Raw genomic sequence first — 57,671 nt, 5'->3', positions numbered from 1 at the left:
AGCGGCTCGCCGATCTCGGCTTCGCGCAGGGCGTGTTGCCGCCGCAGGAGCGGCCGTCGATCCGTCTGCTGCGCGAACTGGGTTTCAGCGGCAAGGAAACCGACGCGATCGCGCGCGCCGCGAAGGACGCGCCCGAACTGCTCGCGGCGGCCAGCTCGGCGTCGGCCATGTGGACCGCGAACGCGGCCACCGTGAGCCCGTCGGCCGATACGCCCGACCGGCGCGTGCATTTCACGCCCGCGAACCTGTGCAGCAAGCTGCATCGCGCGATCGAACACGAGTACACGCGCCGCACGCTCGGCGCGATTTTCGCGGACCCGTCGCACTTCGTGGTGCACGAAGCGCTGCCCGGCACGCCCGCGCTCGGCGATGAAGGCGCGGCCAATCACACGCGTTTTTGCGCGCAGTACGGCGAGCGCGGCGTGGAATTTTTCGTCTACGGCCGCAGCGAATACCGTCGCGGACCGGAGCCGAAGCGCTTTCCGGCGCGTCAGACCTTCGAGGCGAGCCGCGCGATCGCGCAGCGCCACGGCCTGAGCGACGACATCGCCGTGTTCGCGCAGCAGAATCCCGACGTGATCGACGCGGGCGTGTTCCATAACGACGTGATCGCCGTGGGCAACCGCACGACGCTGTTCTGCCACGAACGCGCGTTCGTCGAGCAGGGCAAGGTCTACGACGAACTGCGCGCGAAGCTCGCGGCGCAGGGCGCGCCATTCGACGTGATCGAGGTGCCGGACGCGCAGGTGAGCGTCGCCGACGCGGTCACGTCGTATCTCTTCAACAGCCAGTTGCTGAGCGGCGCGGACGGCAAGCAGGTGCTCGTCGTGCCGCAGGAATGCCGCGAGAACCCGCGCGTGGCGATCTGGCTCGAAGAGCTGGTTGCGAAGCCCGGTCCGATCGACGACGTGCTCGTATTCGATCTGCGCGAGAGCATGAAGAACGGCGGCGGTCCCGCGTGCCTGCGTCTGCGCGTGGTGCTCAGCGAAGCGGAGCGCGCCGCCGTCGCGCCCGGCGTGTGGATGAACGACGCGCTGTTCGCGCGCCTCGACGCGTGGATCGAAAAGCACTATCGCGACCGCCTCGCGCCGCAGGATCTCACCGATCCGGCGCTGCTCGCGGAGTCGCGCACGGCGCTCGACGAACTCACGCAGATTCTCGGCCTAGGCTCGCTCTATGACTTCCAGCGCTGATTCCGCGGTGCTCGCCGATTTTCTCGCCGCGACGCTGGCAGGCCGGCGTCCCGTGCACGACGACGCAAATGCGGGCGCGTGCGCGAACGGCGCGGTGCGCTGGCAGTGGCAGGACGAAGGCGTGCTGTTGCTCGAACCTGTGCACGGCGATGCTGACAAGGATGCCCCGGCGCGCAGCGTGCTGATTTCGGCGGGCGTGCACGGCGACGAAACCGCGCCCATCGAGCTGCTTTCGCAGATGGTCGCGGACATCGCGGCGGGGCGTCTGCCGCTCGCGTGCCGTCTGCTCGTCGTGCTCGGCAACGCGGCCGCGATGCGCGCCGCCACGCGCTACGAAGACGACGACCTCAACCGCCTGTTCGGCGGCCGCCACGCGCGCGTGCCGCAGAGCCGCGAAGCGCCGCGCGCGATCGCGCTCGAACAGGCTGCGCAGCGCTTTTTCGAAGCCGCGCCCGCCGCCGGCACGCGCTGGCACCTCGACCTGCACACGGCGATCCGCGCCTCGGCGTTCGAGCAGTTCGCGCTCTTGCCGTACACGGGCGGCGCGCCCGCGCGCGCGATGTTCGACTGGCTCGCCGACGCACGCATCGCCGCCGTGCTGATCCACACGGAAAAGGGTGCGACGTATTCGTCGTTCACCGCCGACGCGTGCGGCGCGACCGCCTGCACGCTCGAACTCGGCAAGGTGCGTCCGTTCGGCCAGAACGACCTCGCGCGTTTCGCGCACGCGGACGCGGCGATCCGACGGCTCGTCTCGGGCGCGCACGCCGATGCCGATGCGCCGATGCCGCGCGTCTTCACCGTGATCGGCCAGATCACGAAGCAGAGCGACGCGCTGCAACTGCACGTGGCCGCCGACGTCGCCAACTTCACGCCGTTCGCGCGCGGCACCGTGCTCGCCGAGGACGGCGCGTATCGCTATGTCGTCGCGCACGACGAGGAGCGCATCGTGTTCCCTAATCCGTCCGTGAAGCCGGGTTTGCGCGCGGGTCTGCTCGTTGTCGAGACGACCGGCGCAACGCTCGCCGCGCTCGTTTAAGCCGCGTCCGGCGCTCGGGCGGCGCACGCCCGTCGCCGTCCGCCGCTTGCGCATCCACGACATCCAATTGCAATTTCGCCCCGCGCCGTCCGGCTCGCCGACGGCGTAGGGGCGTTTTCGGAGCGCGTGTGCGGGCGCGGTACAATCGCGCCCTCGCGGTTGCTGCGGCGCATCAGAAACGATGCGGCCGTTTGAGCCGCTTTTTTGGCGCAGCGATCCTGCCCCAAGCGCGACGGAGACCACCGGAGCGCGGTGTAAACCGACTGGAAAGAGACACTGATGAACATGAACTGGAACAAGCTGGCCCGCCTCGCGCTCTGCGCGGCCGTCACCGTGGCCGCCGGCGCGGCGCACGCTGCCGATATCAAGGAAATCCGCTTCGGCGTCGAGGCGTCCTATGCGCCGTTCGAATCGAAGTCGCCGAGCGGCGAACTGCAGGGCTTCGACATCGACGTCGGCAACGCCGTCTGCGCGAAGCTCAAGGCGAAGTGCGTGTGGGTTGAAAACTCGTTCGACGGCCTGATTCCGGCGCTCGAAGCGCGCAAGTTCAACGCGATCAACTCGGACATGACGATCACCGACCAGCGTCGTCAGGCGATCGACTTCACCGATCCGATCTACGCGATCCCGAACCAGATGATCGCGAAGAAGGGCAGCCCGTTGCTGCCGACGCCGGCATCGCTGAAGGGCAAGCACGTGGGCGTGCTGCAAGGCACGATCCAGGAGTCGTATGCGAAGGCCAAGTGGGCGCCCGCGGGCGTCGACGTCGTGCCTTACCAGACGCAGGACCAGATCTATGCCGATCTCGCCTCGGGTCGTCTGGACGCCGCGTTCCAGGACGCCGAAGCCGCGTCGAAGGGCTTTCTGAACAAGCCGCAAGGCGCGGGCTTCGCGTTCGCGGGTCCGCAGGTCGTCGACGCCAAGCTGCTGGGCGAGGGCGTGGGCTACGGCGTGCGCAAGAACGACGCGGCGCTCAAGGCCGCGCTCAACGGCGCGCTGAAGGAACTGAAGGCCGACGGCACGATCGACAAGATCGCCGCCAAATACTTCGACGTGAAGGTCGTGCTGAAGTAAGCGCACGCGGTGTCATCGTGTAGCGCCCGACCGGCCGGTTGACACCGGCCGGTATTTTTTACGCATCGATAATTCGGAATCCGGAATAATGGCCGCGCCCGCCGCTGTATCTGGCCCTGCGCGCGCCGCATTGAACGCGTAACATGGCGATTATTTTCGTGAATTGAGCGTCCGCTTCATAGGCTGGACGTATCCGCCAGGATAAAATCTTTGCGGGTAAGAAAGAGTAAGAATTAAAGGTGGAAACGGGAATGCGCCGCGGCGCCGCATCGCGGTCCGCAGGCGAGCAAGAAGAAGTCGAACGAAGAGAGACCAGACGGGCGCGACGAAAAACGTGGCGCCACGCGGGGGACCCATGAGCTTCAATACCGCAGACCAGCACACGTCAGGTGCCGTGGCCGGCACGCCTTCGGGCGCGCCGGCCGGCGCCACGCAGGACCGGGCCGATTCCGTCGAAGTGTATTTCGCGCGCTTGCCGCTGCTCGATCGCGACGGCATGTTGTGCGCCTACGAAACCTTGCCGCGCATCGTCGCGCGCGAAGGCGAACCGGCCGACAGTCACACGCCCGCCGACCCCGCAAACGCGGCGAACGCGGTGCAAGGGCTCACGCTCGCGCCGCCGTCACAGGCCGCCGTGCTCGTGGAGGCGTTCACGCGGCCCGCGCTGCGCGCCGCGCTCACGGGCCATCCGGCATGGATCGACGTGACGCGCGAGATGCTGTTCGACGACGCGCTGCTGCGTCTGCCCGCCGATCGCGTCACCTTCGAATTGCCGATCGACGTGGGCGCCGACCCCGAGGTGATCGCGCGCATCGTCAAGCTGCATGGCAAGCGCTTTCGCTTCGCGCTCGACAACGTTACGAAAGCCGACGAATCGTTCGCGAAGCTGCTGCCTTACGTGGACGCGATCAAGATCGACATTCGCGACATCGCGGCCACGATGCTGCCGAAGTTCGCGAGCGTGCTCAAGGCGGCGGGCAAGCTGCTCGTCGCGCTGGGCGTCGAAAACAAGGACGACTACGAACGCGTGCATGCGCTCGGCTTCGACCGCTTTCAGGGCTATTACTTCACGAAGCCGCACGGCGGCGCGCGCCGCGCGAGCGCCTCGCGCCAGGCGCTGCTGAACCTGCTGCAACTGCTCGCCTCCGAGCCCACGGTGATGCAGCTCGAAGCGGAGCTCAAGCTCAATCCCGTGCTTGTGATGCATCTGATGCGGCTCGCGAATTCGAGCAGCTTCGCGCCCGGCCGCAAGGTCACCACGCTGCGCGAGGCGATCAACGCCACCGGCACCAACCGCATCGCGCGCTGGACGCAACTGCTGCTGTACGCGGACGGCCGCAAGATTTCCCTCGAAGACGACCCGATGCTGCAACTCGCGGCCACGCGCGCGCGCTTCATGGAAATGGCGGCGGCGGTGTTGCCCGAAGCCGGTCCGACCGAAGAAGATTCGGCGTTTCTCGTGGGCGTGTTCTCGTTCGTCGATGCCGTGTTCGGCGGCCCGATCGAAGGCGCGCTCGAAGTGCTGCGTCTCGCCAAGCCGATCCGCGCGGCGATCCTGCGCCGCGAAGGCGTGCTTGGGCAATTGCTCAATGCGAGCGAGGCGCTGGAGCGCGGCGACTGGTCCGCCGTGGATGCGGCGTGCGAACATCTCGCGCCGCTCGACGCGGGCGCGGTGTCGGCGCTGGCCTTGCAGGCGGCCGAATGGGCGGGCATGGCCGAGCGCGATGCGCAAGCGCAGGGGCTCGTTCAAGTCGAGGAGTAAGGGCGCACGGTTATTCACGCAGAAAAACAAACGGGGCGCCAGGCGCCCCGTTTTGCTTTAGAACGACAACGCCGCCTGGCGACGACGCTCGCGAGTCGAGATCAGCTCGAGGTTTTCGCCAGGGTCTTCACCGCATCGCCGGCAAAGAAGCGCGCGAGTTCGTGCGCGAGCTCGTTGAGCGCGCTCATTTCCTTCTGCGAGATGCGGCGCGGTTCCTGGCTCGTCATCCAGTCGCCGTAGAGCAGGGCGACGGGCGGTTCGCCCTGTGCGGCGACCGGCAGCAGCACGAAGGCGCGCGTGTCGTCGAAACGCGCGCGATACCAGCCCGGCAGACGCGTGAGCATCTTCGGGTCCTGGGCATTCTCGATGAAGATGCCCACCGAGTTGGCGATCGCCAGATGGAATACATCGGGCTGGAAAGTCGCGCTGAACGTGAGCTTGTCGAGACCGTCTTCCACGTCGGGGCCGAAGCCGCGCTGCGCTTCGAACATGTTCGCGCCGCGTCGCACGAACACGACCGTGCGCGCAAAGCCGAGGCCCGCGAGCACGGTTTCGGTGGCGAGCGTGAGCGCCGCCGAGAGCGCGCTGTCGGGCGGCAGGGCGCGCAGATCCTCGACGCCCGCGGCGATGCGCGCCTCGGGATCGAGCGCCTCGCGCGCGATGGCGTCCGCGTTCGCGCGCAGTTCGACGATCTCGCGCATCACGCCGTCGTCGGCTTCCTCGTTGGCGAGCGCGAGGCTCATCTGCACCAGCGTTTCCGGATCGGTGTTGAGCGCGCGGCCGTAGTACTGCGCGAGTTCGGCGATGTGCTCCTCGCGCACTTCGTCGGTCAGCCCGGGCGTGGTCAGCACGCGCGCGACTTCCGTCGAGTAGTTCGTGATGGCGCGCAGCCACTGCACCTGGCGCGACTCGGTGCCGGCCGGGTCGTACTCGCCCATGCCTTCGCGGATGGCCTCGGGCAGGCGCCAGCGCGCGGCCGCGTCCTGGCCGATTTCGGCGAAGGTCACGCCGAGCACGTCGATGCAGGCTTCGTCCTCGCTCGTGCCCGCGTCGCATTCGCGGCGGATCTGGTCCCACTCGGGTTCGAGATAGAACACCACGAGCAGCTTGCCGACCTGGCGCATCAGCGTGCAGACCACGGCTTCCTCGCCCGCGCGCAGGTCGCCGCGCTCGGTGAGCTTGCGCGCGACGCAGCCAGACAGCAGGGTGCGGTTCAGTTCGAGTTTGGCGTCGATGCGGCGCGGCGCGCTGTGATGGAAGTGATCGACGATCTTCAGGCCGACCACGAGATGGCCGACCGCGTCCATGCCGAGCACCATCAGCGCGCGCGTGACGGTCGTGATGTTGCCGCCGAAGGCCATGTACATGGCCGAGTTGGCGAGGCGCAGCACTTTTTGCGTGAGCGCGAAGTCCGACAGCACGACTTTCACGAGCGCGCCGAAGTCGTAGTCGTCGTTGGTCATGGCCGCGACCGTCGTGCGCAGCGATTGCGACAGCATGGGGAAGTCGCCGCGCTCGTTCATGCGAGCCCAGAGCCGGTCGAGCAGGACTGCCTTTACCATCTGAACCATGTCAATTTCGCAAAAGCCCAGCGTATATCGGTGTCGCCATCAGTGCACTCCGTGAAGGTGCAGACTGCGCGACTCGAACCGCTGCGAGAGTTCCTCCGATGGCAACGCCTTACAGACGAGCCATCCCTGGATGTGGTCGCAGCCCATCTTCGTGAGCAATTCGCGCTGCGCCTCGGTTTCGACGCCCTCGGCGACGAGTTCGAGTTCGAGCGTGCGCGCAAGGCCCACCACGGCGTTGACGATCGCCTGATCGTTGCGCGAGGTGAGCAGGTTCTCCACGAAGCTGCGGTCGATCTTCAGTTTCGAAAGCGGAAACCGCTGCAGGTACGCAAGACTCGAATAGCCCGTGCCGAAGTCGTCCACGGCGAAGCGGATGCCGAGGCCCGTCAGCTCTTCGAGCAGCTTGACCGCGTGCTGCGGGTCCTGCATCAGCAGGCTTTCGGTAATCTCGAACACCAGTCGGCGCGGATCGAGCCCGGTGAGCTGGATCGCTTCCTGAACGCTGTCCTTGAATCTCGGATTGCGGAACTGCTGCGGCGATACGTTGACCGCAATGTACTGCAAGGAGATGCCTTGCTCGTCCCATTGCGTCAACTGCATGCAGGCCGCTTTCAAAACCCAGTTGCCGAGATAATTAATCAGGCCGACGGATTCCGCAAGGGGAATAAATGTTGAGGGCGGCACGAGCCCATGCAATGGATGTTGCCAGCGGATCAGCGCCTCGACCCCCACGACGCCCCGCGTGGCGCTGCTCGTGATGGGTTGATAGTGCAGCGAAAACTCGCCGTTGCGCACGCCGTCGTAGAGGTCGGACTCCAGCTTCAGCAGCATCGCGTCGGTCGGATCGTCGTCGGGCACGTGCAACATCATCGTGTTGCCGCCCGCCGCCTTGGCCTGTTGCAGCGCCTGGTCGGCGCGGCGGATCAGCGGCGTGCTGTCGGCCTGGATATCGTTCAGGTCGTGCGCGGTCTCGTGCGGATCTTCGCGCAGGATGCCGGGCAGGCCGCCTTGCGCGCGCTGGTCCGGATAGAACGCAATGCCGATGCTTGCCGACAGATGCACGGGCTGGTCGCGGAACGTATAGGGCTGCAGGATCGACGTGAGCAGGCGGCGCGCGAGCGCTTCGGCGGTCACGCGCAGATCGCCGGGGCTCGCGTTGAGCTGCGGCGTGATCAGGATCGCGAACTCGTCGCTGCCGATGCGGGTGATCAGCTCGCCTTGCAGCGCGAGATGCGTGAGGCGGCGCGCGGTTTCGCGCAGCAGTTCGTCGCCGGCGTCGTAGCCGAGCGCGCGGTTCACGCGTTGATAGTCGTCGAGATCGAGCAGCAGCAGCGCGATCGGCAGGCCGTGACGGTCGGCTTCGGCCTGGGCGCTTTCGAGCGCGGGACCGAGCGCCGCCTGGTTCGGCAAGCCGGTCAGCGGGTCGTGATGCAGCGCGTGCGTGAGGCGTGCGGCGTCGCCTTGCCATGCGGAGACATCGAAGCCCGCGACCGCGAAGCCGTCCATGCCCGCATAGGCCGCGCGCTGCACGCGCAGCTCCACGGCGAGCGGGTAGGTGAGCGCCTTGACGAGGTCGACAGTGTCCTTCTCGACGGCGCCGCTGTCGAGCGCGCGCGCGAACAGCTCGCTGAGCCGCGTCTGATGTTCGGGCGCCACGAGGTCGTGCAGCGTCGCGCCGAGCAGGAACTCGCGGTGATAACCGGCGAAGCGCAGGCTCGCATCGGAGACATAGAGGAAGCGCAGGTTGCGGTCCACGTGCACGAGGAAGTCGACGGCCGCCGCCGTGTGTTCGAACGAACGCGAGACAGCGTCGGACGGCGCTTCGAGCATGCGCGCGGCCAGCGTCATGTCGTGCGGCGCGTCATGCGCGTCAGGCAGCAGCGGCGCGCCGCTCGTGGAGGCGAGCGGGACGCCGGCTTCGACAGGCAGCCCGGCGCGCGTGCGCAGCCGGCCGATGACCGAGCGCAGCCAGCCCGGGCGGGGCGCGGTGATCCTGTTCGCTTCCATGTGTATCGCTGGCAACCCTTGATCTGATCGTTGTTGCGCCGGTTCTCCAGGCGGCACGCCAGAGCGTGAGGCCACGGTGGTCCGGTCGGCGGGCGCATCGGCATCCGGCTGAACACGCCCATCAGACCGTGATATCGACCTTGCGCGCAAAATCTTTAGTGTCAAAACCGAAACACAACGGAAATTTCGACCCGTGTGCGAACTCGCGGCATCGAGCGGTGTCAGCGCACGCAGTTTCGGTTAAAGTGGCGCCGGCAGCCTGCCCGCGCCGATGCGCGATGCATACGCTCGCCGCGCCCGGAGGCTTGTCTGAGCGGCCAGGCATCCGGAGCGAAGGTCCGTTGAGAGCCTGTCCGCAGGGACAAATTTCTTACCGGTTATTACCACTACCGTCGGGACCTGCTGTCCGGGATTATCCGCTCCAGTCATCCGCCATGTCAGATTCATCGTCATCGTCCGCCAGGCCGGAACACGGGGCCAGCGCAGGCGGCCAGGAGCCCATGCAACACGCAGCGGGCCTCGGTGGGCAGCCGTTCGTCTATCTCGGGCGGCAACCGATCCTCGACCGCAACGGCGCGCTGAACGCCTACGAGCTGCTGTTTCGCGGCGGCGCGCAAAATCGCGCCGAAGTCTTCGACGACCGCCATGCCACCGCTCAGGTGATGACGCGCACGATGGGCCAGCTCGGCGTGCCCGCCGTGCTCGGGCGCCATCACGGCTACGTCAACATGAGCCGCGAGCTGCTGTTCGACGACATCGTGCATCTGCTGCCGCCGGGCCGCTTCGTGCTCGAAGTGCTCGAACATGTGGGCCTGGATGTCGCCGTGCTCGAACGTCTCGCGCAGTTGCGCCGCGTGGGCTATCGCATTGCATTCGACGACGTGAGCGCGCTCACCGACAACCTGCGCCGCGCGCTGCCTTACGCGGACATCGTCAAGGTCGATCTGCTGCAGACCGATCGCGCCGAACTGCCCGCGCTGGCCGCCGCCATCTCCGCCGCGGGCAAGACGCTGATCGCCGAAAAGGTCGAGACGCGCGAGGACTTCGAGTACGCGCGCGACCTCGGCTTCGAGCTGTTCCAGGGCTACTTCTTCGCGCGTCCGCAGATGCTGCGCGCGCCGCGCATGCGCGCGTCGCGTCTTGCGCTCGTGCGTCTGCTCGCGCTGGTCGCGAGCGACGTGGGCGTGGCCGCGCTCGAACATGAATTGCGCAGTCATCCGGGCGTGGTGGTGCAGTTGCTGCGCCTCGTGAATTCGAGCGCGTATGCGCCGGGGCGGCCGATCTCGTCGCTGCGCGAGGCGGTGCTGGCTGCGGGCACGCGCCAGATCGCGCGCTGGGCGCAGTTGCTGCTTTACGCAAGCGGACGCGATCTGCCGTGGGCGTCCGATCCGCTCGTGCAACTCGCGGGCACGCGCTCGCACTTCATGGAACTCGCCGCGCGCAGTCTCGCGCCGAACGACCCCGATTTCGCCGATGCCGCGTTCATGACCGGGATCTTCTCGCTCGTGCACGTGCTGGTCGGTTCGACGGCCACCGATACGCTCGAAGGCCTCGGCCTCGCGCGCGAGATCACCGCGGCCGTCGACGGCCAGCATGGCGAACTCGGCATGCTGCTGCGCGTCGCGCATGCGTGCGAACGCGGCGACGAGACCCGGGCGCAGACGCTCATCGCCGAAGCGGGCGGGCGCTTCTCCACGCTCACGCCGCCGCTGCTTGGCGAGCTCAATCTGTGGGCGGGCGCGTGGTTCTCGGCCTACGCGGACGGTTGATCCGCGCGCGTTGAAAGTCGCGTGTAAGGGCATGCGGATTGCTCGTTCGCGTTCGCCGCACGTGGCTGCATGCGCGCTCTGCGTGCACGCGCGGACTGTGGTCCAATAGGGGCGGCGCCGAAGACCCGTGGCGGTCCGTCGCGGGCCGCGGTCCCGGCGCTCCATTCGTGCCCCATCGAGGACATCCGAGGACATCCGCTATGAAACCGAGGTATTTCGCGGCCGGCGCCGCGGCGCTCGTGTGCGCCGGCCTGTCGCTGTTCGCCCTGACTGCGCAGGCCACGCTCAAGCCGGGCGACGCCGCGCCCGATTTCACGACCCAGGCGTCGCTGGGCGGCAAAACCTACACGTACTCGCTCGCTTCCGAGCTCAAGAAGGGACCGGTGGTGGTGTACTTCTATCCGGCCGCGTTCACGAAGGGCTGCACGATCGAAGCGCACGAATTCGCCGAAGCCGTCGACGAGTACAAGAAGTACGGCGCGACCGTGATCGGCGTGTCGCACGACAACATCGGCACGCTCACGAAGTTCTCGGTGAGCGAGTGCCGCAGCAAGTTCCCCGTCGCCGCCGACGAAGACTCGAAGATCATCAAGTCCTACGACGCCTCGATGCCGATGCACGAGTCGATGGCCAACCGCGTCTCGTACGTGATCGCGCCGGACGGCAAGGTGATCTACGAGTACACGAGTCTCTCGCCCGATCAGCACGTGGAAAACACGCTGCGCGCCGTGAAGGAATGGGCCGCGCAGCATCCGCAGCAATAAGGCGCGCGGCGCGCATGGCGTGAAGGCTGCGCGCGCCGGTTGATGCGCTGTTTTGCGCGCTGTTTCGTGCGCTGTTTCGTGCGTTGTTATGTGCGTTGCTTCGTCCGCTGTGTCCTTGCGCGTCGCCCGCCGTGTGCCGGCGACGCCGCCTCCTCTCTCTTTGCTTTTGCCGTTTCCCGCATGCCGATTCTCGTTCTGCTCTTCGCGTTCGCCGCGCTCGTCTATGGCGCGGTGTGGTCGTTTCATGCGCTCGCCGCGCGCTTCGGACTCGGCGTGGCCGTGGGCGTGGCGGTGGTGGTCGCGGTGGCGATCGTGGCGTTGGTCGCGCGCTGGTGGCGTCGTCGGCAAGCGGTTGCGCCCAATCTGCGCGGCGACGGCGACTGGACGCACCGTGTCTCGGGCGCCTGGGGCGAGGCGCGGCTCGCGGCGGGCAAGCGGCTGTGCGAAGTCACGTGCGAGGGCGCGCACGGCGCCTATATCTTCGCGGATCTGCACGACGCGCAGGCGCAACGCGACGCCAACGGCTGGCACGTTGCGCTGCGTGTCAGCGATGCAAAACACCCGCTTTGGCAATTGCCGATGCCCGGCGAGGGCGAAGCGAAACGCTGGGCGCGCATCTTTACGCTGGCGATCGTGCAGCGGCTTTGAGGGCGGTTCTAAGCGCGTGACGAAGCGCTTGACGTTGCAGTCGTTCATGAACTTGCGCGCGGACAAACCAGACGCAATCGTGTGTCTCGCGCGTAGGCAAACGGCGCGCAAACGCCGCTGATGCGTCGCGCGACGGTGGCATACTCGCACGCCAGCCGCGCGGGCCGGGCGATCCGCGAAATCCCTGCGAATCCCCGCGATTTATGCGATTTATGCGATTCATGCGATCCCCCGAGGCCGTCTTGAAGCCTGGCCGCGCGCCCCCACATTTTCTTACGCCGACGATTGCCATGTTCCGAACCCTGAGTGTTTCCCTCGCGCTCGCCGCCGCTTGCGGCACGCTGCTGACTGCCTGCGACCAGCAGAAGGTCGCCGACGCCGTCAACGCGGTCAAGCCCGACGCGATGGCGTTCGGCGGGCTCAAGATCGGCGTGTCGACGGTCGAGGACGTGCGCGCGTCGGCGGGCAAACCCGAAATCGTCTGGCAGAACGACGACGGCACGGAACGCCTCGAATACCCGCGTGGTCCGAACGGACTGAATACGTGGATGCTGGATTTCGACGCGGATGGCAAACTCGTCGCCATGACCCAGGCGCTGACGGCGCTGAATATCGCTCAGGTGGTGCCCGGCATGACGCAGGACGACGTGCGCAAGCTGCTCGGCAAGCCGGCGACGGTGTCGAAGTACGCGCTGAGCCACGAGGAAGTGTGGAGCTGGCATTGGGCCGAAGGCGGCGTCGCCGGCGACGGCATGTTCAATGCGCATTTTTCGCCGGATGGCCTGGTGATCCGGACGTCGCGCTCGGACGCGCCGGGGCACGAACAGCACTGAGGCGTGCTGACGGACGAGGAGGTTGAGATGAAGCGTTTGGCCTGGCTGTTGAAAATCGTGAGGGGCGATGCGCGCGTCCTGTGGTTTGCGCTGCGGCAACCGAACCGGCCGGCGTGGCTGGTGCCCTCGGCGGCGTTGCTCACGCTTTATGCGCTCGCGCCGTTCAATATCGCGCTGCCGCTCGTCGGCGTTGTCGACGATGGGATCGTCGTGCCGGTGCTGCTGCATCTGATGGTGGCGTGCCTGCCGGTCGCTTTGAGGCGAGCGGCGAGGTGAGCAGGAAATCAAGCGGCACATTCAGCGCCGCTTCAAAGCGGAAAGCGCATTAAAAAAGGCGGCTGAGCGTCAAACTCAGCCGCCTTTTTTTATTCCACCACGCGCGCGGGCGGCTCCAGCTTGCCGCGCTTCGTATCCCACCACACGCGCAGCCGGTCCATGTACAGATAGACCACCGGCGTCGTGTACAGCGTGAGCATCTGACTGACGATCAGGCCGCCGACAATCGAAATGCCCAGCGGCGCGCGCAGTTCCGCACCTTCGCCGCGCCCGAACGCCAGCGGCAGCGCGCCGAGCAGCGCCGCGCAGGTCGTCATCATGATCGGACGGAAGCGCAGCAGACACGCCTGGCGGATCGCGTCGTGCGAACTCAGGCCCTCGCGCGAGGCCTGGATCGCGAAGTCCACCATCATGATCGCGTTCTTCTTGACGATGCCGATCAGCAGAATCACGCCGATCAGCGCGATGATGCTGAACTCGGTCTTGAAGAGCAGCAGCGCGAGCAGCGCGCCCACGCCCGCCGAAGGCAGCGTCGAGAGAATCGTCAGCGGATGGATGTAGCTCTCGTAGAGAATGCCCAGCACGATATAGACGGCCAGCAGCGCCGCGAGAATCAGGATCGGCTGGTTGTCGAGCGATTGCTGGAACGCCTGCGCCGTGCCCTGGAAACTGCCGTGAATGGTCTGCGGCATGCCGATCTCGGCCATCGTGTCGTAGATGGCCTGGGTGGCGTCGGAGAGCGACTTGCCCGGCGGCAGGTTGAACGAGATCGTCGACGCCACGAACTGGCTCTGGTGATTCACCGAGAGCGGCGTCGTGCCCGGCCCGAACGAGGCGATGGCCGAGAGCGGGATCATGGTTTCCTGCGCCGTCGACACGGCCGCGCCCGACGAGGCGCTCGACTTGCCGCTGGCCGCGATCGAATTGATCGCGAGATTGCGCGCGGAGTCGGCGGCGATGGTCGCGGCGCTCGACGACGAGGTGCCGCCCGTGCCGCCCGACGACGCGCTCGTCGTGGCCGTGGACGTGACCGTGCCCGCCGTCGCATTGGTGCTCTGCGCGCCGCTCGCGGTGCCGCCCGAGGTGCTGACCCAGATCTGCTTGAGCATCTCCGGGCTCTGCCAGTATTGCGGCGCGACTTCCATCACCACGTGATACTGGTTGAGCGGGTTGTAGATGGTCGAGACCTGGCGCTGGCCGAACGCGTCGTAGAGCGTATTGTCGATCTGCGAAGGCGTGATGTTCAGCCGCGCCGCGCTCTTGCGGTCGATCGTGACCATCGCTTCGAGGCCGCCTTGCTGCTGGTCGGAATTCACGTCCGCGAGTTCGGGGCGCGCCTGCAGCGCTTCGGTGAGTTTCGGCCCCCACTTGTAGAGATCGGCGGTGTTGTCGGCGAGCAGCGTGAACTGATACTGCGCGTTCGATTGCCGCCCGCCCACGCGAATATCCTGCACCGATTGCAGGAAGGTGCGCGCGCCCGCGACGTTCGAGAGCGGCCCGCGCAGTTGCGCGATCACTTCGTCGGCGGACAGCTTGCGCTCGCTCTTGGGCTTGAGCGAGACGAACATGAAGCCCGCGTTGGTCGCGCGTCCGCCCGTGAAGCCGGCTACCGAATCGACAGCCGGGTTCGCCTGCACGATGCGCTGCATCTCGGCGAACTTCACCTTCATCGCCTGGAACGAGGTGGCCTGGTCGGCCTGAATGCCGCCGATCAGCCGCCCGGTGTCCTGCTGCGGGAAGAAGCCCTTCGGCACGATCACGTAGAGCACCACGTTGAGCGCGATGGTCGCGAGCAGCACCATCAGGATCAGCAGCGGATGCGCGAGCGCCCAGCCGAGCGTGCGCTCATAGCCGTTCTGCATGCGCATGAAGCCGCGTTCGAGCCACTGCGAAAAGCGGCCTTCCTGCTTCTTCTCGTGCGCTTCTTCGAGCAGGCGCGAGCACATCATCGGCGTGAGCGTGAGCGAGACCGCGAGCGAGACGGCGATGGCGAGCGAGAGCGTCAGCGCGAATTCGCGGAACAGACGTCCGACGATGCCGCCCATCAGCAGAATCGGCAGGAACACGGCCACCAGCGAGACGCTGATCGACAGCACCGTGAAGCCCACTTCGCGCGCGCCGAGCAGCGCGGCCTTCATGCGCGGCATGCCGCTTTCGATATGGCGCGAGATGTTTTCGAGCACCACGATGGCGTCGTCGACGACGAAGCCCGTCGCGATGGTCAGCGCCATCAGCGAGAGGTTGTCGAGCGAGAAGCCCATCAGGTACATGGCCGCGAAGGTGCCGATGATCGAGATGGGCACGGCCACGCTCGGGATCAGCGTCGCGCGCCAGTTGCGCAGGAACAGGAACACCACCATCACCACGAGCGCCACGGCGATGATCAGCGTGTGCTCGGTGTCCTTGAGCGAGGCGCGGATGGTGACCGAGCGGTCCGAAGTGGGAATCACGTCGACGTCGGCGGGCAGCGAGGCTTTCAGTTGCGGCAGCATCGCGATCACGCGGTCGACGGTCTCGATGATGTTCGCACCCGGCTGGCGGTACAGGATCACCAGCACCGAACGCTTGCCGTTGGCGAGGCCGAGGTTGCGCAGATCCTCCACCGAATCGACCACTTCGCCCACGTCCGAGAGCTTCACGCCCGCGTTGTTGCGGTAGGCGATCACGAGGTCCTTGTACTGGCTCGCCTTGCTCGCCTGGTCATTGGTGTAGAGGTGGTAGCGCTGCGGGCCGAACTCGATGTCGCCCTTCGGGCTGTTCGCGTTCGCGGAGGCGAGCGCCGCGCGCACGTCTTCGAGACCGATGCCGTAATGGAACAGCGCATGCGGCTCCAGCTCGATGCGCACGGCCGGATTGGCCGAGCCGCTCACGTCCACTTCGCCGATGCCGTCCACCTGCGAGAGCGACTGTTGCAGCACCGTGGCCGCCGAGTCGTAGAGCTGACCGGCGCTCAACGTGGGCGAGGTGAGCGCGAGAATCAGAATGGGCGCGTCGGCGGGATTGACCTTGTGATACGTGGGGTTCGAGCGCAGGCTCGTCGGCAGGTCGGCGCGCGCGGCGTTGATGGCCGCCTGCACGTCGCGCGCGGCGCCGTCGATGTCGCGGTTCAGGCCGAATTGCAGCGTGATGCGCGTGCTGCCCACCGAACTCTGCGAGGTCATTTCGGTGACGTCGGCGATCGAACCGAGGTGGCGTTCGAGCGGACTCGCCACGCTGGTCGCCACCGTTTCCGGACTCGCGCCCGGCAAGGTGGCCTGCACCGAAATCGTCGGGAAATCGACCTGCGGCAGCGGCGCCACCGGCAGCTTCGTGAACGCGAAGAGGCCGGCGAGCGCGATGCCGAGCGCGAGCAGCGTGGTCGCGACGGGGCGCGAGATGAACGGGCGCGAGAGATTCATCGCGTCAGTGCTCCGGGCCGGACGTGGGCGCGGGCGGCGTCGGCTGCGAGTCGCCGCCAAAGCGCTTGCGCAGGCGCGCCGCGATCGAATCGAACGCGAGATAGATCACGGGCGTGGTGAAAAGCGTGAGCGCCTGGCTCACGATCAAGCCGCCCGCGATCGCGATGCCGAGCGGCCGCCGCAATTCCGACCCCGCGCCGGTGCCGAGCATCAGCGGCAGCGCGCCGAGCAGCGCCGCCATCGTCGTCATCATGATCGGGCGGAAGCGCAGCAGGCAGGCCTGATAGATCGCCTCGTGCGGCGCCTTGCCTTCGTTGCGTTCGGCGTCGAGCGCGAAGTCGATCATCATGATGGCGTTCTTCTTCACGATGCCGATCAGCAGCACGATGCCGATGATGCCGATGATGTCCAGATCGTGCCCGGTGATCATCAGCGCGAGCAGCGCGCCGATACCGGCCGAGGGCAGCGTCGAGAGAATCGTGATGGGATGCACGAAGCTCTCGTAGAGCACGCCCAGCACGATGTACATCGTCACGATCGCCGCGAGGATCAGGAACAGCTCGTTCGAGAGCGACGCCTGGAACGCGAGCGCCGCGCCCTGGAAGCGCGTCTGGAACGAACCGGGCAGGCCGACGTCCTTCTCCGCCTGCTGGATCGCCTTGACCGCCGCGCCCAGCGACGCGCCCGGCGCGAGGTTGAACGACACCGTGGTGGCCGGGAACTGCGAGAGGTGCGAGACCAGCAGCGGCGCGGGCCGCTCGTGGAACTTCGCGATGGCCGACAGCGGCACCTGGCCCGTCGTCGAGGTCGAGGAGGGCAGGTAGATCGAGTTCAGCGAGTCGGTGTAATGCTGCATCACCGGATCGGCTTCCAGAATCACGCGGTACTGGTTCGACTGCGTGAAGATGGTCGAGATGATGCGCTGGCCGTAGGCGTCGTAGAGCGCGTTGTCCACGGTCGCGGGCGTGATGCCGTAACGCGCCGCGCTCGCGCGGTCGATCTCGATGAACACCGAGTTGCCCTGGTCCTGCAGGTCGGTCGCCACGTCGGCGAGTTCGGGCAGCTGTTGCAGACGCTGCACGAGCTTGGGCACCCAGGTCGTGAAGTCCTGGATGTTCGGCGTGGTGAGCATGAACTGATACTGCGTCGGGCTCACGGTCGAGTCGATCGTCAGATCCTGCACGGGCTGCATGTAGAGCGTCGCGCCGGGAATATGCGCGGTCGACTGCTGCAGGTCGCGGATGATCTGGCTGGCGGTCTCGCTGCGGTCGTCGCGCGCCTTCAGGTTGATCAGCATGCGGCCGCTGTTGAGCGTAATGTTCTGGCCGTCCACGCCGATGAACGACGTGAGGCTTTCCACGTTCTCGTTCTTGAGGATCTCGGTGGCGAGCGCCTGCTGACGCTCGGCCATCGACGCATACGAGACCGATTGCGGCGCCTGCGTGATCGCCTGGATCACGCCCGTGTCCTGCACGGGGAAGAAGCCCTTCGGCACGTAGACGTAGAGCACGCCCGTGAGCACGAGCGTGGCCGCGAACACGAGCAGCGTGAGCCGCTGGCGCGCGAGCACCCATTCGAGCGCGACGCCGTAGCGGCCGATTACGTAGTCGAAGAACGCGTGCACGCGCGTCTCGAAGCGGCGGCTTTCGGTGGGCGGCGTGTGGCGCAGCATCTTCGCGCACATCATCGGCACCAGCGTGAGCGAGACGATCGCCGAAATCACGATGGTCACGGCCAGCGTGATCGCGAATTCGTGGAACAGGCGGCCGACCACGTCGCCCATGAAGAGCAGCGGAATGAGCACCGCGATCAGCGACACCGTGAGCGAGATGATGGTGAAGCCGATTTGCTTCGAGCCCTTGAGCGCGGCTTCGAGCGGCGGGTCGCCGTCCTCCACATAGCGCGCGATGTTCTCGATCATCACGATGGCGTCGTCGACCACGAAGCCGGTCGCGATGGTCAGCGCCATCAGCGAAAGATTATCGAGCGAGAAGCCGCATAGATACATCACGGCCAGCGTGCCGATCAGCGAGAGCGGCACCGACAGGCTCGGGATGATGGTGGCGTAGACGTTCGCGAGGAACAGATACATCACCAGCACGACCAGCACGACCGACATCAGCAGCTCGAACTGCACGTCGCGCACCGAGGCGCGGATCGTGGTGGTGCGGTCGGTGACGATCTGCACGTCGAGCGCCTGCGGCAGCGATTCCTGCAGTTGCGGCAGCAGCGCCTTGATGCTGTCCACCACGGCGATCACGTTCGCGCCCGGCTGGCGCTGCACGTTCACGATGATCGCGGGCGTGTTGTCCACCCACGCGCCGAGCTTGGTGTTCTCCGCGCCCTGCACGATGTTCGCCACGTCGGTGAGCATCACCGGACGGCCGTCGCGGTACGCGATCACGGCGTCTTTATAGGCGTCGGCGTCGGTGAGCTGATCGTTCGCGTTGATCGTGTAGGCGCGCGTCGGGCCGTCGAAGTTGCCCTTCGGCGTGTTGACGTTGAGGTTCGAAATGCTGGTGCGCAGATCGTCGAGATTCAGGCCGTAGGCGGCGAGGGCGCGCGGGTTCGCCTGAATGCGCACGGCCGGACGCTGGCCGCCCGACAGGCTCACGAGACCCACGCCGGCGACCTGCGAAATCTTCTGCGCGAGACGCGTGTCGGCGAGATCCTGAATCTGCGTGAGCGGCAGCGTTTTCGAGGTGATGGCGAGCGTGAGGATCGGCGCGTCGGCCGGATTGACCTTGGCGTAGATCGGCGGCGCGGGCAGGTCGGAGGGCAGCAGGTTGCCGGCCGCGTTGATGGCGGCCTGCACTTCCTGTTCGGCGACGTCGAGCGGCAGGTCGAGGCTGAACTGCAGCGTGATGACCGAGGCGCCCGCCGAGCTTTGCGACGACATCTGGTTGAGCGACGGCATCTGCCCGAACTGGCGCTCGAGCGGCGCGGTGACCGAGGACGTCATCACGTCCGGGCTCGCGCCCGGATAGAAGGTCTGCACCTGGATGGTCGGATAGTCGACTTCGGGCAGCGCCGAGAGCGGCAGAAACCGCAGCGCGACGAGACCGACCAGCATGATCGCCGCCATGAGCAGCGCCGTGCCGACCGGGCGCAGGATAAAAGCGCGGGAAGGATTCATGCGGCTTACTGGCTCGAAGCTTCAGAGGCGTGACGGCGATGGCGGTGAGCGCCCGAGGCGGCGCCGGCCCACGACGCGCCCGATGCGCCGGACGCACCCGATGCTCCCGATGCTCCCGATGCATGCTTCGGACGCTCGGCGGGAATCGTGATCTTCGAGCCTTCGCGCAGGCGGTCCGAGCCGTCGATCACGACGCGCTCGCCCACGGCGAGACCCGAGGCGATGCTGGTGCGTTCGGCGTCGATCGGACCGACCTTGACGACGCGCACGGTCACGGTGTTGTCCGGCTTCACGACGTAGACGTACTGCCCCTGCGAGCCGTTGAGCACCGCCGAGGTGGGCACGATCACGGCGTTGTGGATCGTGTCGACCAGCAGGCGCGCGTTGACGAACTGGTTCGGGAACAGCGACTCGTCGTCGTTCTTGAAGCTCGCGCGCAGCTTGACGGTGCCGGTCGTGGTGTCGATCTGGTTGTCGAGCGTTTGCAGATAGCCGCCTTCGAGCATCGTGGTGTTGCTGCGGTCGTAGGCGGTCACCGACAACTTCGTGCCCGCGCGCATCTGCTTCATGATCGCGGGCAGGTTGTCCTCCGAAGTCGTGAAGATCACGCTGATCGGCTGCAACTGCGTGAGCACGACGATGCCATTGGTGTCGCCGGACGTGACGTAATTGCCCGGATCGACCTGACGCAGGCCCACGCGGCCCGAGACCGGCGCGGTGATGCGCGCGTAGGTGAGGTCGAGCTTGTAGGTGTCGATGTTGGCCTGATCCGACTTCACCGTGCCTTCATATTGCTTCACGAGCGAGGCTTGCGTGTCGACCTGCTGGCTCGCGATCGAGTCCTGCGCGAGCAGCGTCTGGTAGCGCTTGAGGTCGAGGCGGGCGGTGGCGAGCAGCGCCTGGTCGTGCGCGAGCTGGCCTTCGGCGTTGGCGAGCGAGATCTGGTACGGGCGCGGGTCGATCTGGGCGAGCACGTCGCCCTTTTTCACCATCTGGCCTTCCTCGAAGTTCACGCTCTGCAGCGTGCCGGACAGTTGCGTGCGCACCGTGACGTCGGCGAGCGGCGTGACCGTGCCGAGCGCGGTGATGACGATGGGCATGTCGCCCGCCCTGGCCGTCGCCACGCTCACGGGCTGCGGCATGTTGGCGAACGCGCCGGGTCCGCCGCGGCGCGAATGCGCGCCGCTCGCGCCGCCGGGCGCCGCCGCGCCGCCATTGGGCGTCTTGCTCCAGGGCTGCCAGCGCAGCAGCACGATGAGCACGACGATCAACACGATCACGAACGCGATGAGCTTGCCCCGGCTCCTGCGCCGGACCTCGCCCGACGGCGGCGTGGCGGTGGCGGACGGCGTGTCTCGACGAGGGGAATCCGGGCGCTTTTCTTGTTGATCCATCGGTCAGGTCGGTTACGAGGTCGGTGACGTGCGTGTCGGTTGAGCGGATTGGCCGCGCGCGGCGGCCCGGCGGCATCGGGGCGGGCGGCGCAAGCCGCACGGACTGCCGATGCTACGCGAGGCGCGCGCAAGCTTGATGTCAGGTGCCGCCGCGCTGGCTGGCGTGCTGCGCATGGCTGGCGGGAGGCGCGGTCGGCCTGACGTCGCGCGAAGTATCGCGGCGTGATGCGGTTGTATTCCCGGGCCAGCGCGGCTGGGCGCGCGATGCGTGCTGATTCCGCGCCGGCGCGTGCGACGGCGTACAGACGGCTTACGCCGCCAAAAAGCATGATGCTACGTCGCTGCCTTCGTTACAGTCCAGTACCGTATCTTTCGAGACGTTACGAACGTTACCGGCTGTGTCATTTATCTGTCAGGATGAGCGGCCGGGATTCGCGGCTGGGGCGGCCGTCGAGGCAGCGGTGACGTGAGGCGGGGGCGGCAGGCAGGCGGTCCCGCCGATTTCGGCAACAATGCGCTCGATGGATTCGCGCAACAGCGGCACCGCGTGCGCGACGAGCCAGTCGCGCGGACATTGCTGGGCGGCGCCGCCGCAGTTGATCGCGTAAAGCTCGCCGCCCGGGCCGAAGAAGGTGCCGGCGATGGCGTTGAGGCCTTCGTACCATTCGCCGATCGCCATGCCGTAGCCTTGCTCGGCGGTTTCGGCGAGCGCCGCGTCGAGACGGCTGCTGACGAAACCCCAGTCGTTGCCGGCGGCGGCCTGCAGGGCGGAGGTGAGTTCGGCGCACTCGGCCGCTTCGAGCGAGACGAGGTAGGCGCGGCCCACGGCGGTGCGGCTCATGTCGATACGCGCGCCGACTTCGAGCCGCGAGACGAGCACGGCCGAGCGCGGGCGGATGGCGTCGATCACGACCATGTCGAGGCGGTCGCGCACCGCCAGATGGACCGACAGCGCCGTGCGTTCGGCGAGGCGGGTGAGGAAGGGCCGGGCGCGGGCGCGCAGGTCCGAATTGCGCAGGAAGCCGTTGGAGAGTTCGAGGACCGACGAGGTGAGCACGAAGCGCTCGCTGTCGGGCAGGCGCGCCAGGAAACCGGTGGAGACGAGCGTGCCGGTCAGACGCGAGAGCGTCGCCTTCGGGATGCCGGTGAGCTCGGTCAGTTCGCGATTGCCGAGCGCCGTGTCGGCGGCGGCGATGGCGCGCAGGACGGCGAGGCCGCGCGCGAGCGCGGTAACTTCTTCGGCGCTGCCGTCTCGGTCGCGGGGCGTGTCGGGCGAAGCGCGGTGATCGGGGGCGGTGGTCATGAGCGTGGGGTTTTCCGAAACGCTATTTCAATTTTGTTTGCGCGAGATGCGAGTTTTAACGCTTAAATCGACCCCGATTTTTGTGCCTCGGAAGTACCGATCCATCGGACGAAAGTCAGGCTACATCGGGGAAAGCGGCTGACGGCGGGTGCATTTCGCCGTGCGCAAGAGGGGTTTGATAGTTCGCGTATTTTGGTTAGATTTTGCTTGACTTAGTCAGCGTCTGGATAAAAAATGGAACCTGATTTCGACAGGACTTCGAGACGTTTGCGCGCGCAAACGTTATGTCAGGTAATCGAAGGCGGGTTGGATGCAAGCCAGGTAACGCGTTTTTGCCTGAGCAAAGAACCCCGCGGCCTTGCGGGGTTTTTATGTCGCTCGGGTTATGCAATTCGCATAAATTCGCGGCTGGGCACAAACCTCCGCGCACCGTATTAACGGGCTTGATAAACGTCTCCATTGTCCGCGCCGCGCGAGCGTCGCTGCGGCGTGCAATGTGCGATGAATGAAGATCAGACAAGCGCAGTCCTCGTTCGCTGTTTTTGTCGCGCGCGGTAATTGCGCAGTACTTGCGCAGTTCTTGTCGAATACCGGCTCTCAGGTTCTAGCACGGCCCTCGGAATGGCTAGAACTTTTCAAAGCGTCACGTTCACACGTGACGCTTTTTTTTTGCTGTGCGCTAGCGCACGTCCGGCATCAGTCTGCCGGAAAAACAGGAACGCTGTGCGCATGTTTCGCGTTGACGCACAGTGTGGGCAGCGCGCGATGGATGCGCGCTCAACGGTTACGGGCGATTACGCGCGAGCACGCTGCAACCGTTTTTCAAACGCTTGCGTGCGGCGTTTCGCGCAATAAAAAAGGCCGGCATTGCGCCGGCCTTTTCACTTTTGTCGACGCCATCGGCGTGACATCGTGCGCGATCAGGACACCGACTCGCGCTCCGGCGTCGCGGTGATCTTGTGGATCGACAGGTCCGCGCCGTTGTACTCGTCCTCCTGATCGATGCGCAGGCCCACGACCGCACGCAGCGCGCCGTACACGACGAAGCCGCCGAGCGAGGCCATCACGATTCCGCTCAGCGTGCCGACGATCTGCGCGCCCAGCGACACGCCGCCGATGCCGCCCGCCCAGCGCGCGCCGAAAATGCCCGCGGCGATCCCGCCCCACGCGCCGCACAGGCCGTGCAGCGGCCACACGCCGAGCACGTCGTCGATGCGCCAGCGGTTCTGCACGCACGTGAACATATAGACGAACAGCACGCCCGCCACCGCGCCTGTCGCGAGCGCGCCCAGCGGGTGCATGATGTCCGAGCCCGCGCACACCGCCACGAGACCGGCGAGCGGCCCGTTATAGGTGAAGCCCGGGTCGTTGCGGCCCGCGAGCCACGCGGAGAGCGTGCCGCCCACCATCGCCATCAGCGAGTTCACGGCGACGAGGCCGCTGATCTTGTCGATGGTCTGCGCGCTCATCACGTTGAAGCCGAACCAGCCCACGGCCAGCACCCACGCGCCCAGCGCAAGGAACGGAATGTTCGAGGGCGGATGCGCGGCGATGCGGCCGTCGCGCGAGTAGCGGCCATGGCGCGCGCCCAGCAGGATCACGGCGGGCAGCGCGACCCAGCCGCCGAACGCGTGCACGACGACCGAGCCCGCGAAGTCGTGGAACGGCACGCCGAACACGTGCGTGATCGCGTCCTGGTAGTGCAGCCGGTTGTTCCACACCATCCCTTCGAAGAACGGATAGATGAAGCCGACGATCACGAATGTGGCGAATAGTTGCGGATTGAACTTCGAGCGCTCCGCGATGCCACCCGACACGATGGCCGGAATCGCCGCCGCGAAGGTCAGCAGGAAGAAGAAGCGCACCAGCTGATAGCCGTTGTGCTCGGCGAGCAGATCGGCCGGCGAGAAAAACTGCACACCGTAGGCGATCGTGTAGCCGATGAAGAAGTACGCGATCGTCGAGACCGAGAAGTCGACGAGGATCTTCACGAGCGCGTTGACCTGATTCTTCTTGCGCACCGTGCCGAGTTCGAGGAACGCGAATCCTGCGTGCATCGCGAGCACCATGGCGGCGCCCAGCAGCAGAAAGAGCGTGTCGGTACCGGTCTTGAGAGTGTCCATCCTTGCGTCCTGCGTTTGCCCAAAATAGGAGCGCGTTATGAGCAAGATGTGGGCCAGCTTCGCGCCAAACTGGTGAAAGCACGCTCGCGCGAGGCATTGAAGCGGTGCGCGCATGCACCGGCGCGGCCCCGCTCGCCGCGCTGGATGAGCGTCAGAACGGGGCGCGATGGGCCCGCCGCATGGCGCATGCACGATCCGGTGGCACAAAAGCAGTGCTCGCGCGCGAAGTTGGTGAGCGTGCGCGCCAGTTTAGGGCTATTTATTTGTTTTCGCTTTCTGAATCAACGATTTGTCGGCATTTAGAAATGTTCGCCGCGATGGCGGGAGCGAACCGGAAAATGGCGGCCGCAGCGCATTTCCGCCGCACTGGGGGCGCAAACGCCGACATAATGAGCGGATCAAGAACCGTAGCCGTTCACACGCTCCAGGCCGCCACACAATGCGCCTCACCACCAAAGGGCTGTTGCTGATCGCGATTCCCGCCGTTTTCGAGCTGACGCTGCTGTCGGCCATCGTGAAGGCCGAGGCGGACGCGGAAGGCGCCGAGCGCTGGGGCCAGCATAGTCAGGCCGTGCTGGCGCAGGCGTCCCGCGTGCTGGAGCCGGTGCTGGTCGAGTCGGTGCGGCTGCGCGGCGCGGTCGCAACCAACGACGTGAGCTTCAGCACGCCGGTCTCGTTGTGGATGGACGTCGACCGCCGTATCGACCGGCTCGCCGAGCTGGTCGCCGACAATCCTCCCCAGGTCGAGCGCGCGGTGCAGATCCGCCAGACCGTGCAGAGCTACCGGCAATGGTCGGACCGGATCCAGGATCTGCTGCATTCGGGCCGTCGCGCCGATCTCGTCGAGCGCTTTCGCACCTTCACCGACTACGACGTGCTCGACCGCGTGCGCACCCAGGTCTCCGCGTTCCAGACCGAGGAGCGCCGTCTCGACGTGATGCGCGTGACGGCGGCCGAGCAGGCGCGCGCCCAGCAGGAGTCGCTGGTGGTGACGGCGGTGATCGGCTCGATCCTGCTGGTGGGGATCTCGGTGTGGCTGTTCACGCGCGGCGTGCGCGGACGGCTCGACGCGCTCTCCGACAATGCCGGGCGCCTCGCGGGCAACGAGCCGCTCGCGCCGCTTACGAGCGGCGACGACGAGATCGCCCAGCTCGACCTGACGCTGCATCAGATCAGCCAGCGGCTCGTCGAAGCCGAACGCCTGCGCGTGGGTTTCCAGGCCGATCTCGCGCGGCGCGCCGAGCAACTGGCGCGCATTAACGAAAACCTGCGCCAGCAGACGCAGGAAAACGAGATGTTCATCCATAGCGTGTCGCACGATCTGCGTGCGCCGCTGGTCAACCTGCAAGGCTTTTCGCGCGAGCTGCATCACGCCTGCGACGATCTGCGCGACCGCGTCGCGCATTCGTCGCTGACGGCCGAAGCGCGCGAACGCGTCGAGCGCATCATCAACGAGGATATTGGCGAGGCGCTGCGCTATTTGCAGACAGCCGTGCTGCGCGCCTCGCACATCATCGACGCGCTGCTGCGACTCGCGCGCGTGGGGCGCGTGGAGTACCGGCGTCAGCGCGTGAACGTGCAGGAGCTGGTGCAGCGCGTGGTCGACGCCATGCACGCGTCGGTGCGCGCGCGTAACGCCCAGGTGAGCGTGCGCATGCTGCCCGCCGTTTGGGGCGATCCGACCGCGCTGGAGCAGGTGTTCGCGAACCTGATCGGCAATGCGCTCAATTATCTCGATCCGGCGCGCGAAGGGCGCGTGGAGATCGGCGCGGCCGATGCGCCGCCAGGCGTCGAATCGCTGCACATCTTCTACGTCCGCGACAACGGTCTCGGCATTCCCGAAGTGGCGCTGCCGAGGCTGTTTCAGGCGTTCCAGCGCATGCACGGCAACGTTGCGCCGGGCGAGGGCATCGGGCTCGCGCTGGTGCGCCGCATGGTCGAGCGGCACGGCGGGCGCGTGTGGGTGGAGTCGGTGGAAGGCGAGGGCACGACGTTCTATCTGTCGTTGCCCGATGCGCTGGCGGTCGTGCCGCCCGCGCCCGGCGACGCGGCGGCGCTGCTGGCCGCGCATGAACGGGAATTGCGCGGCGGCGACGAGAGCGCCGAAGGGCAGCCGCCGGCGCGCCCGGGCGCGCTCAAGGCGACGGGCAAGCTGGCCGTGGCAGGCGGACCGCCGGATGCGGCGGGTGTGTGACGTGAGGTGGGAAGAACGGTAACGCGTTGATGCACGTCATGCAATCAGCACGCGAAAATCCGCCGGGTCTTGAGCAGTTGGTGACCGCGTATCGACCAGAGACAGCCCGCCACGGCCAGCACGACGACGACGCCCAGCACGGCGTGCGTGCTCAGCGATGTGCCGAACGGCATGCCGGCGGGAGAGACGAAAGCGCGTTCGAGCATGAGCAGCGCGCCCCAGAGCGCGATGGCGGCCTGGATCAACATGCGCGTGCCGCGCAGATGGCGGGCGCGTTCGGCGGCCGTGCCGCGACGGTGCGCGCGGCGGCAAAAGAAAGCGATCGCCATCAAGGCGGTCACGAGCAACACAATCCAGTCTGTCAGGTCCATCGATGCACTCCCGCAATCCATCCTGGATTGTCGGGAGTGCCTGGCACAAAAACCATCAGACCGGTCCTAAACAGGCGAACGAGATAAGTCAGGGCTCGATGCGCGTGCCCAGCAGCACGAGGAACTGGCGCAGCCATTCCGGATGCGCGGGCCAGGCCGGGGCGGTCACGAAGGGCGCGTCGGTCACGGCGGAATCGATGGCGATATCGGCATATTCGCCGCCCGCGAGCCGCACTTCGGGCGCGCAGGCCGGATAGGCCGAAATGCGCTTGCCGCGGATCACCTCGGCGGCGGCCAGCAACTGCGCCGCATGGCAGATGGCCGCGATCGGCTTGTTCGCGCCCGCGAAGTACTGCACGATTTCAATGACTTTCGGATTCAGCCGCAGATACTCGGGCGCGCGTCCGCCGGCGATGGCGAGCGCGTCGTAGTGCTGGGGATCGATTTCGTCGAAGCTCGCATTCAGCGCGAACTGATGGCCTGGCTTTTCGGTGTAGGTCTGGTCGCCCTCGAAGTCGTGGATCGCCGTCTTGATGCGCTCGCCGGCCTTCTTGCCGGGACACACGGCATCGACCTGATGGCCGATCGCGAGCAGCGCCTGGAACGGCACCATCGTTTCATAGTCCTCGGCGAAATCGCCGGTGAGAAACAGGATCTTCTTGACTGCCATGGCTTGCCTCCTCGGTGGGGTTGCGGTTTGCGCACGTGAAACGCCAAGCGTGGAACATAAACGGGTCTCCCGCAGTCTACTCCAGCATGTTTGACGATTTCGCACAGCCCGGCGCGCCGGGCACGCCCACCTTCGCCGACATCGGCTGGCGCACCTACGAGCCGGGCCGCGACGCGGCGTCGCTCGCCGCGGTGTTCCGCGCCGCCGTCAATGAACTGGCGGCGTCGCACTATGACGCACCGCAGCGTGCCGCCTGGTCGACAAGCGCCGACAATCTGTCGGAGTTCGACGCGCGCCTGGCGCGCGGCGTGACGCTGATCGCCGATTACGCGGGCGCGCCGGTGGCGTTCGCGCAGCTCTTTCCGGTCGACCATGTGGAGATGCTCTACGTCGCGCCCGGATGGACGCGGCGCGGGCTGGCGTCGGCGCTGATCGCGCGGCTGGAGGCATTGGCGCGCGAGGCCGAGGCGAGCACGCTCGACACCGACGCCAGCGCGCTCGCGCGGCCCGTGTTCGAGCGCGCGGGTTTTTCTCTCGTTGCAGAAGAACGGGTGCGGCGTGGCAGCGTATCATTGCCGCGTTTTCATCTTTGCAAGCCGCTGCGTGCGGTGTCTTTTTCAGGATGACCATGTATTTGAAGGTATCGAAGCGGGTATCGAAGCACGTAGCGAAGGACCTGTCGCAGCACGCCGACGCCTCGCTTGCGTCCCTTGCGCGCGTGGCACGCATGGCCCTCGCGCCGGCGCTCGTCTGCGCGCTGTTGGCGGGCTGCGAAAAACACGATCAGACGGCGTCCGATCTTGCCAACAAGTCCGCCGACGCCGCGCAGCAAGCCGTGCAGGCCGCGGCGAGCCAGGCGCAGGCGCAAGCCGCGCAGGCGCTCGGCCATGCGGCGAGTTTCGTGAATCAGCAACTCGATTCCGCGCAGCGTCAGCTCGATCACGCGGCGTCGCAGACCCAGGCGACCATCGACTCGCACATACAGTCGCAGGCCGACCGCGCCAGCGACGCGAGCGCCTCCATCGCCCAGAATGCCAGCGACTCCAGCGCCGAACTCGCGTCTCAGGCGCGCGGCCAGTGGCGCGAAGCGGCGAGCGCCGCGCACGCGATGCTCGGCGACGCGGCGGCGGCCACCGGCACGGGTCTCTCGATCGCCGGCCATTCGCTGCAACGCTGGGCCGCGAGCGGCGCGGCGGCGGGCTCGTCGACGGGCGCCAGCCAGTGACGCGGAGCAGCAGGCGCATCGCGTCGTTTGACGAACGGAATTAATGTAATTATTATGGTTACACTTTATCTTGCCGCACGCGCTGCGGCCGGTTCGCTGTGAATACGAGTAGCCGTTTTGCGTTCGCCGTTCACGTGCTCGCGCTGCTGGCGTTGCAGGAAGGCGAGCCCTTGTCCTCGGAGATGATCGCGGGCAGCGTGAACACGAATCCCGCGCTGATCCGCCGTTTGCTGACGATGCTGGCCAACGCCGGGCTCACCACGTCGCAGCTCGGCGCGGGCGGCGGGGCGTTGCTGGCGCGCGAGCCGCGTACGATCACGCTGCTCGAGATCTATCACGCGGTTGACGACGCGCAGCTTTTCGCGATGCACCGCGAGGAGCCAAATCCGGCCTGCATGGTGGGGCGGCATATCCAGCAGTCGCTGCGCGGCGTGATCGACGATGCGCAGCGCGCGATGGAAGCCTCGCTGGCGGCGCGCACGCTCACCGACGTGGTCGAGGACATGCAGCGCAACGAGCGCAAGCTCGAACGCACGCGTGCGCCGAAGGTGCCGCGCCGGGCGTGATCGGGCGGGAAAGCGGGGCCGCGCAGCACGCGACAGGATTTCACCCGACGGGGCTTAGCCCCGTTTTTTAGCCCCAAAACTGTAACTAAATTAGTTACATAAATGCCTTAACTTCAGACAGGAGTCGAACATGAGCCAATCCCTGAAAATCGCGCTTTTTGGCGCCACTGGCATGGTGGGTTCGCGCATCGCCGCCGAAGCGGCACGCCGTGGCCATCAGGTCAGTGCGCTGGTGCGCCAGCCTGAGCGCGTCATCGCCGGCCCGAACGTACAGGCCGCGAAGGCCGATCTGCTCGATGCCGCGAGCGTGGCGGCGGCGGTGCGCGGTCATGACGTGGTGGCGAGCGCCTATGCGCCGCCGTCGGGCCAACTTGGCGATCTGCAGGTCGCGAGCCGCGCGCTGGTCGACGGCACGCGCGCCGCGGGCTTGACGCGCCTCGTGGTGGTGGGCGGCGCGGGCTCGCTCGAAGTCGCGCCCGGCAAGCAACTGGTGGATACGGACGGCTTCCCGGACGCCTACAAGCCGATCGCGCTCGCGCACCGCGAGGCACTCGCTTTTTACCGCACGGTGACGGATCTCGACTGGACCTTCTTCGCGCCCGCCGCGCTGATCGCCCCGGGCGAGCGTACCGGCGCGTTCCGCACGGGCACGAACACGCTGATCGCCGACGCGAAGGGTGACAGCCGCATTTCCGCCGAGGATTACGCCATCGCTTTCGTGAACGAACTGGAGCACGCGCACTTCGTGCGCCAGATCGCGACGGTCGCGTATTGATGCGGCGCGGCGCGAAACCGCGCCGCTGAAAGACGCGCCGCGTTGCGCGGCGGCGCGCTTGCATTCTGTTACGCACGCGTGAGGCGGGGCTGCGGCGTCTGCGGCTACACTGGAGCGTCCTGATTTCGCCCCTTCGCCATGAATCCATGCTTCGGACGGGACGACGCGGGCGGGACGCCGCAACGCGTGCGGCCGTCCGCGTCGGGTTCCGTGCTGGCTCTGTTTTGGGCTTTCCCGCTCGCGCATTTACTCGCACCGGTCGGCGCACGTCGCGATCTGCGCGGCCCGTGGATGGGCTGCGTCCGCATCGAGCGCATCGTCCGCATCGTGCGCTTTTTCATCGGCATCCTGCTGGCAGGCGGCCTCGGCCTGTGCGCGCCCGCATTCGCCGCCGGAGCGGCAGCGGCTGCACCCGCTGCGCCGGCCGCACCGGCCGCCGTGCCGGTGCTCCCCGCGCTGCAAAGCCTCATTACCGGCGCGCCCGCGACTGCGTCGGGCGCGTCCGCCGCCGACGCCGCGTCGGCGCCGTCGCCCGCGAGCCAGGCGGAGTTCACGCGTTCGCTCGACAGCGTCATCAGCACGCTCGACAGCGACAAGCAGCGCAACGCGCTCCTCTCGCAGCTCAAGAAACTGCGTTCGGCGTCCGAGAACGTCGCGCCTGCGCCCGCTTCGGGTGCGGCGGCGAACGCGTCCGGGCTGCTCGGCGCGATCGCCTCCGGCCTCGCCTCGGTGGAAGCCGACGCGCGCCGCGGCCCCAGCCCGCTGCATTACTGGGCGGGCCGCTTCAACGCCGCCGGCATCGAGCTGTACACGATCGCCTCGGGCGGCGAGGGCGAGACGCTCGGCCGCATTCTCTTCGACATGGCGGCGATGCTGCTCGGCTGGGGCGTGTGCGCCGCGACGCTGCGCTGGCTCGAACGCCGCATGCTGCGCCGCTTTTCCGTGCGGGTGGGCCTGCGGCCCAATCCGAGCACCATCGATCTGCTGGTGTTCGTGCTGCATCGCGTCGCGCCGTGGATCGTCGCGTTCATCGGCGCGCTGATCGTCGAGCGTGCGCTGCCGCAGGCGCTCGGGCGCACGATCGGCGTGGTGATCGCCTATGCGATCGTCGCGGGCGCGGTGTTCTCGTCGATCTGTCTGATCATGTTCTCGTTGTTCGGCGCGGGGCATCGGCGCGTGGCCGTCAACGTGCTGATCCACGAGGCGCGCCGACTGCTCTGGGCGATCGGCGTGCTCGCCGCGCTCGGCGACGCGGCCACCAATTACGAAGTCGCGAGCGAACTGGGCGTCAATCTCGCCGCGCTCGTCTCCACCTGCGCGAACATGACGGCGGCCGTGCTCACGGCGGTGTTCGCGATCGGCTTCCGGCGACCCGTCGCGCATCTGATCCGCAACCGCAGTTATCAGCTGCGTCAGGACCACAAGGCGCTGACCGAAGTCTTCGACGTGCTAGCCTCGCTCTGGCAACTGCCGATGCTGTTGCTCGCGGCGGCCTCGATCGTGGCGACGCTCGGCGGCATCAGCAGTCACGAAAACGTGCTGCAAATCTCCGTCGTCACCGCGCTGCTGCTGGTGCTCGCGTTCTTCCTCTCGGCGGTCGTGTTCCGCATCACGCGGCCCGACCTCACGCGCGTGCGGCGACGTTCGCCGTATCTGCGCCGGCTGCTGCGTTTCGCGGGCACACTGCTGGTGCTGTTCGTCTGGCTCGCGTATTTCGAGTCGTGCGCGCGCCTCTGGGACGTGTCGCTCGCGGCGATCATCGAGGCGAACGTGGCCGCGCGCGGCATCGCCCACGCGATCTTCGCGATTATCTTCACCGTGTTTCTCGCGTGGCTCGTCTGGATCGTGCTCGATACGGCGATTCTCGAAGCGCTCAATCCGAGCGGCCCGCGCACCAAGGGCCGCGCGCCCAGCACGCGTGCGCGCACCATGCTGCCGCTGGTGCGCAACGCGCTGCTCGTGACGATACTCACGATCGCGGGCATCGTTACGGCGGCGAATCTCGGCATCAACGTGACGCCGCTGCTGGCCGGTGCGGGCGTGATCGGTCTGGCGATCGGCTTCGGCGCGCAATCGCTCGTGACCGACCTGATCACGGGGCTGTTCATCATCATCGAAGAGACGATTTCGGTGGGCGACTGGATCGATCTCGACAACGGCCATGCGGGCACCGTCGAGCATCTGTCGATTCGCACCGTGCGGCTGCGCGACGGGCAGGGCGCGATTCACGCGATCCCGTTTTCGCAGATCAAGATCGTCAAGAATCTGTCGCGCGATTTTGCGTTCGCGGTGTTCGAGGTGCGCGTGCCGTTTTCCGTCGACCTCGATACGGTCACGCGCATGATCCGCGAAACCGGCGCGGAGCTGGTCGCGGATTTCCGCTATCGGCGCGAGATTCTCGGGCCGGTGGAAGTGTGGGGCCTCGATCGTTTCGATCCGAACTGGATGGTCGTGAAAGGGCAGATCAAGACGCGGCCGTTGCAGCAGTGGAGCGTGGCGCGCGCGTTCAACGCGCGGTTGAAGCGGCATATGGACGAAGCGGGCATCGAGATGCCGGTGCCGCAGATGCAGGTGCATATGTCGCCGCGCGGCGAGGATGCGCGCGATGCCGGCGATCCGGGCGAAGAAGGCCTCGATACGGCCGCGGAGCACGGCGCGCCGCAGATGCCGGACGAGGCGCACGCTCGCGCCGAGGCGGAATCGAAACAAGCCGGGGCAGCCAGCGATATCGCCACGCGCGGCGTGACGCGCGACGCCTCGCACGAACCGCGTCCCGCGCCGCCGCCGACCGGCAGCCCCGAAGGCGCGCCGCCGCAGATTCCCACCGCCGGACGCAACTGAAACGGCCAGTCAGACCGCGAGCGCGAACGACAACACGTCGTTGACGTGCGTCGCGATCCGCGCGGCCGCAACCCCGTACACATGCAGCGAAACCGTCTGCGCAGCGCTGTCGTTGGCGAGTCGATGCACGTTCTTGCGTCCGGGGCCGCCGAACGTGATTGCGCCGGTTGTCCGTTGCTGCGCGCGCCGGATTTCGGCGACGCCGCGCGACTCGTTCCAGTCGTAGAGCGTTTCGGTGAGCGTGCCGTCGAGCACGGCGTAGCCGCACCACGTGTGATGCGCGTGTACCGGGCTCGCATGACCCAGCTGCCAGACCAGCGCGGCGACCGTATAACGGCCGCGCGGATCGGCGGCGATCAGGTGGCGGCGATAGGTGTCGGTGTCGGTGCCTGCGGCGGGCAGGCGCTGCGCGGGTGCGACGAGCGCGGCGTCGGCCAGCGCCTGGGCGAGCGCGAAGCGCACGCCTTGCGCGAATGCCGCGCAGCGCGAGGGATCGCTGTGGATCGCCTCGTCGGCATCGAGGGCATGGGCGCTGGCGTCGAACGCATCGTCCAGCGCGCGGCACAGGCGCGCGACGGCCGCGGCGTGATCGGCGTGATCGGCGTGGGCGGCGTCCAGCAGCGCGGGGTTGAAGGGAGCATTCATCGGCGGGCCTCGTGTCGCGTGGTTCTCGTCAACAGAGTTATACCGATTGGCGTCGAGAAAGAGTTTCCGTTCTTTTTCCCCATTGCGGCGTAAGATAGAAGAAATTTCTATACGACGGGGTAGGTGGGAATGGATATCATCGACAAAAAGCTGGTGGAGCTGCTGCAACAGGATGCCACCATGCCGGTCGCCGAACTGGCGCAGCGCGTCAATCTCTCGCAGACGCCGTGCTGGAAACGCGTGCAGCGCCTCAAGGAAACCGGCGTGATCCGCGCGCAAGTGGCGCTGTGCGATCCGAAGAAGCTGGGCGTTGGCACGACGGTGTTCGTCGCCGTGCGCACCAACCAGCACACCGAGGCGTGGGCGCAGGACTTCACGCGCGCGGTGCAGGATTTTCCCGAGATCGTCGAGGTGTACCGGATGAGCGGCGAGACCGATTACCTGCTGCGCGTGGTGGTGTCCGATATCGACGATTTCGATCGCATCTACAAGCAGTTGATTCGCGCCGTGCCGCTGTTCGACGTGAGTTCGAGTTTCGCGATGGAGCAGATCAAGTATTCGACGGCGTTGCCGGTGCGCGGAACCTGAACGCGTTCGAGCATTGCGCGTGTCGTGCCGGTCGTCATCCGCGTCGCAAGCCGTCTGCAAGGCGCGGCGGCGTAGAATGCCCCTTCCTTCTTCCTTACCTCATCGGGCAGGGCACGCTACATGAACGAGCCGCGCAAGAAGAACCCCACGTTGGGCGTAGGTGTCCTGATCGTCGTGGTGGTGCTGTTCGTGATCGGCACCGTGCTGTTCAATGCGCTGCGCAGCAAGCGCGAATACGACGAGACCGTCGGCGCGCAGGCGAGCCATGCGGCCACCAGCGCGACCGCCTCGCAGGCGGGCAGCGCCACGCAGTAACGCCACGCGCAGTAAAACCGTTTTACGCTTCCGGCAGATGGATCAGGCTCGCGTCGCGCCGGATCAGCCATGACGCCGCGAGCATTTGCTTGCCTTGATGCGCGAGCAGCTTCAGATCCTGCACGAGTTCGGCGGCCGGGCCGAGCGCGCGCTCCGCGTCGACCACCATGGTGTCGAGTTCGCGCGTCATGCGCTTTGAAATATCGAGCTGATCCTCGGGGACGGCCGTGCCCGTCTCCGCAGCCACGAGATTCTCGCGCACGCAGTCGAACGTGCGTTCCAGCGCGTCGAGCTTCACGTTTTCTGCCGCATCCGCTTCGAGATTCGCGGTGCTGCGCAACAGCGGGGCGGTGGCCGTGATCTGCGAGGCCAGTTCGTGGCTGCGCACCAGCAGGTCGTTGAGTTCGGGCACGAACTTCTGCGCCGACTTCGGTTCGAGCATCATGCGCTGAAACGCCTGGCCGAGATTCGCAAACGCCACGTGCACGTTCTTGCGCGCGAGCCGGTAACGGAAGTCGCGCGCGAGGGCGGGTACGGCGGCCGCGGCTGTCGACGTCTGGGTGCTTTGCGCGGCGGCCTTCGCGCCCACTGCGGCCACAGGCTGGCTGGCGGTGGACGCGTCGTCGGCGTCCAGCACGAGCGCTTCGGAGGCTTGCGCGTTGCCCGCGCCCGCCGCATTGCCGCCCGTCGCGACCGACGCCACGCGCGCCGACGCCTCCGTCAGCATGCCGCCCGCGAAGGCCGGCTGTGGCGCAGTCTTGCGCGCGCTGCGCCACCAGCTGGCTTCGAGATAGCCGCGCGTTGCCGCGATCATGTCGTGCACGAGCTTGCCCATCAGGCGATATTCCCAGTACGGGAACAGATGGCTCGCGCCGATTGCGATCATGCAGCCCACCACCGTGTCGATGGCGCGTTCGCCGATGATGCGCATACTGCCCGGCGCGAGCAGATGGAACATCAGCAGCACATAAGCCGAGGTGAAGACCACGCTCGCCGTGTAGTTGAACAGCAGCAGGCTGTAGCTCATCACCATCGCCGCGAACATCGAAACGAGCAGCACGAGCGGCTGCTTCACGAGCAGGATCAGCGCGATGCTGGCCACGCAGCCGATCAGCGTGCCGACGATACGCTGCGCGTTGCGCTGGCGCGTGAGCGAGTAGCCGGGTTTCAGAATGATGATGCTCGTCATCACGATCCAGTACGCGTTCGTGAGCGGCAGCAGGCGGCCGAGCCAGAAGCCCACGGCCACGGCGATCGTCACGCGCAGCGCATGGCGAAAGCTCGGCGACGCCATCGTCAGATTCGAGAAGATCTGCAGCCACGAGACGCGCCGGTTCGTCACGAAACGCGTGAGCGCCTCGTCGATCCGCACTTCGGTTTCGGTGGTCGGCACTTCGCTCGCGAGGCTGCGGCGCATGCGGTCGATCAGGCGCGTGGCGCTCCAGATGCGGCGGAACGAGGCCGAGATCGCCGCGTATGCTTCGGGATCTTTCGCGGGCAGATCGCGCTTCTTGAGCAGTTCGAGTTCGTATTCGATCGCGCGCAGTTCGGCCTTCACGTTGACGTTCGCGCGCGGCGCTTCGTTCTGCAGCACCGCGAGGCCGATGTCTTCGAGATCGGCGGCGGCCTTGCGGATCAAGTCGCGATAGAACACCAGCAGATCGGAGCCGCCGAAGGTGTTGCGCACGAGCGGGTAATCGGTGTGCGCGCCCACGAACAGCTCGTGCAGATCGACCGTGTTGATGAAGAGGTTGAAGTGCATCGCCCGGCGCGCGTCGATCCTTCCGCTGCGTAGCTTGGGCAGGTTGCGCAGGACGATGTCGCGCGCCGCGTCCTGGCGCTCGACCGCCGCGATCTGCTTGGCGACGAGATTGCGATAGCACTCGTCGAGATCGTTGTCGAGGTCGTAGAACTGCGCGCGCGCGAGCAGATAGTCGGCGCAGGCGAACACGCTTTCGGCGAGCGCCTGCTGCTCGATGCGATCGAGCATGAGCCTGCTGACGAGCGTGGACCAGCCCGTGTACCAGAGGCCGCCCAGCAGAATCCACAGCGCGTTGATGAGCGCCTGATGCGGCGTGAAGTGCTCCTCGAGCGTCATCACCATCATGAACAGCGTGGCGAAGCTGATCTGCGGCCAGCGATTGCCGTAGACCACGATCAGCGAGAGCACGAAGGTGAGCGGCACGACCGTGGCCCAGAGCGCGATCGGGCTGAAGGTGGCGAGCCCCGTAGCGTACGCGGACAGAAAACCGATCACGCTGCACGCGAGCATCTCGTTGCGCTTGTACTTGAGCGGGCCGGGCATGTCGACCACGCAGGCGCCGAGCGCGCCGGTCGAAATCGTGAAGCCGAGGTCGCTCTTGTCGAGAACGAACAGGCACAGGATGGCCGGCAGCGAAATGCCGACCGCGATGCGCAGACCGCCGTAGAAGTACTGGCTATAGAGGAATTTCCTGATTTCTACGGAGTAGCGCATCGACTGCCGGTGGTGTTCGAATGCGGCTGTGCGCCGCGGACTGTGGCGCTGAGTTTATCGGATTTCGGGCGCGATCTGCCCGTCTCTGTATGCGGGCTTTCCCGCGACGCAGACGCGCGCCTCGACGGGCGGGCGCGTCGAACGAGGCGTGGCCGACGAGCGGCGCAGACGCGGACGCAGACTAATCGACGCTCAGACTCGACGCATCGCCGAGCAGTCCATGCGTGCCGCGGATACGGCGCATGCGCGTGCGATACCAGAAGGTCCACGCGAGCAGCAGGCCGAACACCACGTAGCCGAGGATCGGCGAGACCACCAGGAAGCGCTCGATTGGCCAGGTCGCCGCGAGGTACGTGCGCAGCGCCGCGTCGGCGCACAGGCCCGCGCCCCACACGAGCGTGAGCAGACGCATTGCGGCACCGAAGCTGCGGTTTTCGCTCCACAGCAGTTCGAGCCGCGCGACGCCTTCGCGCGTTTCGCGCGCGACCGTGGCGCGCGTCAGATAGAACACCAGCGGGCGCCGTGCGAACAGCGAACCGAGGAAGGCCACGCCGATCGCGCCCGAGGCAAGGCTTTCGCGCATCAGCAGCGCACGCGTGCCGCCGCCGAAGGCCATGGCCGCGAGCGAGAGGACGATGCCGAGCAGGATGACGGCCGAGAGTGCGTCGATACGCCGGAAGCGGACGAGTTCGACGGCGCTCCAGGCGAGCGGGGGAATGGCTGAGGCTATCAGGCCGCCGATTTCGCCCCAGTACGGTTGGGCGAGCCGGTAAGCGACCCAGGGCAGCAGCAGATTGACCGCCAGTTCGGCGACGAATGCTGGACGCAGCTTCATGAGGTGCGTGCTCCTTGGAGGGTTGCGGAAAGTATGCGGCAAATGTCCGGTGATCGGCAACGCGTGCCGCACCGACATCGGTTTGGCGGGCCGCATATCGTGTGCCTGACGCGGGCAGTGCAGGGCTCGGGGTTGCGCGGGATCGCATCGCGTGCGCCCGCGTATGCGAAACTGGCGGGCTGATCCTTGACCGACTTGCCATGTTTCCGCGTCCGCCTGTCCCGCTCCACGAAATCGAACTCACCGCCGTCCGGGCGCAGGGCGCGGGCGGCCAGAACGTGAACAAGGTGTCGAGCGCGATTCACCTGCGTTTCGACATCCGCGCCTCGTCGCTGCCCGACGTGCTCAAGATGCGCCTGCTCGCGATCTCGGATCGGCGCGTCACGCACGAGGGCGTGGTCGTCATCAAATCTCAGGAATTCCGCACCCAGGAGCAGAACCGCGCAGCCGCGCTCGAGCGGCTCGAAGCGCTCATCGACAGTGTGAGCGTCACGCGCAAGGCACGGGTGGCGACGCGGCCCACGCGCGCCTCGAAGCAGCGTCGCCTCGACGGCAAGTCGCGTCGAGGCGACGTCAAGGAAGGGCGGCGGCGCGTGCAGGAGTGAGGCGCGCTCTTAGGCGTCAGCGCTCACAGGGCGAAAACGTAGAGCCTGAAAACGAAACGGGCGGCCGCAAAGGGCCGCCCGTCGAGCGTCTGGACCAGCCGGACCGGCGATCAGTGTGCCGTGCTGGGCACGTCGAGGATCAGGACGATGGTCCAGTCGGCGTCGCCTTCATGGTGATACTGACGTTCGGCAACGATAAACGGCTGCTGCTTGCCTTCCGGGCCGAGGAACAGCACGTCGCCTTCCATCGGCATGCATTCGATCGGGGGCAGCGCGAGGAACGCTTCGGTGCCTTTGCCGCGCGGCATCAGCTTTTCGATCTTGCGGGATGCCGCTTCGGTCCATTCGATGTCGAGCTGGATGTTGCTCATCGTTTTTTCTCCGCGCGTGGGGCGCACTAACAGTGGGTGAATTCGAGGTGCGCGACTTTAGCATAACCCGCGCGCGGGCCGGTTTGCAGGCCGATTGGCGTTCGTCCCATGAAAAAAGCCGAGGCCGGATGACCGGCTTCGGCTCGATATGTCTGGCTGGCGGCCCGCGCACCGCGCATTCTGGTAATCGCCCGGCAGCGTGTCGCGCAGAGCACCCATGCGCAGCCGGGCGATCTGCCCGCAAGGGCTTCCGCCAATCCGGCGCCTGACTATGCGCTGGCGCGGGCCGCCTTGCGCATTACTGCGCCGGCTTCTTGTGATGCGGATGCGCACCCTTCTTGTGGTGCTTCATCGGCGCTTCGGACTCCGACTGGGCCGCGGCCTGCTGGCGCGACTGCAGATCTTGCGCGCGTTGCTCGACGTCCGAGGCCCGGGCGGGGTCCGTGCTCATCGTGATGCCGTTCTCCGTTTGTGCGTAGGCGGCGCCCGTCAGCGCGGACAGCGAAACCAGGACTGCGAGGGACACTTTTTTCATCACGACCTCCAAAGGAGTGGTTTATGGACCCAGCCGGAGCCTGCCGAGCAGGATTGGCATGTCATTCTAACGACGAAGTTGTCGCTTCAGATGACATCGCATAAAGCGTGCGCGCATCTGTTACACAATGTTGCACTTGCCGCCGCATGGCCTTCGCGACGCGGCCACGCGCTAGAACCAGCCGATCATCCGATAGACATAAAACTGCGCAATCCCAATCAATTCGTGCAGCGCGACTTCCGCGTCCTGAAGATTCGTCAGGCGCGGCTGGATGCCCGCGCGCACATGACGCACGCTGGAGACGGCCGGCGCAGGCTCCATCTCGAAGCGGTGGAAATCGAGCATCGCGCGCGGCATGTGATAAGCGGAGGTTACAAGGAAGAGCGTATCTGCGCGCTCGGCGTGCACGATCGGCGCGACGTTGCGGGCGTTCTCCCAGGTCGTCAGGCTGCGGTTTTCCAGCACGAGGTCGGCGGGCGGCACGCCGGCGCGCAGCAGCAGGGGCGCGTAGGTGTCGGCTTCGCTGGCGGCGTGATGTTGCGGATTGCCGCCGCTCACGATCACACGGCAGACGCGTCCGGCGACCCGGCAACGCGCGTCGAGCGAGGCGGCGAGCGCGATGCGCGCGTAGACGTCGTGCTTGGGCACGAGCGTGCCGTCGTCGCCGGTTTCGGTGCCGCCGCCGAGCATGACGATCGCGGTGCGCGCGCCGAATGCCTCAAGCGGCGTCGCGGCCGGATCGTAGGGAGTACGATAGGACGAGGGCTGCGCCAGGTCGACGAGCGGTAGCGCAAGCCAGCCGGTCGCGAGGAGTCCGAACAGGACAATCGCGACGCCTGCGACAAGTCGGCGTCCGTTGCGCCACAGCACGAATAGCGCAATGACCAGGAAAAATAATCCGATTAGTATCAATTTGAATGAGGTAACGTATTGTTTTCGGGATGAAGCGTGCATTGCGCGCGTGCGCCGCGACAGCGGCAGCCGCGTCAGGCACGCCGGAAGCGAGGGCCGGCGGGCTTCGGGCCGCAAGTACGGCTGAGGCTTTCCGCGGGGCCCCGAATAACCTGCAGTCCGTGCCACGGCGCAAGGCACGGCGGCGCGCGCGGCTCCACGCCTCGCAGCGCGCCTGTTTCGCGCCGCAGCAGGCGGGATTGCCGCAGGACTGCATTTTAAGAAAGAAGTGAGATGACCACGTATTCCAACGAAGCAGTACTCGAAGCGCTGCGGCGGGTGCAGTATCGGCAGGTCCCGTGGGCGCGCCGTCCTGAAGTCTTTCAATATCTGCGCAACCTCGGTCTCATGGATACCGTCAGGCAGCGCACCGTCGCGCCGGCGCCCGGTTTTCACGCTCCCGTCGATATCGCCGTGCTGACCGACCGCGGTCGCGCCGAATTCGCGCGCCTCGCCCGCGACGAGCGCACGCTCCACTGGACCGATCAGCGCATGGCCGATTACGTCGACGAAAGCGCGCCGCAATCGTCCGCGGCCGAAGTGCGTTCCTAGCCACGGGCGCACGCCTTCGGGCAACGCTGCCTGCCCGCTCGGGCGCGACTGCGGCACAGGCCAGTCGCCGTCATCCGCGTTCCCGTTTTTACCCAGCCAAAAAAAAGCCCGCATCGAAAGATACGGGCTTACCGGAATTACTGCTGCCACGCTGTGCTTAATGGCATGGAAGTAGACCGGTTTTGGGCACAAGAGGTTCCCTGTTTCGCGCGAGCTTTGCGCGCCGGGTGCGCGAAATGCTGTTGCGCGCTTCCGGTCGGGCTCGCATGCCGCTCAGCGACGCGCTCAGCGGTACTCGTCAGCGACGCGAATCGCCGCCCTGCGCCGGACGCGACGGACCGCTGCGGCGGGCGTTGTCGGCAATATCGCCGCGCAGGTCGCCGCGCGGAACAGGTTCGTTGACGCGTTCGGGCACGCCGCCGGCTTCCGGCGGCCAGGCGTGTGCGCCGGTGCGCGAGATCCCCCAACTGGCTTCGCCGGGACGCGGTGGCTGGGCCGTGGCGGTCAACGAGAGCGTCGTCGATACCAGCGGCGCGAGCAGAGCAAGGGCGGACAGCGAAACCATGACGCCCCGATTGCGCAGAATCATGGATTTCATGGCAGCCTCCCGTCAGAACGGGCTGTTGACGTTTGTAGACATGCTCCTACGCTAACGTCAGAGGCGAAAGCGCGCTGTAAATATTGGTAAAGAGATGTTTCGCGCGCACCGATTTCGGGCGTGCAAGGCGCGTGAGGGTGCGTGAGAGCGCGTTGATCGTCGAAGCAGGCGAGGGACGAGCGCGATCCACCGCAGCGAACAGGTTCGATGCAGTCGCGACGTCGCGTTTCAGGAAGGGAGTCCGCGGCAGGCGCCGTTGCGGATGAATCGCCGGACGCGCGAGGCGTCCGGCGGCAGAAAGCGGGAGGTCGTGCCGGTCAGGTTCCGGCAGGCGGGCGGCTCAGCGCGCGCTCAAGCCATCTTGACGGGCGCGCGCCACGACTCCGGGTTGGTCCAGAACGCGCCGCGCAGACGATCGCGGCTCGGCGGTGCCGGCGGCTTCGTGGCGGTGGCGCCAATGCGTCCGCGCAGCGAAATTTCGCGACCGCTCGTGCCGAGGCGCTTCACGATCTCGGCGAGCGTGCCGTCGGCTTGCCACTCGTCGAAACGGCGGCGGCAGGTAGGCGGCGAGGGGTAGCGGCCCGGCAGCTTGGACCAGCCTTCACCGGTCGACAGCACCCACAGCACTGCGTTGACCACTGCACGCGCCTCGACGCGAGGCCGTCCGCGTCGTTCGCTACGTGCCGGTTCTGCACAGAACAATGCCTCGACCAGCGCCCACTCGTTGTCTCTCAAATCGTCGAACAGCATCATGTTTCACCTCAGCGAAGCTATCTCCGGTGCGCTGCCCCGCGCTGCGCACTCTTCATGTACTTCCGGCCGGTTGGCGGAGTACCAGGCGGAATCGGTTGTGGACGGGCTAATCTCGAAAAGCGACGGACCGTCCGCCGATCCTGTGTCTGCCTTAATGCGAGAAGCGTGCCAGCTCGCACGCTTTCGTCTCGAAGCCGCGTGGCATCAAGCCCGCGCGGGTGCTTGCCAGGGGCGTATGAGACTCGAAAACGCATCGTCGGGAAATCGGGAGAATCACCAATCTTGTGCAAACAGGCCCTCCAGGCGTGCGATCCAGGCCGATTGCTGCACTGCGTCGAATAATGGGCTGTGAGATTCACGCGACGGTAACGATCGGCGCGCCTCGCCAAAGCTGTCATAAAATTGCATGAATACGAACAATTAATGAGGCAGGTAGATGAATGTGACGTTGCGGCAGTTGCGGGTGTTTATCGAAGTCGCGCGCCTGCACAGCTTCAGCCGCGCGGGGGACGAAATCGGCCTGACGCAGTCGGCGGTGAGCCGCTGCGTGCGTGAGCTGGAAGCGGAGATGGGCGTGAAGCTCGTCGATCGCACGACGCGCGAGGTGCAGCTCACCGATGTCGGCGCGAATCTGATCGCGAGCATTCCGCGTCTGATCGGCGACCTCGACGACGCGCTGCGCGAGATCCGCGAAATTGGCGAGCAGCGGCGCGGCCGCGTGGTGGTGGCGGCGAGCCCGACGGTCGCGTGCCGCCTGATGCCCGAGGTGGTGGCGGCGTGCGGGCGGCGGTTTCCGTATGTGACGCTGGGCCTGCGCGACGACGTGCAGAGCGACGTGGTGCGCAAGGTGCGCTCGGGCGAGGTGGATTTCGGCGTGATCATCGGGCCGCTCGGCGCCCAGCCGGTCGCCGACGATCTGGAAACCGAGCTGCTGACGACCGACTCGTTCTGCGTCGTGGTGCGCGACGATCATGCGCTCGCACAGCGCGACGCGGTGAGCTGGCAGGCGCTCGACGGCGAGCGGCTCGTGATGCTCGATCATGCGTCCGGCAGCCGGCCGCTGATCGACGCGGTGATGCGCGAGCAGGGCGTGCACGCGCGCGTCGTGCAGGAACTCGGCCATCCGGCGACGGTGTTCGGCCTCGTAGAGGCCGGCGTGGGCGTGAGCGTGCTGCCGTGGCTCGCGCTGCCGGTGCCGTCGGGATCGTCGCTGGTGGCGCGCCCGCTCGTGCCGCGCGCCGAGCGCACCGTCGAACTCGTGCGGCGGCGCGAGCGTTCGCTGTCGCCGGCCGCCGAGGCGGTCTGGACGCTGATCCGCGAACTCGATGCCCGCCCGGAGGCGTCGCGCGGGGCGGGATAGCGGCGGGGATAGAGACGGGCATAGATTCGCGGATAACGGCGCAGGTGGCGGCGGGGCGGGGCGTCGTTCAAAAAAATCGCGCGCTACACTGTCGAGCTTTACCCGCTGCCGCGTCCGGCCCGCATCCGGTTCGCATTCGGCCCGCATCCGGTTCTCGTCCGGCTGCTCGCACGTGGTCCGCTTTCAACCCGCCAAGGAAGGCTCGATGTCCGCTTCGTCCCCGTCGTCTGCTTCGGTTTCGTCCGCTTCGGTTTCGCCTGACTCCCCGCACAACGCACCCGCTGCACCCGCCGCGCCCGCCGGATCGAGCCTCGCGCGCGACGCCGTGCGCGCGCTGCGCTCCTCGCAGATCCGCGAAGTGGCCAACGCGGGTTTCGGCGTCGCGGACGTGCTGCCGTTCTGGTTCGGCGAGTCGGACCGCACGACGCCGTCGTTCATCCGCGAGGCCGCCGCGCAGGCGCTCACGCGCGGCGACACCTTCTACACGCACAACCTCGGCATCGCGCCGCTGCGCGAAGCGCTGGCGCGCTACGTGAGCGCGCTGCACGGCCCGACGTCCGCCGACAACATCGCGGTGACGAGCGCCGGCGTGAACGCGCTGATGCTCGCGGCGCAACTGGTGGTGGGCGCGGGCGACCGCGTCGTGGCGGTCACGCCGCTGTGGCCGAATCTCGTTGAGATTCCGAAGATTCTGGGCGCCTCGGTCGAGACGGTCTCGCTCGGCTACGGCGAGCGCGGCTGGACGCTCGACCTCGACGCGCTGCTCGCGGCACTGACGCCCGGCACCAGGATGCTGATGATCAACTCGCCGAACAACCCCACCGGCTGGGTGATGACGCGCGACGAGCAGCAGGCCGTGCTGGCGCATTGCCGCCGCCACGGCATCTGGATCGTCGCCGATGAAGTCTACGAGCGGCTCTACTACGGCGAGGCGGGCGAACTCGCCGCGCCGTCGTTTCTCGATCTGGCCTCGCGCGACGAACGCCTGATCTGCGTGAATTCGTTCTCGAAGGCGTGGCTGATGACCGGCTGGCGGCTCGGCTGGATGGTCGCCCCGCGCACCTTGATGGACGATCTGGGCAAGCTGGTCGAGTACAACACCTCGTGCGCGCCGTCGTTCGTGCAGCAGGCGGGCATCGTCGCCGTCGAGCAGGGCGAGGCCTCGACGCGCGCGCTGGTCGCCGATCTGCGTGCGTCGCGCGACCATCTCGCGGCGGCGCTCGCGCGGCTGCCCGGCGTCGACGTGAAGGTGCCGCATGGCGCGATGTACCTGTTTTTCCGGCTCGCGGGCGCCGAGCGCAGTCTCGATCTGTGCAAGTCGCTGGTGCGCGAGGCGGGTCTCGGGCTCGCACCCGGCAGCGCGTTCGGGCCGCAAGGCGAAGGTTTCGTGCGCTGGTGCTACGCCTGCGATCCGGCGCGGCTCGACGCGGGCGTCGAACGGCTCGCGCGGTATCTGGAGCGCGGTGCCGATCAGCAGGGCGCACGCTGAAATTGCACGGTCATGCGTGTCGCATCGCTCGATACGCTATTGACGCAAACGGGTTAAAACGCGCCTGAAGCCGTCTTTACGCACCCGGCGTTTTTGCGTAAGATGGCGCTCAGTCACGCGATTCCCTGCGGGAATTTCGCTGCTCCGTCCGGCTGGGTCTGGCACTTTGCCTGCTTCTGCGTTGTTTGCGGCCCCCCGGTGCGTGCTCCCATCAATATGACCGATCAGAATCGGGCGAGCGCGTCTCCAGTTCCACATCGTCTCTGTCTGTCTGATCCGGTTCCTTGAACCTGGTTTACCTTACTTAGGGTCTGAGCTGGCTGCATGAATACCCAAGAGGCGAAAATCGTCCTCGAGACTGCATTGATCTGCACGCAGGAGCCGCTGAAAATCGGCGATCTGCGCAAACTGTTTGCCGACGATATTTCGGCCGACACGGTCCGTAACCTGCTCGAAGACCTGCGTCACGACTGGTCCGGGCGTGGCGTCGAACTGGTGGGCCTCGCGTCCGGCTGGCGCTTTCAGAGCAAGCCGGCCATGCGCACTTACCTCGACCGCCTGCATCCCGAAAAGCCGCCGCGTTATTCGCGCGCGGTGCTCGAGACGCTCGCGATCATCGCGTACCGGCAGCCGGTCACGCGCGGCGATATCGAAGAGATTCGCGGGGTGACCGTCAATACGCAGGTCGTCAAACAGCTCGAAGACCGTAACTGGATCGAAGTCATCGGTCATCGCGACGTACCCGGACGTCCCGCGCTTTATGCCACGACGCGTCAGTTTCTCGACGATCTCGGCCTGAAGTCGCTCGAAGAACTGCCGCCGCTCGACGATCCGTCGAATCAGCTCGGCGAGCAGTTGCTCGCGCAGCATGCGATCGAGTTTCCGGACAGCGAAGTGGCACAGCTGATCGCCGCGGGTGCGCCCGAAGGCGAGGCGGCGCAAGCCGCCGCGGCGGACGCAACGGGCATGGCCGATGCGTCCGTGCAAGAAAGTGCGCCGGATAGCGTGGAACACGCGCAAGCCGGCGTGGAAGCGGTCGAAGACGCGGTGGATGACATCGCGGTGGCGCATCAGGACGCGCCGGCCAGCGACCGCGCCGTGGCCGAAGCGCAAGCTGGCGCGCAGAGTATGGATAGCGCGGCGAATGCAGACGTAGACGAAGCCGGCGCCGAGGCAGACGTCATCGTCGATGCCTTGGACGAACACGCGGCGCACACGCCGTCCGTCCACGCGGATCGCGCCGACGCGCACATCACGGAGTCAGCCGGCCACCTTGCCGGCACGCCCGCAGAAGAAAACGAAGACCGCCGCGACGCGGCGCAGGACGACCCCGTCTGAGGACGGACAACGTAGCCGCCTCGCGCGGCGTCTGACGCAAGAACACTTTTGACGCGCCCCCGCAGCCGGGCGCGCAACCTGACATTTCGAGGTTGTTTTGACTGATATCCACGACACCGATTCGGCCGACGCGTCCGAATCCGCGCGTCGCGCGTCCTCCACGCGCGACGACGACTCGCGCTCGGCCGAAAGCGCCGCGCCGCACGCGGGCGAAGGTTCGGCCGACGGCGAGGACCGTCCGCGCCGTGGCCTGCGCCGCGGTCCGCGCAGCCTGATCGCCCGGCGCCGCGCTGGCGGCAAGGGCAAGGGCGCCGAAGGCGCAGCAGCGCCGGGCGAAGCCGAAACGGGCGCCGAGGCCGCGCCGGAAAGCGCCGCTCCCGCGCGCGCGCCGCGCAGCAAGGAAGCGGGCGCCAAGACCGGCGCGACGGGTGCGAAGAAGCCCGGCCGCCGCGCGAATCCGGCCAACGCCGCACAGGCCGGCGCGGATGCACCGGCGGGCAAGCCGGCTGGCAAGAGCACAGGCGGCGCGGGCGGCAAGACGGCCGGCGCCAAGGGCGGCCGTGGCCGCAAGGCTGGCGGCGACGCGCCGGCGGCCGCTGCGGGCGAAGGCAATCAGGACGATCTGTTCCTGTACGTGACGTCGCCGGCATTCGACGCCGACAACGGTGCGGGCTCGGGCGTGAACGCGCCGATGCTGCGCCGTGGCCGCGCCCAGCAGCCCAAGCGCGTGCTGAGCCCGGACGACGACGCGCCGAAGCTGCACAAGGTGCTGGCCGACGCGGGCATGGGCTCGCGCCGCGACATGGAAGAGCTGATCATCGCCGGGCGCGTCTCGGTGAACGGCGAACCGGCGCACATCGGCCAACGCATTCTGCCGACCGACCAGGTCCGCATCAACGGCAAGCCGATCAAGCGCAAGCTGCAGAACAAGCCGCCGCGTGTGCTGATCTATCACAAGCCGACCGGCGAGATCGTCAGCCATGCGGATCCCGAAGGCCGTGCCTCGGTGTTCGACCGCCTGCCGCCGATGAAGACGGCGAAGTGGCTGGCCGTCGGCCGTCTCGACTTCAACACCGAAGGTCTCCTGATGCTCACGACCTCGGGCGATCTGGCCAACCGTTTCATGCATCCGCGCTACAGCGTGGAGCGTGAATACGCGGTGCGCGTGGTCGGCGAGCTGAGCGAAGGGATGCGTCAGAAGCTGCTCAAGGGCGTCGAGCTCGAAGACGGCCCGGCGAGCTTCCTGCGCATCCGCGACGGCGGCGGCGAAGGCACGAATCACTGGTATCACGTCGCGCTGGCCGAAGGCCGCAACCGCGAGGTGCGCCGTATGTTCGAGGCGGCGGGCCTGATGGTGAGCCGCCTGATCCGTACGCGTCACGGTCCGATCGCGCTGCCGAAGGGCCTCAAGCGCGGCCGCTGGGAAGAGCTCGAGGACAACCAGGTGCGTGCGCTGATGGCGTCGGTTGGCCTGAAGGCGCCGAGCGACGAGAAGGGTGGCCGGGGCGGCAAGGAACAGGAGCGCCGTCAGCCGGATCCGATGCAGACCTCGATGGGCTTCATCAACCGCGAGCCGGTGCTGAGCTCGCATGGTGCGATGGCACAGTCGCGTCAGGGTCAGGGCCAGGGCCGTCCGGGTCAAGGCCGCCGCGGTGCGGCGGCGGGTGGCTTTGGCGGCGGCTCGGGTAACTTCGGCGGCATGGGCGGCAATCGTCCGGGCCGGGGTAATGGGGGTAATGGTGGTAATGCCGGCAATGGCGGCGGTAACGGCAACCGCGGCGGCCGTGGCGACGTCGACGGCAATCGCGCACCGGGAGCGGGCAAGCGTGCGGGCGGCAACGCCGGTGCGGGCGGCAATCGCCGTGGCCCGGGCGGCAACGCGAACGCCAACGGCGGCGGCAACCGCGCACCGGGCAACCGGGGCGGCCAGCGCGGCACGCCGCGCAACCGCACGCGCGGGCACTGAGCGTACGGCGTGGGTCGGTGGCGCGGGGGCTCTGTCCTCGCGCCGTGCCCCGCCGTTCGTCGATACGGCGACGACCGTCGCGCGAATGCGACATGCGTGTGACATAGCCGGTATCGCACGCGTCGACGGCGCCCGAAGCGCAAAGTGCGGAAATCGCCATAAAACGCCTTGAAAACGCCTCAGGGCGGCCGATATTCCGTGCATAACGCATGGCCGTTCGCCTTGCGCGGTTTGCGTTAGAGCCGGAAAAAGGCTACAATCTCGGAGTCGCTGGGCGTGCGGCTTTTATTTGCGTCCCAGGTGCGACCACCTGGCTAAGTGAGAAGATGGGCGTTTCGCCCATTTTTTTTTGGCTCGGCCGAATGTGATCGGTATGTGATCGAAGCGGTTTCGTAACGGTTTCGGGTTTCGAGGCAGTGCGCGATGTGCGGTGAAAAAGTAGTCGAATACACCCATCGCGCAGGCGTCGAATCCGACGTCGAAGCCCCCGGGCAGCAGAACCGGGCATCGCATCGCCGGACATCACGTCGGGGTGGGTTCGCCATCTGGGTCACGCGCAAGTAGGTGCAAGAGCGCGCGCTCATCTGGCGCGCGGCCCGCGAATCCCGTTTGACTCTCAGGAACAGGAAGTTGCCGGCTCGCTGCGCGAATATCTGGAGTGGGCATTGTGCAACTGACGGAACTGATTGAAACCACGGTCACCGGGCTCGGTTACGAGCTGGTCGACCTCGAGCGCACCGGGCGCGGCATGCTGGCCATCTACATCGATCAGCCTGCGGGTATCGCGATCGAGGATTGCGAGAAGGTCACGCGTCAGCTGCAGCACGTTCTGTTTGTCGAGAACATCGACTACGAACGTCTCGAGGTCTCGTCGCCCGGCCTCGACCGGCCGCTGAAAAAGCTGGCGGACTTCGAACGCTTCGCGGGCTGCGAAGCGGTTATCACGTTGAAAAAGCCATTGGACGGACGGAAATCGTACCGCGGCATCGTGCATGCCCCGGAAGGCGAAACCATCGGTCTGGAATTCGAAGGGAAGGCGGGTCCTGCGATGCTCGATTTCACGCTCGCGGACATCGACAAAGCCCGCCTGATCCCCAAAGTTGACTTTAGGAGCCGCAAACAATGAGTCGCGAAGTGTTGATGCTGGTGGATGCGCTGGCACGCGAGAAGAATGTCGACAAGGACGTGGTGTTCGCCGCCCTTGAAGCGGCGCTTGCGTCGGCCTCCAAGAAACTCTTCGACGAGGATGCGGACATCCGCGTGCACATCGACCGCGAAAGCGGCGAACACGAGACGTTCCGCCGCTGGCGCATCGTGCCGGACGAGGCGGGTCTGCAGGAGCCGGATCAGGAAATCCTGCTGTTCGAAGCACGCGAGCAAGATCCCGAAGCGCAGATCGACGGTTTCGTCGAGCAGCCGGTTCCGTCGGTGGAATTCGGCCGTATCGGCGCGCAGGCCGCCAAGCAGGTCATCCTGCAAAAGGTGCGCGACGCCGAGCGCGAGCAGATCCTCAACGACTTCCTCGAGCGCGGCGAAAGCATCATGACCGGCACGGTCAAGCGCATGGACAAGGGCAATTTCATCGTCGAATCGGGCCGTGTCGAAGCGCTGCTGCGCCGCGACCAGCTGATTCCGAAGGAAAACCTGCGCGTGGGCGACCGCGTGCGCGCCTGGATCGGCAAGGTCGACCGCACCGCGCGCGGCCCGCAGATCGAACTCTCGCGCACGGCGCCCGAGTTCCTGATGAAGCTGTTCGAAATGGAAGTGCCGGAAATCGAGCAAGGCCTTCTGGAGATCAAGGCGGCGGCGCGTGATCCGGGCGTGCGCGCCAAGATCGGCGTGGTGGCCTACGACAAGCGTATCGACCCCATCGGCACCTGCGTCGGCATTCGCGGTTCGCGCGTGCAGGCCGTGCGCAATGAGCTCGGTGGCGAAAACGTCGACATCGTGCTATGGTCGGAGGATCCCGCCCAGTTCGTTATCGGCGCGCTCGCGCCGGCGGCCGTGCAGTCGATCGTCGTCGACGAAGAAAAGCACTCGATGGACGTCGTGGTCGACGAAAGCGAGCTTGCGGTCGCCATTGGCCGCAGCGGCCAGAACGTGCGTCTTGCCAGCGAACTGACCGGCTGGCAGATCAACATCATGACGCCGGACGAATCCGCGCAGAAGCAGAATCAGGAGCGCACGGTGCTGCGCGACCTGTTCATGGCGCGTCTCGACGTGGACGAAGAAGTCGCCGACATCCTGATCGACGAAGGCTTCACGAGCCTCGAAGAGATCGCCTACGTGCCGCTCAACGAAATGCTGGAAATCGAGGCGTTCGACGAGGACACCGTGCACGAGTTGCGCAACCGCGCTCGCGACGCGCTGCTCACGCAGGCTATCGCGAACGAGGAGAAAGTCGAAAGCGCCGCGCTGGACCTCAAGAGTCTGGACGGCATCGACCCCGAACTGCTTGCCAAGCTGGCGCAGCACGAGGTTCACACCCGCGACGAGCTCGCCGAGCTGGCCGTGGACGAGCTGGTCGAAATGACGGGAATGGAAGAGGACGCCGCCAAGGCGTTGATCATGAAGGCACGTGAGCACTGGTTCCAGTAAGCCTGGCAACAGGTTTGGAACCGGGGCGCGACGAGCAGGAAGCGACCATGACCCATTGAACTGATCGCGGCGGGGCCTCGCCAGGCGAGGCACCCACGGCCGCATGAACCGATGTCAACCGCAAGGAATCGGTCCTTGCATTAAGAGGAATGAATGGCGAGTAACAACGTAGCCCAATTTGCCGCGGAACTGAAAATGCCTGCAGGCGTGCTGCTGGAGCAGCTGCAGGCAGCGGGCGTCCAGAAAGCGAGCGAGAGCGATGCCTTGTCGGAAACTGACAAGGCGCGTCTGCTCGACCACTTGCGCAAGTCGCACGGTTCGACCGACGCGGACAAGCGCAAGATCACGCTGACGAAACGGCATACGTCGGAGATCAAGCAGTCCGATTCGACGGGTAAGGCACGCACCATTCAGGTCGAGGTGCGCAAGAAGCGCACGTTCGTCCGCCGCGACGAGTCCGCCGAACAGGCGGAGGCATCGAATCATGCCGCCGACGCAGCAGTCGCCGCCGAAGAGGCGGAGCTGCAGCGCCGCGAAGAAGAAGCACGCCGCGAGGCCGAGCTGCTCGAGCGTCAGGCTCAGGAGCTCAAGGAGCGCCAGGAGCTGCTCGCGCGCGAAGAGTCGGAGCGCCGTGCGCGCGAAGAGGCCGCCGAGGCCGAACGCCGCCGCGCCGAGGAAGAAGCAGAAAAGAAAAAGGCAGTGGCCGAAGCCGCCGCGCGTGAGCTCGCCGCTCAAGCCGTGGCTGCACAGCGCAATGCCGAAGCGGAATCGAAGGAAGTGAAACAGCAGCAGGACCAGCAAGACGAACAGCGCGCCGCCGCCGAGCGCGCCGCGCAACGCGAAGCGGCTCAGAAGGCCGAGGCCGCCGCACGCGAAGCCGCCGACAAGGCGCAGAAGGAACAGGACGAGATCGCGCGTCGTCGCGCGGCCGCCGAAGCCGAAGCGCGCGCGATCCGCGAAATGATGAACACGCCGCGCAAGGCGCAGGTCAAGGCGGTCGAACCGCCGAAGCCGGTCGAGCCGCCGAAGCCTGCCGAAGCCAAGGGCACGCTGCACAAGCCGGCGCGTCCGGAAGGTGCGGCTGCACGTCCGGCAGCAGGCGCGGGTGCGAAAAAGCCCGCCACCGCGGCTGCGCCCTCGACGAGCGCGCCGGGTGCCGGCGCGGGCGACCGCAACAAGAAGCCGGGCGCAGGCAAGGGCGGCTGGCAGGACGACGCATCGAAGCGTCGCGGTATCAAGACGCGCGGCGACTCGTCGGGCGGCGTGGACCGCGGCTGGCGCGGCGGCCCGAAGGGCCGTGGCCGTCATCAGGACAGCGCATCGTCGTTCCAGGCGCCGACCGAACCGATCGTCCGTGAAGTGCACGTGCCGGAGACCATCACGGTCGCCGACCTCGCGCACAAGATGTCGGTGAAGGCATCGGAAGTCATCAAGGTGATGATGAAGATGGGCCAGATGGTCACCATCAACCAGATGCTCGACCAGGAAACGGCGATGATCATCGTCGAGGAACTCGGCCACCATGCGGTTGCCGCGAAGCTCGACGATCCGGAAGCGCTGCTGGTCGAAGGCACGACCACCACGACTGACGCCGAGCAACTGCCGCGTCCGCCGGTCGTCACCGTCATGGGTCACGTCGACCACGGCAAGACCTCGCTGCTCGACTACATCCGCCGCGCCAAGGTTGCAGCGGGCGAAGCGGGCGGCATCACGCAGCACATCGGCGCGTATCACGTCGAAACGCCGCGTGGCGTCATCACGTTCCTCGACACGCCGGGTCACGAGGCCTTCACGGCCATGCGTGCCCGCGGTGCGAAGGCAACCGACATCGTCATTCTGGTGGTCGCAGCCGACGACGGCGTGATGCCGCAGACGAAGGAAGCCATCTCGCACGCGAAGGCGGGCGGCGTGCCGCTCGTCGTGGCGATCAACAAGATCGACAAGCCGGATGCGAATCTGGAACGCGTGAAGCAGGAACTCGTCGCGGAAGGCGTCGTGCCGGAAGAGTACGGTGGCGATTCGCCGTTCGTGCCGGTGTCGGCGAAGACCGGCGCGGGTATCGACGATCTGCTCGAAAACGTGCTGCTGCAAGCCGAAGTGCTGGAACTGAAGGCACCGGTCGAAGCGCCGGCCAAGGGCATCGTGATCGAAGCGAAGCTCGACAAGGGTAAGGGTCCGGTCGCGACCATCCTGGTTCAGTCGGGTACGCTCAATCGCGGCGACGTCGTGCTGGCAGGCAGCGCCTACGGCCGCGTGCGCGCCATGCTCGACGAAACCGGCAAGCCGGCGAAGGAAGCCGGCCCGTCGATCCCGGTCGAAATCCAGGGTCTGTCGGAAGTGCCGGGCGCGGGCGAAGAAGTCATCGTGCTGCCGGACGAGCGCAAGGCGCGTGAAATCGCCCTGTTCCGTCAAGGCAAGTTCCGCGACGTGAAGCTGGCCAAGCAGCAAGCCGCGAAGCTCGAAAACATGCTCGAGCAGATGGCGGAAGGCGAAGTGCAAAACCTGCCGCTCATCGTCAAGGCCGACGTGCAGGGTTCGCAGGAAGCACTGGTGCAATCGCTGCTCAAGCTGTCGACCGGCGAAGTGCGCGTGCAGATCGTGCACAGCGCGGTCGGTGCGATCAGCGAGTCGGACGTCAATCTGGCAACGGCTTCGAAGGCGGTCATCATCGGCTTCAACACGCGTGCGGATGCACAGGCGCGCAAGGTTGCCGAAGCGAACGGCATCGACATCCGCTACTACAACATCATCTATGACGCAGTGGATGAGGTGAAGGCGGCGATGTCGGGCATGCTCGCGCCGGAGAAGCGCGAAGTCGTGACGGGTATGGCGGAAGTGCGCCAGGTGATCCGCGTACCGAAGGTTGGCCTCGTCGCCGGCTGTATGGTCACGGACGGTTTCGTCAAGCGTTCGTCGTCGGTGCGCGTGATCCGCAACAACGTGGTCATCTATACCGGCGAACTCGACTCGCTCAAGCGCTTCAAGGACGACGTCAAGGAAGTCAAGCAAGGCTTCGAGTGCGGTATGTCGATCAAGAACTTCAACGACATCGTCGAAGGCGATCAGCTCGAAGTGTTCGAGATCACCGAAGTCGCGCGTACGCTGTAAGTCTCCAGCGCATACGCAAGACGGGCGGGGCGGGCGCTGGCCAGCCCCGCCCGTTTGTCTTTTTGCACGTGTTTTTTGTGCGGCCGCTTGACCTCCGCGAAATTAGCGATAAAGCGCGCCGCCTGAATGCCTCGCACCAATGAGGTGGAACCATCATGCCGAAAAAACGTTCTTCTCCGAATCGCAACGTACAGATCGCCGATCAGATCCAGCGCGATCTCTCCGAGCTGATGCGCGAAGTGAAGGATCCGCGCGTGGGTCTCGTGACGATCCAGAGCGTGGAACTGACGCCCGATTACGCGCACGCCAAGGTCTATTTCACGACGCTCACGGGCGATCCCAAGACCACCCAGGAAGCGCTCAATCACGCCGCGGGCCATCTGCACAATCAACTGTTCAAGCGCCTGCACATCCACACGGTGCCGACGCTGCATTTCCATTACGACCAGTCGGTCGAGAAGGGCGTGGAGATGTCGCGCCTGATCGACGAGGCGAACGCCACGCGCGCCAAGGACGACTGACGTCTCCAGCATGACAGCATCATCGAAGAAGAGTCCGGGCGAGGCTCGCCCTAAAGTGCCGCGCCGTCTGCTCGACGGCGTGCTGCTGCTCGACAAGCCGCTCGGCCTGTCGAGCAACGACGCGCTGATTCGCGCGAAGCGTCTGTATCGCGTGAAGAAGGCGGGCCACACCGGCACGCTCGATCCGCTCGCGACGGGCCTCTTGCCGCTGTGTTTCGGCGAGGCGACCAAGTTCTCGCAGGATCTGCTCGAAGCCGACAAGACCTACGAGGCGACGCTGCGTCTGGGCATCCGCACGACCACGGGCGACGCCGAAGGCGAAGCGGTGGAAACGCGTGAGGTGAACTGCGACGAAGCCGCCGTGCGCGCGGCGATGACGAAGTTCGTCGGCGATATCGTGCAGGTGCCGCCGATGTATTCGGCGCTCAAGCGCGACGGCAAGCCGCTCTACGAATACGCGCGCGCGGGCCAGACGGTCGAGCGCGAAGGGCGCGAGGTGACAATACTCGCGCTGGACATGCTCGCGTGCAGCCTGCCGGACGTCACGTTCCGCGTGACGTGCAGCAAGGGCACCTATGTGCGCACGCTCGCCGAGGATATCGGCGAGGCGCTTGGCTGCGGCGCGCATCTGGTGATGCTGCGCCGTACCGGCGTCGGCGCGCTGACGCTGGACCATGCGGTGACGCTCGACGCGCTCACGGCTGCCGACGAACCGCAGCGCGATACCTGGCTGCAGCCGGTCGATGCGCTGCTCTCGACGTTTCCGGCGCTCACGCTGAACGCCGACGCGGCGCGCCGTTTCACGCACGGCCAGCGTCTGCCGCTCAACGAGCTGGTGCTCGATCGCGCGGCGTGCGAGGCGGCCGATCGCGTGCGCGTCTACGACGAAGCGGGGCGTCTGCTCGGCGTGGCGAAGGCGGGTAACGGCGTGCTCGCGCCGGAGCGTCTGGTGGTGAGCGGCGCGGCTTGATTCGCGCGGCGCAAGTCACAGCACAGGTCATAGCGCACATCGCACAATAAAAAACGGCACGCCGGTTCACACCGTGCGTGCCGTTTTTGCATTCACGACCCGATCAACCGATCGAGCCGTGAGCGAGATCGAATGCGAACCTCAGTGCGCCGCCGAAGCCGCCGCGCCTGCATCGCCACCGCCCGAGCGTTCGGGGCGCGTAATCCAGATCAGCGCGATCAGCACGATAAAGATCACCGACGAAATCCAGAACAGATCGTTCACGCCGAGCTGCGCGGCCTGCTGCGTCGTCATGCGGTCGAAGAGTCCGTGCGCCTGCGACGGATCGAGGCCGGCCACGTTCTGCATCTGCTGCATCGACTGATTGAAGACCGGGCTCGTGGGCGTGGCCTGCTCGGTGAGACGCGCATGATGGAAGATCGTGCGATGGTCCCACGCGGTCTCGAAGATCGAGGTGCCGATGCCGCCGCACATGATCCGCACGAAATTCGACAGACCCGACGCTGCCGGAATGCGGTTGCCCGGCAAACCGGACAGCGTGATCGAGACGAGCGGAATGAAAAGCCCCGCCATGCCGATACCCTGAATCAACGTCGGAACCGTTAGCGCCCAGGTGTCCACGCCGGTGGTGTACTGCGAACGCATCCAGAAGCACAGCGCGAACACCACGAACGCGGCGGTCGCGATATAGCGCGGATCGGTGCGCGGCAGGATGCGGCCCGTGATCGGCGAAAGCAGGATCGCGAAAAAGCCCACGGGCGCCATCACGAGACCGGCGTCGGTCGCGGTGTAGCCGAGATCGGTTTGCAGCCACAGCGGCAGCAGCACGAGATTGCCGAAGTAGAGCCCGTAGCCCACCGACAGCGCGATCGTCCCGCCCGTGAAGTTGCGCCGCGCGAACAGCGACAGGTCGACCACCGGATGCTCGGCGGTCAGTTCCCAGATCACGAAGAACGCGAACGCGATCACGGCCGTGAGCGCGAGCACGACGATCGTGGTCGACGAGAACCAGTCGAGATCCTTGCCTTTGTCGAGCATGATCTGCAGCGACCCGACCCAGACGATCAGCAGGCCGAGGCCGACACCGTCGATCGGCGCTTTGCGGATGGCCGAGTCGCGGTTGCGGAAGATCGCCCACGTGGCGATGGCCGCCGCGATGCCGACCGGGATGTTCACATAGAAGATCCACGGCCACGAGATGTTGTCGGAGATCCAGCCGCCGAGAATCGGGCCGGCCACCGGCGCGATCAGCGTGGTCATCGACCACATCGAAAGCGCGATGGGCGCTTTCGCGCGCGGGTAACTCGCGAGCAGCAGCGTCTGCGAAAGCGGGATCATCGGGCCGGCCACGGCGCCCTGCAGCACGCGCGCGGCGAGCAGGAAGGGCAGCGTGGGCGCGAGGCCGCACAGCCACGACGAGATCACGAACAGAATGATCGACGCCATGAACAGGCGCACCTGGCCGATGCGCTCGGTGAGCCAGCCCGTGAGCGGCACCGAGATCGCATTCGCAACCGCGAACGACGTGATGACCCACGTGCCCTGATCGGAGGCGACCCCGAGGTCGCCCGATATCGACGGAATCGAGACGTTCGCGATCGACGTGTCCAGCACGTTCATGAACACCGCGAGCGACACCGCAATGGTGCCGATCACGAGTTGCGCGCCCTGTAGCGGCGGATGGACGACGGGTTGTTGTGCTGCCATTGAATGCTTTGTTGTTCGCTTCGTATCGGCGCTGCGCTTACATCATTTTCGCGGGCGTTTTCGCCGACGAAACTTGCGCTGCCTTGTTGGCGTTCGGACCCGCGTTCTGCGAAATAATCCGCGCAATCTCCGCATCGGCTTCATCGCCATACTTCTCGAACACGTTCGTCTCGTACACCGTGTTCTGCGCGTTGCCGAGCTGGCTGCCCGCATCATTCTTGATGTCGACGTCAACCTGCATCGACAGACCGATACGCAGCGGATGCTTCTGCAGATCTTCCGGATCCAGCGAAATACGCACCGGCAGACGCTGCACCACCTTGATCCAGTTGCCCGTCGCGTTCTGCGCCGGCAGCAGCGAGAACGCCGAACCCGTGCCCGCCGAGAAGCCCACCACCTTGCCGTGATACACCACCGACGAGCCGTACACGTCCGCGGTCATTTCCACCGGCTGGCCG

Annotated in this window: 45 protein-coding genes and 2 pseudogenes (1 of these 47 running past the window's edge); 28 read left to right on the top strand and 19 right to left on the bottom strand. The window is 66.5% G+C overall.

The annotated features are described in order from the left end of the window. From astB to BMY06_RS26810, 4 genes are all read left to right on the top strand, one after another. A protein-coding gene (gene astB, locus BMY06_RS26825; protein WP_074986331.1) for an N-succinylarginine dihydrolase crosses the window boundary here: on the top strand, window positions 1-1,193 show its 3' portion. Its footprint begins 172 nt before the window's first position; the window shows 1,193 of its 1,365 coding nt (coding positions 173-1,365); the start codon falls outside the window, past its left edge; it ends in the stop codon at window positions 1,191-1,193. Then, window positions 1,177-2,232 (top strand): succinylglutamate desuccinylase, encoded by a 1,056-nt coding sequence (gene astE / locus BMY06_RS26820; RefSeq protein ID WP_074986330.1) that lies wholly within the window; start codon window positions 1,177-1,179, stop codon window positions 2,230-2,232. Before astB ends, astE begins: the two co-directional genes overlap by 17 nt. A gap of 279 nt (window positions 2,233-2,511) precedes the next feature. Next, complete coding sequence (locus tag BMY06_RS26815) at window positions 2,512-3,306, top strand: ABC transporter substrate-binding protein (RefSeq protein ID WP_065061197.1); 795 nt, start codon at window positions 2,512-2,514, stop codon at window positions 3,304-3,306. Between the two features lie 355 nt (window positions 3,307-3,661). Continuing rightward, the gene (locus tag BMY06_RS26810) at window positions 3,662-5,068 is read left to right on the top strand and encodes an EAL and HDOD domain-containing protein (protein WP_074986328.1); all 1,407 of its coding nucleotides are present in this window, start codon (window positions 3,662-3,664) and stop codon (window positions 5,066-5,068) included. A gap of 101 nt (window positions 5,069-5,169) precedes the next feature. Here the strand turns inward: BMY06_RS26810 and BMY06_RS26805 are convergent, their stop codons facing one another. Both BMY06_RS26805 and BMY06_RS26800 read right to left on the bottom strand, forming a co-directional pair. Then, entirely contained in the window at window positions 5,170-6,630 is a 1,461-nt protein-coding gene (locus BMY06_RS26805; protein WP_065061247.1) for an HDOD domain-containing protein, read from the bottom strand. Between the two features lie 48 nt (window positions 6,631-6,678). Continuing rightward, the gene (locus BMY06_RS26800) at window positions 6,679-8,646 is read right to left on the bottom strand and encodes a putative bifunctional diguanylate cyclase/phosphodiesterase (protein ID WP_074986327.1); all 1,968 of its coding nucleotides are present in this window, start codon (window positions 8,644-8,646) and stop codon (window positions 6,679-6,681) included. 500 nt (window positions 8,647-9,146) lie between these two features. Between BMY06_RS26800 and BMY06_RS26795 the strand changes: the two genes are divergently transcribed. The 5 genes from BMY06_RS26795 to BMY06_RS26775 all read left to right on the top strand — a co-directional run bounded on the left by BMY06_RS26795 (window position 9,147) and on the right by BMY06_RS26775 (window position 12,936). Next, on the top strand, window positions 9,147-10,415 hold the full coding sequence (locus BMY06_RS26795; protein WP_110329351.1) for an EAL and HDOD domain-containing protein: 1,269 nt from the start codon (window positions 9,147-9,149) through the stop codon (window positions 10,413-10,415). 200 nt (window positions 10,416-10,615) lie between these two features. Next, complete coding sequence (locus tag BMY06_RS26790; protein WP_065061200.1) at window positions 10,616-11,179, top strand: peroxiredoxin; 564 nt, start codon at window positions 10,616-10,618, stop codon at window positions 11,177-11,179. A gap of 180 nt (window positions 11,180-11,359) precedes the next feature. Beyond that, on the top strand, window positions 11,360-11,827 hold the full coding sequence (locus tag BMY06_RS26785) for a hypothetical protein (protein WP_074986323.1): 468 nt from the start codon (window positions 11,360-11,362) through the stop codon (window positions 11,825-11,827). A 290-nt stretch (window positions 11,828-12,117) separates the two neighbouring features. Then, window positions 12,118-12,660: an outer membrane protein assembly factor BamE domain-containing protein gene (gene bamE / locus BMY06_RS26780; RefSeq protein WP_074986322.1), complete on the top strand. Its 543-nt coding sequence runs from the start codon at window positions 12,118-12,120 to the stop codon at window positions 12,658-12,660. A 3-nt stretch (window positions 12,661-12,663) separates the two neighbouring features. Continuing rightward, window positions 12,664-12,936, top strand: a complete 273-nt coding sequence (locus tag BMY06_RS26775) for a hypothetical protein (RefSeq protein WP_244144301.1) — start codon at window positions 12,664-12,666, stop codon at window positions 12,934-12,936. Window positions 12,937-13,025: 89 nt separating this feature from the next. On the opposite strand, the gene BMY06_RS26770 is transcribed toward BMY06_RS26775, so the two are convergent. The 5 genes from BMY06_RS26770 to BMY06_RS26750 all read right to left on the bottom strand — a co-directional run bounded on the left by BMY06_RS26770 (window position 13,026) and on the right by BMY06_RS26750 (window position 24,290). After that, on the bottom strand, window positions 13,026-16,334 hold the full coding sequence (locus tag BMY06_RS26770) for an efflux RND transporter permease subunit (protein WP_074986318.1): 3,309 nt from the start codon (window positions 16,332-16,334) through the stop codon (window positions 13,026-13,028). A 4-nt stretch (window positions 16,335-16,338) separates the two neighbouring features. Further along, window positions 16,339-19,470 carry an MdtB/MuxB family multidrug efflux RND transporter permease subunit gene (locus BMY06_RS26765; protein WP_074986317.1) on the bottom strand — a complete coding sequence of 1,044 codons (3,132 nt, stop codon included), beginning with the start codon at window positions 19,468-19,470 and terminating at the stop codon, window positions 16,339-16,341. A 5-nt stretch (window positions 19,471-19,475) separates the two neighbouring features. Further along, window positions 19,476-20,864: an MdtA/MuxA family multidrug efflux RND transporter periplasmic adaptor subunit gene (locus BMY06_RS26760; RefSeq protein ID WP_074986315.1), complete on the bottom strand. Its 1,389-nt coding sequence runs from the start codon at window positions 20,862-20,864 to the stop codon at window positions 19,476-19,478. A 412-nt stretch (window positions 20,865-21,276) separates the two neighbouring features. Then, the gene (locus BMY06_RS26755) at window positions 21,277-22,167 is read right to left on the bottom strand and encodes an IclR family transcriptional regulator (RefSeq protein WP_080180549.1); all 891 of its coding nucleotides are present in this window, start codon (window positions 22,165-22,167) and stop codon (window positions 21,277-21,279) included. Between the two features lie 920 nt (window positions 22,168-23,087). Next, a complete protein-coding gene (locus tag BMY06_RS26750; RefSeq protein WP_065061207.1) occupies window positions 23,088-24,290 on the bottom strand; it encodes an ammonium transporter in 1,203 nt (400 codons plus the stop codon). Window positions 24,291-24,729: 439 nt separating this feature from the next. Here BMY06_RS26750 and BMY06_RS26745 point away from each other — a divergent pair, with 439 nt between their 5' ends. Continuing rightward, window positions 24,730-26,484, top strand: coding sequence for a sensor histidine kinase (locus BMY06_RS26745; protein ID WP_080180548.1), 1,755 nt, complete (start codon window positions 24,730-24,732; stop codon window positions 26,482-26,484). 44 nt (window positions 26,485-26,528) lie between these two features. On the opposite strand, the gene BMY06_RS26740 is transcribed toward BMY06_RS26745, so the two are convergent. Continuing rightward, window positions 26,529-26,855, bottom strand: coding sequence for a hypothetical protein (locus tag BMY06_RS26740; RefSeq protein ID WP_074986313.1), 327 nt, complete (start codon window positions 26,853-26,855; stop codon window positions 26,529-26,531). An 88-nt stretch (window positions 26,856-26,943) separates the two neighbouring features. Next, complete coding sequence (locus BMY06_RS26735; RefSeq protein ID WP_074986311.1) at window positions 26,944-27,525, bottom strand: DJ-1/PfpI family protein; 582 nt, start codon at window positions 27,523-27,525, stop codon at window positions 26,944-26,946. A gap of 86 nt (window positions 27,526-27,611) precedes the next feature. Between BMY06_RS26735 and BMY06_RS26730 the strand changes: the two genes are divergently transcribed. From BMY06_RS26730 to BMY06_RS26710, 5 genes are all read left to right on the top strand, one after another. Further along, the gene (locus BMY06_RS26730; protein WP_080180547.1) at window positions 27,612-28,151 is read left to right on the top strand and encodes a GNAT family N-acetyltransferase; all 540 of its coding nucleotides are present in this window, start codon (window positions 27,612-27,614) and stop codon (window positions 28,149-28,151) included. 2 nt (window positions 28,152-28,153) lie between these two features. Beyond that, the gene (locus BMY06_RS26725; RefSeq protein WP_074986309.1) at window positions 28,154-28,750 is read left to right on the top strand and encodes a hypothetical protein; all 597 of its coding nucleotides are present in this window, start codon (window positions 28,154-28,156) and stop codon (window positions 28,748-28,750) included. A 98-nt stretch (window positions 28,751-28,848) separates the two neighbouring features. Next, entirely contained in the window at window positions 28,849-29,316 is a 468-nt protein-coding gene (locus BMY06_RS26720; RefSeq protein ID WP_074986307.1) for an Rrf2 family transcriptional regulator, read from the top strand. Window positions 29,317-29,446: 130 nt separating this feature from the next. After that, a complete protein-coding gene (locus BMY06_RS26715; protein ID WP_065061212.1) occupies window positions 29,447-30,091 on the top strand; it encodes an NAD(P)-dependent oxidoreductase in 645 nt (214 codons plus the stop codon). 138 nt (window positions 30,092-30,229) lie between these two features. Beyond that, window positions 30,230-32,932 carry a mechanosensitive ion channel family protein gene (locus BMY06_RS26710; protein ID WP_390968736.1) on the top strand — a complete coding sequence of 901 codons (2,703 nt, stop codon included), beginning with the start codon at window positions 30,230-30,232 and terminating at the stop codon, window positions 32,930-32,932. 9 nt (window positions 32,933-32,941) lie between these two features. Here BMY06_RS26710 and BMY06_RS26705 read toward each other — a convergent pair whose 3' ends face one another. Then, window positions 32,942-33,577, bottom strand: coding sequence for a cysteine dioxygenase family protein (locus BMY06_RS26705; protein WP_074986306.1), 636 nt, complete (start codon window positions 33,575-33,577; stop codon window positions 32,942-32,944). Between the two features lie 129 nt (window positions 33,578-33,706). Between BMY06_RS26705 and BMY06_RS26700 the strand changes: the two genes are divergently transcribed. Both BMY06_RS26700 and BMY06_RS26695 read left to right on the top strand, forming a co-directional pair. Beyond that, window positions 33,707-34,165 (top strand): Lrp/AsnC family transcriptional regulator, encoded by a 459-nt coding sequence (locus tag BMY06_RS26700; protein ID WP_167371424.1) that lies wholly within the window; start codon window positions 33,707-33,709, stop codon window positions 34,163-34,165. Window positions 34,166-34,285: 120 nt separating this feature from the next. Further along, entirely contained in the window at window positions 34,286-34,480 is a 195-nt protein-coding gene (locus BMY06_RS26695) for a hypothetical protein (RefSeq protein ID WP_065061215.1), read from the top strand. Window positions 34,481-34,502: 22 nt separating this feature from the next. Here the strand turns inward: BMY06_RS26695 and BMY06_RS26690 are convergent, their stop codons facing one another. Both BMY06_RS26690 and BMY06_RS26685 read right to left on the bottom strand, forming a co-directional pair. Beyond that, window positions 34,503-36,956: an FUSC family protein gene (locus tag BMY06_RS26690; protein WP_074986304.1), complete on the bottom strand. Its 2,454-nt coding sequence runs from the start codon at window positions 36,954-36,956 to the stop codon at window positions 34,503-34,505. A 181-nt stretch (window positions 36,957-37,137) separates the two neighbouring features. Beyond that, window positions 37,138-37,791, bottom strand: a complete 654-nt coding sequence (locus BMY06_RS26685) for a VC0807 family protein (protein ID WP_065061217.1) — start codon at window positions 37,789-37,791, stop codon at window positions 37,138-37,140. A 200-nt stretch (window positions 37,792-37,991) separates the two neighbouring features. Here BMY06_RS26685 and arfB point away from each other — a divergent pair, with 200 nt between their 5' ends. Further along, the gene (gene arfB, locus BMY06_RS26680) at window positions 37,992-38,396 is read left to right on the top strand and encodes an alternative ribosome rescue aminoacyl-tRNA hydrolase ArfB (RefSeq protein ID WP_065061218.1); all 405 of its coding nucleotides are present in this window, start codon (window positions 37,992-37,994) and stop codon (window positions 38,394-38,396) included. A gap of 110 nt (window positions 38,397-38,506) precedes the next feature. Here arfB and BMY06_RS26675 read toward each other — a convergent pair whose 3' ends face one another. The 3 genes from BMY06_RS26675 to BMY06_RS26665 form a co-directional block, all read right to left on the bottom strand. Beyond that, on the bottom strand, window positions 38,507-38,767 hold the full coding sequence (locus tag BMY06_RS26675; RefSeq protein ID WP_065061250.1) for a DNA-binding protein: 261 nt from the start codon (window positions 38,765-38,767) through the stop codon (window positions 38,507-38,509). Window positions 38,768-39,065: 298 nt separating this feature from the next. Continuing rightward, on the bottom strand, window positions 39,066-39,302 hold the full coding sequence (locus BMY06_RS26670) for a hypothetical protein (RefSeq protein ID WP_065061219.1): 237 nt from the start codon (window positions 39,300-39,302) through the stop codon (window positions 39,066-39,068). A 171-nt stretch (window positions 39,303-39,473) separates the two neighbouring features. Continuing rightward, window positions 39,474-40,172 carry a YdcF family protein gene (locus BMY06_RS26665; RefSeq protein WP_074986303.1) on the bottom strand — a complete coding sequence of 233 codons (699 nt, stop codon included), beginning with the start codon at window positions 40,170-40,172 and terminating at the stop codon, window positions 39,474-39,476. A 315-nt stretch (window positions 40,173-40,487) separates the two neighbouring features. On the opposite strand from BMY06_RS26665, the gene BMY06_RS26660 reads away from it, so the two are divergent. Continuing rightward, window positions 40,488-40,805: a hypothetical protein gene (locus BMY06_RS26660; protein WP_065061221.1), complete on the top strand. Its 318-nt coding sequence runs from the start codon at window positions 40,488-40,490 to the stop codon at window positions 40,803-40,805. A gap of 298 nt (window positions 40,806-41,103) precedes the next feature. Here BMY06_RS26660 and BMY06_RS26655 read toward each other — a convergent pair whose 3' ends face one another. After that, window positions 41,104-41,403 carry a hypothetical protein gene (locus BMY06_RS26655; protein ID WP_065061222.1) on the bottom strand — a complete coding sequence of 100 codons (300 nt, stop codon included), beginning with the start codon at window positions 41,401-41,403 and terminating at the stop codon, window positions 41,104-41,106. A 354-nt stretch (window positions 41,404-41,757) separates the two neighbouring features. After that, a pseudogene (locus BMY06_RS26650) lies at window positions 41,758-42,153 on the bottom strand (transposase); the annotation flags it as partial. Window positions 42,154-42,592: 439 nt separating this feature from the next. On the opposite strand from BMY06_RS26650, the gene BMY06_RS26645 reads away from it, so the two are divergent. The 9 genes from BMY06_RS26645 to truB all read left to right on the top strand — a co-directional run bounded on the left by BMY06_RS26645 (window position 42,593) and on the right by truB (window position 55,506). Next, on the top strand, window positions 42,593-43,516 hold the full coding sequence (locus tag BMY06_RS26645) for a LysR family transcriptional regulator (RefSeq protein ID WP_065061223.1): 924 nt from the start codon (window positions 42,593-42,595) through the stop codon (window positions 43,514-43,516). 205 nt (window positions 43,517-43,721) lie between these two features. After that, complete coding sequence (locus BMY06_RS26640; protein ID WP_074986301.1) at window positions 43,722-45,005, top strand: pyridoxal phosphate-dependent aminotransferase; 1,284 nt, start codon at window positions 43,722-43,724, stop codon at window positions 45,003-45,005. 324 nt (window positions 45,006-45,329) lie between these two features. Next, window positions 45,330-46,343, top strand: coding sequence for an SMC-Scp complex subunit ScpB (scpB, locus tag BMY06_RS40260; protein WP_074986300.1), 1,014 nt, complete (start codon window positions 45,330-45,332; stop codon window positions 46,341-46,343). Between the two features lie 97 nt (window positions 46,344-46,440). After that, window positions 46,441-48,309 (top strand): 23S rRNA pseudouridine(2605) synthase RluB, encoded by a 1,869-nt coding sequence (gene rluB, locus BMY06_RS26630; RefSeq protein ID WP_074986299.1) that lies wholly within the window; start codon window positions 46,441-46,443, stop codon window positions 48,307-48,309. A 667-nt stretch (window positions 48,310-48,976) separates the two neighbouring features. After that, window positions 48,977-49,435, top strand: a complete 459-nt coding sequence (rimP, locus tag BMY06_RS26625) for a ribosome maturation factor RimP (RefSeq protein WP_065061251.1) — start codon at window positions 48,977-48,979, stop codon at window positions 49,433-49,435. Continuing rightward, on the top strand, window positions 49,432-50,907 hold the full coding sequence (gene nusA, locus BMY06_RS26620) for a transcription termination factor NusA (RefSeq protein ID WP_065061227.1): 1,476 nt from the start codon (window positions 49,432-49,434) through the stop codon (window positions 50,905-50,907). Before rimP ends, nusA begins: the two co-directional genes overlap by 4 nt. Window positions 50,908-51,060: 153 nt before the next feature. After that, complete coding sequence (infB, locus tag BMY06_RS26615; protein ID WP_065061228.1) at window positions 51,061-54,015, top strand: translation initiation factor IF-2; 2,955 nt, start codon at window positions 51,061-51,063, stop codon at window positions 54,013-54,015. A gap of 155 nt (window positions 54,016-54,170) precedes the next feature. Then, window positions 54,171-54,536, top strand: a complete 366-nt coding sequence (rbfA, locus tag BMY06_RS26610; RefSeq protein ID WP_065061229.1) for a 30S ribosome-binding factor RbfA — start codon at window positions 54,171-54,173, stop codon at window positions 54,534-54,536. Between the two features lie 10 nt (window positions 54,537-54,546). Beyond that, complete coding sequence (gene truB, locus BMY06_RS26605) at window positions 54,547-55,506, top strand: tRNA pseudouridine(55) synthase TruB (RefSeq protein WP_074986297.1); 960 nt, start codon at window positions 54,547-54,549, stop codon at window positions 55,504-55,506. 141 nt (window positions 55,507-55,647) lie between these two features. Here truB and BMY06_RS26600 read toward each other — a convergent pair whose 3' ends face one another. Beyond that, window positions 55,648-57,213 carry a DHA2 family efflux MFS transporter permease subunit gene (locus BMY06_RS26600; protein WP_074986295.1) on the bottom strand — a complete coding sequence of 522 codons (1,566 nt, stop codon included), beginning with the start codon at window positions 57,211-57,213 and terminating at the stop codon, window positions 55,648-55,650. A 37-nt stretch (window positions 57,214-57,250) separates the two neighbouring features. After that, a pseudogene (locus tag BMY06_RS26595) lies at window positions 57,251-57,671 on the bottom strand (EmrA/EmrK family multidrug efflux transporter periplasmic adaptor subunit); the annotation flags it as partial.

Origin of the sequence: Paraburkholderia tropica (assembly GCF_900109265.1) — a bacterium.
Lineage (GTDB): Bacteria > Pseudomonadota > Gammaproteobacteria > Burkholderiales > Burkholderiaceae > Paraburkholderia > Paraburkholderia tropica.
Note: the sequence above shows the minus strand (reverse complement) of the source record. Positions and strands in the feature narration are given on the sequence as shown.

Excerpts from the sequence above, each read along its gene's own strand:
- rbfA (WP_065061229.1), top strand. The coding sequence starts at position 54,171 with ATGCCGAAAAAACGTTCTTCTCCGAATCGCAACGTACAGATCGCCGAT.
- arfB (WP_065061218.1), top strand. The coding sequence starts at position 37,992 with ATGTTTCCGCGTCCGCCTGTCCCGCTCCACGAAATCGAACTCACCGCC.
- BMY06_RS26760 (WP_074986315.1), bottom strand. The coding sequence starts at position 20,864 with ATGGATCAACAAGAAAAGCGCCCGGATTCCCCTCGTCGAGACACGCCG.
- BMY06_RS26810 (WP_074986328.1), top strand. The coding sequence starts at position 3,662 with ATGAGCTTCAATACCGCAGACCAGCACACGTCAGGTGCCGTGGCCGGC.
- truB (WP_074986297.1), top strand. The coding sequence starts at position 54,547 with ATGACAGCATCATCGAAGAAGAGTCCGGGCGAGGCTCGCCCTAAAGTG.
- infB (WP_065061228.1), top strand. The coding sequence starts at position 51,061 with ATGGCGAGTAACAACGTAGCCCAATTTGCCGCGGAACTGAAAATGCCT.
- BMY06_RS26725 (WP_074986309.1), top strand. The coding sequence starts at position 28,154 with ATGTATTTGAAGGTATCGAAGCGGGTATCGAAGCACGTAGCGAAGGAC.
- BMY06_RS26685 (WP_065061217.1), bottom strand. The coding sequence starts at position 37,791 with ATGAAGCTGCGTCCAGCATTCGTCGCCGAACTGGCGGTCAATCTGCTG.
- scpB (WP_074986300.1), top strand. The coding sequence starts at position 45,330 with ATGAATACCCAAGAGGCGAAAATCGTCCTCGAGACTGCATTGATCTGC.
- BMY06_RS26795 (WP_110329351.1), top strand. The coding sequence starts at position 9,147 with ATGCAACACGCAGCGGGCCTCGGTGGGCAGCCGTTCGTCTATCTCGGG.
- BMY06_RS26785 (WP_074986323.1), top strand. The coding sequence starts at position 11,360 with ATGCCGATTCTCGTTCTGCTCTTCGCGTTCGCCGCGCTCGTCTATGGC.
- BMY06_RS26800 (WP_074986327.1), bottom strand. The coding sequence starts at position 8,646 with ATGGAAGCGAACAGGATCACCGCGCCCCGCCCGGGCTGGCTGCGCTCG.
- BMY06_RS26730 (WP_080180547.1), top strand. The coding sequence starts at position 27,612 with ATGTTTGACGATTTCGCACAGCCCGGCGCGCCGGGCACGCCCACCTTC.
- BMY06_RS26755 (WP_080180549.1), bottom strand. The coding sequence starts at position 22,167 with ATGACCACCGCCCCCGATCACCGCGCTTCGCCCGACACGCCCCGCGAC.
- BMY06_RS26770 (WP_074986318.1), bottom strand. The coding sequence starts at position 16,334 with ATGAATCTCTCGCGCCCGTTCATCTCGCGCCCCGTCGCGACCACGCTG.
- BMY06_RS26710 (WP_390968736.1), top strand. The coding sequence starts at position 30,230 with ATGAATCCATGCTTCGGACGGGACGACGCGGGCGGGACGCCGCAACGC.
- BMY06_RS26640 (WP_074986301.1), top strand. The coding sequence starts at position 43,722 with ATGTCCGCTTCGTCCCCGTCGTCTGCTTCGGTTTCGTCCGCTTCGGTT.
- BMY06_RS26805 (WP_065061247.1), bottom strand. The coding sequence starts at position 6,630 with ATGGTAAAGGCAGTCCTGCTCGACCGGCTCTGGGCTCGCATGAACGAG.
- BMY06_RS26660 (WP_065061221.1), top strand. The coding sequence starts at position 40,488 with ATGACCACGTATTCCAACGAAGCAGTACTCGAAGCGCTGCGGCGGGTG.
- BMY06_RS26675 (WP_065061250.1), bottom strand. The coding sequence starts at position 38,767 with ATGAGCAACATCCAGCTCGACATCGAATGGACCGAAGCGGCATCCCGC.
- BMY06_RS26790 (WP_065061200.1), top strand. The coding sequence starts at position 10,616 with ATGAAACCGAGGTATTTCGCGGCCGGCGCCGCGGCGCTCGTGTGCGCC.
- BMY06_RS26690 (WP_074986304.1), bottom strand. The coding sequence starts at position 36,956 with ATGCGCTACTCCGTAGAAATCAGGAAATTCCTCTATAGCCAGTACTTC.
- BMY06_RS26705 (WP_074986306.1), bottom strand. The coding sequence starts at position 33,577 with ATGAATGCTCCCTTCAACCCCGCGCTGCTGGACGCCGCCCACGCCGAT.
- BMY06_RS26715 (WP_065061212.1), top strand. The coding sequence starts at position 29,447 with ATGAGCCAATCCCTGAAAATCGCGCTTTTTGGCGCCACTGGCATGGTG.
- BMY06_RS26745 (WP_080180548.1), top strand. The coding sequence starts at position 24,730 with ATGCGCCTCACCACCAAAGGGCTGTTGCTGATCGCGATTCCCGCCGTT.
- BMY06_RS26670 (WP_065061219.1), bottom strand. The coding sequence starts at position 39,302 with ATGAAAAAAGTGTCCCTCGCAGTCCTGGTTTCGCTGTCCGCGCTGACG.
- BMY06_RS26645 (WP_065061223.1), top strand. The coding sequence starts at position 42,593 with ATGAATGTGACGTTGCGGCAGTTGCGGGTGTTTATCGAAGTCGCGCGC.
- nusA (WP_065061227.1), top strand. The coding sequence starts at position 49,432 with ATGAGTCGCGAAGTGTTGATGCTGGTGGATGCGCTGGCACGCGAGAAG.
- BMY06_RS26815 (WP_065061197.1), top strand. The coding sequence starts at position 2,512 with ATGAACATGAACTGGAACAAGCTGGCCCGCCTCGCGCTCTGCGCGGCC.
- BMY06_RS26750 (WP_065061207.1), bottom strand. The coding sequence starts at position 24,290 with ATGGACACTCTCAAGACCGGTACCGACACGCTCTTTCTGCTGCTGGGC.
- bamE (WP_074986322.1), top strand. The coding sequence starts at position 12,118 with ATGTTCCGAACCCTGAGTGTTTCCCTCGCGCTCGCCGCCGCTTGCGGC.
- BMY06_RS26735 (WP_074986311.1), bottom strand. The coding sequence starts at position 27,525 with ATGGCAGTCAAGAAGATCCTGTTTCTCACCGGCGATTTCGCCGAGGAC.
- BMY06_RS26695 (WP_065061215.1), top strand. The coding sequence starts at position 34,286 with ATGAACGAGCCGCGCAAGAAGAACCCCACGTTGGGCGTAGGTGTCCTG.
- BMY06_RS26600 (WP_074986295.1), bottom strand. The coding sequence starts at position 57,213 with ATGGCAGCACAACAACCCGTCGTCCATCCGCCGCTACAGGGCGCGCAA.
- BMY06_RS26765 (WP_074986317.1), bottom strand. The coding sequence starts at position 19,470 with ATGAATCCTTCCCGCGCTTTTATCCTGCGCCCGGTCGGCACGGCGCTG.
- BMY06_RS26655 (WP_065061222.1), bottom strand. The coding sequence starts at position 41,403 with ATGAAATCCATGATTCTGCGCAATCGGGGCGTCATGGTTTCGCTGTCC.
- astE (WP_074986330.1), top strand. The coding sequence starts at position 1,177 with ATGACTTCCAGCGCTGATTCCGCGGTGCTCGCCGATTTTCTCGCCGCG.
- BMY06_RS26740 (WP_074986313.1), bottom strand. The coding sequence starts at position 26,855 with ATGGACCTGACAGACTGGATTGTGTTGCTCGTGACCGCCTTGATGGCG.
- BMY06_RS26700 (WP_167371424.1), top strand. The coding sequence starts at position 33,707 with ATGGATATCATCGACAAAAAGCTGGTGGAGCTGCTGCAACAGGATGCC.